The sequence below is a fragment of the Escherichia sp. E4930 genome (assembly GCF_005845405.1).
GTDB lineage: Bacteria > Pseudomonadota > Gammaproteobacteria > Enterobacterales > Enterobacteriaceae > Escherichia.
This window is the reverse complement of sequence record NZ_VCDZ01000014.1, coordinates 1-57,671: the sequence shown is the minus strand read 5'-3', so window position 1 is coordinate 57,671 and position 57,671 is coordinate 1. Positions and strand designations below refer to the sequence as shown.

The following is a 57,671-nucleotide window of genomic DNA, read 5'->3' as shown; positions in this document are numbered from 1 at the left end:
CGAGAATTTGTCTGCCGGCCAGGCGATATTTTGCTATTCCCGCCGGGAGAAATTCATCACTATGGTCGTCATCCGGAGGCCCGCGAATGGTATCACCAGTGGGTTTACTTTCGCCCCCGCGCTTACTGGCACGAATGGCTTAACTGGCCGTCGATATTTGCCAATACCGGTTTCTTTCGCCCGAACGAAGCGCATCAGCCGCATTTCAGCGATTTGTTCGGGCAAATTATCAATGCTGGACAAGGGGAAGGGCGCTATTCGGAGTTGCTGGCGATAAATCTTCTTGAGCAATTGTTACTGCGGCGCATGGAAGTCATTAATGAGTCGCTACATCCGCCAATGGATAATCGGGTACGCGAGGCTTGTCAGTACATCAGCGATCACCTGGCGGACAGCAATTTTGATATCGCCAGTGTCGCACAGCATGTTTGCCTGTCTCCGTCGCGTCTGTCGCATCTGTTCCGCCAGCAATTAGGGATTAGTGTCTTAAGCTGGCGCGAGGATCAACGCATCAGTCAGGCGAAGCTGCTATTGAGCACGACTCGTATGCCTATCGCCACCGTCGGACGCAATGTTGGCTTTGACGATCAGCTCTATTTCTCGCGGGTATTTAAAAAATGTACAGGCGCCAGCCCGAGCGAGTTCCGTGCCGGTTGTGAAGAAAAAGTGAATGATGTAGCTCTCAGGTTGTCATAATTGGTAACGAATCAGACGATTGACGGCTTGACGGAGTAGCATTGGGTTTGCAGAATCCCTGCTTCGTCCATTTGACAGGCACATTATGCAAGCATTGCTGGAACACTTTATTACCCAATCCACTGTGTATTCATTGATGGCGGTGGTGTTGGTGGCCTTTCTGGAGTCACTGGCGCTGGTCGGTTTGATTCTGCCCGGTACGGTGCTGATGGCGGGGCTGGGGGCGCTGATAGGTAGCGGCGAGTTAAGTTTCTGGCACGCCTGGCTGGCGGGGATTGTTGGCTGCCTGATGGGCGACTGGATCTCCTTCTGGCTGGGCTGGCGGTTTAAAAAGCCGTTGCATCGCTGGTCATTTCTGAAGAAAAACAAAGCACTACTTGATAAAACTGAACATGCGCTGCATCAACACAGCATGTTTACCATTCTGGTCGGGCGCTTTATCGGGCCGACGCGCCCGCTAGTGCCAATGGTGGCGGGGATGCTGGATCTGCCGGTGGCAAAATTTATCACGCCAAATATTATCGGCTGCCTGCTGTGGCCGCCATTTTACTTCCTGCCGGGGATTCTGGCAGGCGCGGCGATCGATATTCCTGCCGGAATGCAGAGTGGCGAGTTTAAATGGTTGCTGCTGGCGACGGCGGTGTTTTTGTGGGTTGGCGGTTGGTTGTGCTGGCGATTATGGCGCAGCGGCAAGGTAACCGATCGTTTAAGTCATTATTTGTCGCGTGGTCATTTGCTGTGGCTGGCACCGTTGATTTCTGCCATTGGCGTGGTGGCGCTGGTGGTGTTAATTCGCCATCCGTTGATGCCGATGTATATCGATATATTGCGTAAAGTGGTTGGGGTTTAGGGCATAGTCTTGTGCGGGGCGACTGATGCGGACAAAACGCACCCGTAGGTCGGATAAGGCGTTCACGCCGCATCCGACAGTGCATACTAACCCGTAATCCCCAATAGTGCCGAAGCACTCGCCTTACCGCTCAACAATTCATCGGTCTTACCCTGCCAGGCGATACGCCCGTCGGCGACCACCACCGAGCGCGTGGCGATCCGCGCCGCATCTTCCACACTGTGCGACACCATCAATAACGTCATTTTTTGCTGCTGGCAGCTCGTACTCACCAGCGTCAGCATCTCCTGGCGTAGCGCCGGGTCGAGCGCGGAGAACGGCTCATCGAGCAATAAAATCGGTTGTTCGCGCACCAGGCAACGCGCTAATGCCACACGCTGTCGCTGACCGCCAGAAAGCTCGCCCGGTAACCGCGCCATTAAATTATCAATCCCCATCTGACGGGCGATAGCGTGCATTTTCTCCTGCTGTACCGCGTTCAGCTTCAGTCCTGGATTAAGCCCCAGCCCGATGTTCTGCGCGACCGTCAGGTGACTGAATAGGTTGTTTTCCTGAAACAGCATCGACACCGGACGGCGTGACGGCGGCGTTGTGGTGTGATCAACGCCATCGATAGTCAGCGAACCGCTGGCAGGCGTCAGAAAACCGGCGATCAAATTCAGCAGGGTACTTTTACCCGCGCCGCTTGGCCCGAGGATCGCCACCTGCTCGCCGCGTTCCACCGTTAAGCTAAAACGCATCGGCAAATGGTGGTAAAGCCAGGTGATATCAGTCAGTTTTAACATTTCGCCCCGGTAGTTTTTCAATCACGGTAAACAGCAGAAAACAGAGCAGCAGCAGAATTAACGCGGTGACCGCGCCGTCCTGGCTGCGATAAGAGCCAATTTGCTGGTAGAGATAAAACGGCAGGGTACGGAAATCATCGTTACCGAACAACGCCACCACGCCAAAATCACCAATCGACAACACGCAGGCAAAGGCCAGCGCCTGCGCCAGCGGACGTTTCAGAGCGCGCAGCTCCACCACTTTTAAGCGCGACCAGCCTTCAATACCCAGCGACTGACACAACATGCTGTAACGCGTGGTGATATCGCGCATTGGGTTTTCCAGCACCTTCAGCGCGTAAGGGATCGCCATTAACGCATTGGTGAAAATCACAATGCCGTCAGCAGATTGCGGCAGGCCGATAGTGTTGTTGAGCAGTAAAAAGAAGCCGGTAGCCAGCACAATCCCCGGCATGGCGAGGATCAACATGCCGCTCATCTCTAGCGCCTGACCCGCCAGCATTTTTTGTCGCGCCCGCAGTTCGCGACTGCTCCATAGCAGCATCATGGTCAGCACTACGCACAATACGCCTGCCGCCAGTGCAATACGCAACGAGGTCCACAGAGCCTGCCACAGCACCGGTTGTGCCAGCACTTCCGGCAACTGGCGATTTACCCCATCGACAATCACCGCCAGTAACGGTGGTAGCAACAGCAGCAGCGCCAGCACAATTAACACCGTGTCGCAAATGCGGCTATGCAGACGATCGTCCGGGTCGCGCCAACCTTGCAGCAGCGTGGTGCCAGGTGCAATGGCCTTACTCAATCGCTGACTCAGCAGCACCAGACCGAGACAGCACACCATCTGGATCAGCGCCAGCATCGCCGCGCGGGCAGGATCGTAGTCGTAACTCAGCGCCTGATAAATAGCCAGCTCGACAGTCGTCGCTTGCGGACCGCCGCCCAGCGATAGCACGGTGGCGAAGCTGGCGAAACAGAGCATAAAGATAAGCGCAGCAACCGGCGGGATTTGACGCCGTAACCACGGCCATTCGACGAAGCGGAAAAAATACCAGCCGCGCATCCCAAGCTGGGCGGCAAGCTGACGTTGTTCCCCGGGAATGTTTTCCAGTGCCTGGAGTAATAAGCGGCTCGCCATCGGCAGATTAAAAAATACATGCGCCAGCAAAATGCCTTGCAGGCCGTAGGGCGAAAACGTCCACTCCAGACCAAGCGATTGCCAGAGCGATGCCAGCCAGCCCTGGCGACCATAGACGCTAAGAATGCCAAAAACGGCAACCAGCACCGGGAGGATCAAGGTCATTGCGCACAGACGCAACAGCGCCAACCGCCCGGGAAAGCGCCTGCGATAAAGCGCGCGGGCAAGGAATATTGCGGGTATGACAGAGAGCAGCGCCGAGAGAAACGCCTGCCAGAAGGAGAAGCGCACCACATGCCACAGGTAGCTGTCCTGCCAGATTGCCGCCCAGTCACCCTGCGGCGCGTTCCACCACAGGGCGAGAAACGCCGCCAGTGCAACCGCCACCACAAGCGTAGCGGCGCTTACACCTGGAATTAACCAGCCGGGAATTAACGGCTGACGGCGCGTTGCCATTCGCTAATCCATGCCTGACGTTGTGCCGCCACTTCGGCTGGCGTGAACTCCAGCGTGGTTGCTGGTTTGGTCAATTGTTCAAACCCGGCAGGCAGCGTGACATTTGCCACCGGATACATCCAGTTGCCGGTTGGGATCGCATTCTGGAAAGCCGGAGAAACCATAAACTGGAGGAATTTTTGCGCCAGCTCCGGCTGCTTGCTGGCAGCGGTGCGGGCGGCAACTTCCACTTGCAGATAGTGACCTTCGCTAAAGTTCGCAGCGGCGTAGTTATCTTTCTTCTCTTCGAGAATGTGATAAGCCGGAGAGGTGGTGTAACTCAGTACCAGATCGCTTTCGCCTTTTAAAAACAGGCCGTAGGCTTCACTCCAGCCTTTGGTGACTGTGACGGTTTTCTTCGCCAGTTTCTGCCAGGCCTGCGGGGCGTCATCGCCATAGACTTTTTGCATCCACAACAGCAGACCCAGCCCCGGCGTACTGGTGCGCGGATCCTGATAAATCACCCGCCAGTTTTGATCGCTCTCAACCAGCTCCTTCAGGCTTTGCGGCGGATTTTTCAGTTTGTTCTTGTCATAGACGAAGGCGAAGTAGCCGTAATCAAACGGTACGAAAGTGTCATTATTCCAGCCGCCGGGAACGTTTACTGCATCCGCTGCCACACCGCTTTTGGCAAACAGTCCGGTTTTACTGGCGGCGTCTAACAGGTTGTTATCCAGCCCCAGCACCACATCGGCTTTACTGTTTTTGCCTTCCATCCGCAGACGGTTGAGAAGTGAAACTCCATCTTCCAGCGCCACCAGTTTCAGTTCGCAATTACAGTCGGCTTCAAAGGCTTTTTTGACCACCGGACCAGGCCCCCAGTCGGCGGCGAAGGAATCGTAGGTATAAACAGTCAGAACGGGTTTAGCGAAAACAGGCGCTGTGCACAGCAACAGCAGGGGAAGACATTTTTTTAACACTTTGCACCTCAAAAAAGAGTGGCAAAGGACTTGAGAAGGAGCCTCAAATCCCTTCGCCGGCGTTATCCGGATCAGGTTCGACGGGTATTTTCTCAGCGCACGCGTCTGCGTGGCACCCCGTTGAGAACGGCGTTAGTGTAGTGATTTTGTTATCAACCAGCAATCATGGATCCGGCGGCGCAAACCACGCTGATTTAAAATCGAACCAGCCGAGGGTGTTCATACGCAGGCCGCGCATACTGCGTTGTCCCTGAATAATCAGCCAGTGGTGGATCAGCGGCACCATTGCTTTACTGGCAACCAGCTGTTGGCACCAGTTCGCCAGATTCATCTCGCCATTACGCCAGCGGGCGGCGTCGGCTTGCCAGTCGAGAGGAATACAGTGTTGTAGCAGCGGTACTTCGCACAAGTGCGCGAACAGCGAAAAATCCAGCGGCAGCGTAAAGTTGGCGCTGTTAAGCCAGATGTCGCTTTCGATCTCACCTTCGTGCCACTGATCGTAGCTGATCTCTTTGATTTCCAGCGTGACCTGGTGACTTGCCAGAATCTGCTGCATGATCCTGGCAATCACCCGATGTTCAATATGATCCTGATAAAAGGTCAGGGTGAGATGTTCCAGCCCGGCAGGTTTTTCGCAATGTGTTGGGCGGGCATGGTGCCAGCGGGGGAGCAACCCATAGGCCGGAAACCACAGTTGCTGGTACTGTTCCTCGGCGAAATAAACCAGATTGGTCGGCGAAAGTACATAGCTTATCCAGTCTCTGACTTGCTGATTCGCCCCGCGATGGGTGCGGCTGTCGAACAGTAGATAGTAGCAACCTTCTTCAAGGCGACTTTCAATCTCTTTTTCCTCGCCCTGCGGCCCTTTCAGCATCAGGCCTCCAGCGGGTTCATCGGCAATTTCCGGCAGAACCCAGACGTTAACTTCGTCGATTAATGCCCGATAACCGAAGAAGTCATCGAATGCCTGAATTTTCAGTTGATTGGTGGTGTTGCGGATCACCGCATACGGACCGGTGCCGATGGGATGGCTGGCAAAATTGCTGAGGGTTTCCCATTCACGCGGCAGGATCATCGCCGGAACTTGCGCCAGCAGTAACGGCAACCAGCGATCTGGCTGAGTGAGATGAATATCCAGCGTCCAGGGCGTCGGCGACACAATTTCAGCGATGTGGGAATAGAGCGGCAGCGTATTGATCCGCTTCAACGAGGCGATGACGTCGTCCATTTCCAGTTCACGACCATGATGAAAATGGACCCCGGGGCGCAAAAAGAAGCGCCAGTGGAGTGGGGAAATTTGCTGCCAGTGGTGGGCGATGTCCGCCTCCAGTTCCCCATTTTCCTCATTTATTCGGGTTAACGCACTGAAGATTTGCCGGGCGATATGGGTTTCGGAACGGCGTAATGCGCTGCCAGGCAGCAGATTGCGCAACGGGCGATAGTAGAGCACGCGCAGGATGTGCCGCCCCTGGCGGAAGCTGCGGCCCAGATGAGAAACCAGCATTTGCCGCACGGCAGTTTTATCACCGACTAACTGCACCAACTGGTCGATGCGATCCTGTTCCAGCAGGTCTTCCGCCCGCTGTTGCTGAAGCGCCAGTCCGGTGTAGAGGAATGTCAGACGCGAGCGTTTACCGCGCCCGACTTCCGCTTCCCACGTCAGCCAGCCGCGATCCTGCATGGTGTTGAGCAGGGTGCGCATATGACGACGGGAGCAGCTCAATAACTCCGCCAGTTCGTTGAGCGTCGTGTCCTGCGATTTACCCTCGCAGCATTGCCACAGGCGGATGAACTGTTGTTGCAGACGAGCAGATGGCATAAAAGGGGAACTCCTGCGCAAAAGTCAGCAATTTTATTTTCCCTATATTAAGTCAATAATTCCTAACGATGAAGCAAGGAGGTGCCCCATGCGTCAGTTTTATCAGCACTACTTTACCGCGATAGCGACGTTGTGCTGGCTGCGTTGGTTAAGCGTTCCACAGCGTTTAGCCATGCTTGAAGAACTGATGCAGTGGGAGGGGAGTGATTCTGAATACTGATTTGCGGACATCATGTGTGACTGAGTATTGGTGTTAATCGCCACGCCAGCAGTGAATACCTGCTGGCTTTTTTCTTTTTGGCGATTGAGTGCCGGACGGCGTACAAATTAACGCATAAACGCCGGTTGCTTCTCTTCATAAGTGGCAATAGCGTCGTCGTGCTGCAGGGTCAGACCGATGCTGTCCAGACCATTCATCATGCAGTGGCGGCGGAAGGCATCGATAGAAAAACGATACGTTTTATCACCCGCTTTCACCTCTTGCGCTTCCAGATCCACGGCGAAATGAATCCCTGGATTGGCTTGCACCAGTGCAAACAACTCATCCACTTCTGCATCGCTTAATTTCACCGGCAGCAGTTGGTTGTTAAAGCTGTTGCCATAGAAGATGTCAGCGAAACTCGGCGCAATCACCACTTTAAAACCGTAGTCGGTCAATGCCCACGGCGCGTGCTCACGGGAGGAACCGCAGCCGAAGTTTTCTCGTGCCAGCAAAATCGATGCGCCCTGATATTGCGGGAAGTTCAGCACGAAGTCCGGGTTTGGCTGTTGGCCTTTTTCATCCAGAAAACGCCAGTCGTTAAACAGATGCGCGCCAAAACCAGTACGCGTCACTTTCTGCAGAAACTGTTTCGGGATAATCGCATCGGTATCGACATTGGCGGCATCCAGCGGAACCACCAGGCCTGTATGTTTGATAAATTTCTCTGCCATGGTGTGCTCCTTATTTAATGTTGCGAATGTCGGCGAAATGTCCGGTCACAGCAGCGGCGGCAGCCATTGCCGGGCTGACCAGATGCGTGCGCCCGCCGCGCCCCTGGCGGCCTTCAAAGTTACGGTTGCTGGTGGAGGCGCAACGTTCGCCCGGATTCAGACGGTCGTTGTTCATCGCCAGACACATTGAGCAGCCAGGCAAACGCCATTCAAAACCGGCTTCAATAAAGATTTTGTCCAGACCTTCCGCTTCCGCCTGAGCTTTTACCGGGCCAGAGCCGGGAACCACCAGTGCCTGTACGCCTGGCGCGACTTTTCGCCCTTTGGCGATTTCCGCTGCCGCGCGTAAATCTTCAATGCGCGAGTTGGTGCAAGAACCGATAAACACTTTATCGATAGCGACTTCGGTCAATGGAATACCCGGTTTCAGCCCCATATAGGCCAGCGCTTTTTCTGCCGACGCGCGTTCAACAGGATCAGCAAACGAAGCCGGGTCGGGAATGTTGTCGTTCACGGAAATCACCTGGCCTGGATTGGTGCCCCAGGTGACCTGCGGGGCGATCTCTTCTGCTTGCAGAGTCACAACAGTATCGAAAGTTGCGCCTTCGTCGGTTTGCAGGGTTTTCCAGTAGGCGACGGCATCGTCAAAATCTTTGCCTTTCGGCGCATGCAGACGGCCTTTGACATAGTTAAAGGTGGTTTCGTCAGGTGCAACCAGACCGGCTTTCGCGCCCATTTCGATTGCCATATTGCACAGGGTCATACGACCTTCCATGCTTAAATCACGAATTGCTTCGCCGCAAAACTCCACCACATGCCCGGTGCCGCCAGCGCTGCCGGTTTTACCAATGATCGCCAGCACGATATCTTTCGCGGTAATGCCCGGTGCGGCTTTGCCCTGGACTTCAATTTTCATGGTCTTCGCACGACCCTGTTTCAGGGTTTGCGTTGCCAGTACGTGTTCAACTTCGGAAGTGCCGATACCAAAGGCCAGTGCGCCAAATGCGCCGTGGGTGGCGGTGTGCGAGTCGCCACAGACAATGGTCATCCCCGGCAAGGTGACGCCCTGTTCTGGCCCCATTACGTGGACGATCCCCTGATACGGGTGATTCAGGTCATACAGCTCGACGCCAAATTCTTTGCAGTTTTTGATCAGCTCCTGCATCTGGATCCGCGCCATTTCACCGCAGGCATTAATGTCTTTAGTCTGAGTTGAGACGTTGTGATCCATAGTGGCGAAGGTTTTCCCCGGCTGACGCACTGGGCGTCCGTGGGCGCGCAGGCCATCGAACGCCTGCGGTGAGGTCACTTCATGCACCAGGTGGCGGTCGATATATAACAGCGGGGTTTCGTTTTCGGCTTCGTACACTACGTGAGCGTCGAACAATTTTTCGTATAACGTCTTAGCCATGATTACACCCCTTCTGCCACATAGCGGGCAATGATATCGCCCATTTCATCGGTACTAACGGCGGCAGCGCCACGGGCTAAATCCCCGGTGCGAATGCCTTCTTCTAATGCGCGGTTAATCGCGCGTTCAATGGCGGAAGCCGCATCATCGGCATCCAGGCTGTAACGCAGCAGCAGCGCCAGCGACAGAATTTGCGCAATCGGGTTAGCGATGTTTTTGCCAGCGATATCTGGAGCCGAGCCGCCTGCCGGTTCATACAGACCAAAACCTTGCTCGTTCAGGCTGGCGGAAGGCAACATCCCCATCGAGCCAGTGATCATTGCGCACTCGTCAGACAGAATGTCGCCAAACAGGTTGGAGCACAGCAGAACGTCAAACTGTGATGGATCTTTAATCAGCTGCATGGTGGCGTTGTCGATGTACATATGCGCCAGTTCGACATCCGGATATTCAATGGCGATCTCATTAACGATTTCCCGCCATAAAATAGAGGATTGCAGCACGTTGGCTTTGTCGATTGAGGTGACTTTGCGACGACGCTTGCGGGCAGATTCAAACGCGATACGGGCGATGCGTTCGATCTCAAAACGGTGATACACCTCGGTATCAAACGCTTTTTCATATTGTCCGCTACCTTCGCGGCCTTTTGGCTGACCAAAATAGATGCCGCCGGTCAGTTCGCGCACGCACAGGATGTCGAAGCCGTTAGCGGCAATGTCAGCACGCAGTGGACAGAATGCTTCCAGCCCCTGATACAGTTTTGCCGGACGCAGATTGCTGAATAATTTGAAGTGCTTACGCAAAGGCAACAGCGCGCCGCGTTCTGGTTGCTGGTCTGGTGGTAAATGTTCCCACTTCGGGCCGCCTACCGAGCCAAACAGCACGGCATCGGCTTGCTCACAGCCTTCAACCGTTGCAGGTGGCAGCGGTTGCCCGTGGTTATCGATGGCTGCGCCGCCTACATCGTAATGGCTGGTGGTGATGCGCATTGCAAAGCGGTTGCGCACGGCATCCAGCACTTTCAGCGCCTGGGTCATCACTTCCGGCCCGATCCCATCTCCGGGCAAAACGGCAATATGGTAATTCTTCGACATCACACGGTTTCCTTGTTGTTTTCGTTGTGTTGAGCTTTGCGTTGCAACTCTTTTTCGACTTCTGCGGCGCGCCAGATATTGTTCAGTACGTGCACCATGGCTTTGGCGGAGGACTCGACAATATCGGTGGCCAGGCCGACGCCGTGGAAGCGGCGACCGTTGTAGTTGGCGACGATATCCACCTGACCCAGCGCATCTTTACCGTGACCTTTGGCGGTCAGGCTGTATTTCACCAGTTCGACGTTATAGTCAGTGATACGGTTAATGGCCTGATAGACGGCATCGACCGGACCGTTACCGTTGGCGGCTTCCGCTTTGACTTCTTCGCCGCAGGCCAGTTTGACGGCGGCAGTGGCAATATCGTTAGAACCAGACTGCACGCTGAAGTAATCCAGACGGAAATGCTCTGGCTCTTCTTGCTGTTTACCGATAAAGGCCAGCGCCTCCAGATCGTAATCAAACACCTGACCTTTTTTGTCCGCCAGCTTCAGGAATGCGTCGTACAAATTGTCTAAATTATATTCACTTTCTTTATATCCCATCTCATCCATGCGGTGTTTCACTGCCGCACGGCCTGAACGAGAGGTCAGATTCAGCTGGATTTGATTCAGACCAATAGATTCTGGTGTCATGATTTCGTAGTTTTCGCGGTTTTTCAGCACGCCATCCTGGTGGATACCGGAGGAGTGTGCGAACGCGCCGCTGCCAACAATGGCTTTGTTTGCCGGGATCGGCATATTACAAATCTGGCTAACTAACTGGCTGGTGCGCCATATCTCCTGGTGATTAATGGCGGTGTGGACGTTGAGGATATCCTTACGAACTTTGATCGCCATGATCACTTCTTCCAGCGAACAGTTTCCGGCGCGTTCGCCGATCCCGTTCATTGCGCCTTCTACCTGCCGCGCTCCGGCATGTACCGCCGCCAGTGAGTTACCGACTGCCAGGCCTAAATCGTCGTGGGTGTGTACGGAAATAATGGCTTTGTCGATGTTAGGCACGCGTTCATACAGGCCGCTGATGATTCCGGCGAACTCAAACGGCATGGTGTAGCCCACGGTGTCCGGAATGTTGATGGTGGTGGCACCGGCGTTAATCGCCGCTTCGACCACTCGCGCCAGATCGGCAATCGGGGTACGTCCGGCATCTTCGCAAGAAAATTCAACATCATCGGTATAATTACGGGCGCGTTTCACCATATAGATAGCGCGTTCGATCACTTCATCCAGCGTGCTGCGCAGCTTGGTGGCGATGTGCATTGGGGAGGTAGCAATAAAGGTATGAATACGGAAGGCTTCGGCGACTTTCAGAGATTCAGCCGCCACATCGATATCTTTTTCCACGCAGCGGGCTAACGCACATACGCGGCTATTTTTGACCTGGCGGGCGATGGTTTGCACCGATTCAAAATCGCCCGGCGAAGAGACGGGAAAACCAACTTCCATTACGTCAACACCCATACGCTCAAGGGCCAGCGCAATTTGCAGTTTTTCTTTCGCACTCAGACTTGCCTGTAACGCCTGTTCACCGTCGCGTAATGTGGTATCGAAAATAATAACTTGCTGGCTCATGGTTTGGGTCCTTGTCTCTTTTAGAGCGCCTCGCTTCGGGCATAAAAAAACCCGCGCAATGGCGCGGGTTGTTTTTGACTGCGTGCTGGCTTAATGCTGGATGCCGCTCACTCGTCTACCGCGCAAAGAAGATGCGTTTAGTAGTAGTAGACCGATAAAGCGAACGATGTGAGTCATTAAATCAGCTCCAGATGAATGCGATATGCTTTTAGAGTTACTGGATACAAAAACGGATGTCAACCCTGTAGTAAGAAAAGCGGCTTTTCAGCGGTAATTTTGCATGTATCAAATTAGCTAATTGTGCTGTGTATACATAAACCAACAATATTAATTTCTGTCAGCCAGATCACACTTTTCATTAATTGACATACTTCAGCATAATTTATTGCATTTAATCAATAAGTGATATACGTATAGATAGTATCAATTACCTAACCCATCCTGATGATTTTTCTGTAATTATTTATTCGATGAATGTTTAATTATTGATGAGGCTTATATTATTGATAAGTTAATAAGGAAGATATGGGTGATTAATATATAAATTTTTAATTAAAGTGGCGATTTTATACATATCACGGATGATTGAGCATTCATGGTGATTATGATTATATTGTTTGTGTGACAAAAACATTATAGATAATCATGCTGTGGTGGGAGACTCTCTGCGCGGCGGTGGGTTTTGTTTTAAACAGAACTCTTATCTTTATGTTTTCCTAATTTTACTCATTTTCCTTTTTCTTATTTTATATGTATGGTAAATCATATTTTTCAGGATTATTTTTTTTCTGCATTCCGGTAAGGAAAAGGGAGTTAAGTGTGACAGTGGAGTTAAGTATGCCAGAGGTAAAAACAGATCATCCAGAACCAGCAGATTTTAGTAAGCCACAGCTGCGCATGGTCGATCTAAACTTATTAACTGTTTTCGATGCCGTGATGCAGGAGCAGAATATTACTCGTGCCGCTCATGTTCTGGGAATGTCGCAACCTGCGGTCAGTAACGCTGTTGCACGCCTGAAAGTGATGTTTAATGACGAGTTGTTTGTTCGTTATGGTCGTGGTATCCAGCCGACTGCCCGCGCATTTCAGCTTTTTGGCTCTGTGCGCCAGGCGCTGCAATTAGTGCAAAACGAATTACCAGGTTCAGGTTTTGAGCCAGCCAGTAGCGAGCGGGTATTCCATCTCTGTGTTTGCAGCCCGTTAGACAGCATTCTGACCTCGCAGATTTATAATCACATTGAGCAGATTGCGCCAAATATACATGTTATGTTCAAGTCTTCATTAAATCAGAACACTGAACATCAGTTGCGCTATCAGGAAACGGAGTTCGTTATAAGTTATGAAGATTTCCACCGCCCTGAATTTACCAGTGTGCCGTTATTTAAAGATGAAATGGTGTTGGTAGCCAGTAAGAACCATCCGCATATTAAAGGTCCATTACTGAAACATGATGTTTATAACGAACAACATGCGGCGGTTTCGCTCGATCGTTTCGCCTCATTTAGTCAACCGTGGTACGACACAGTAGATAAGCAAGCCAGTATTGCTTATCAGGGCATGGCAATGATGAGCGTCCTTAGCGTGGTGTCGCAAACTCACCTGGTCGCTATTGCGCCTCGTTGGCTGGCTGAAGAGTTCGCCGAATCTTTAGAATTACAGATATTGCCGCTGCCATTAAAACAAAATAGCAGAACCTGTTATCTCTCCTGGCATGAAGCTGCCGGGCGCGATAAAGGCCATCAGTGGATGGAAGAGCAATTAATTTCTATATGTAAACGCTAAACAAAAGCAGAATAAATCAGGCATTCCTTTCTGGTTTATTCTGCTTTTTTTATTAAATGCAGAATTTTATTCTAAATGCATGTGCGCCAGATTTCATGAATAATTAAAAAAATAGAGAAATTGCTGTAAGTAGTCGAATCTAGCCAATTTATTATCAATTTACGCCTTCATTCTGGAGTATTTTATCGTTTCTTTTCTCCTTTCCTCCTGTTTATTCTTATTTCTTCACGTTTGTGACTCTGTCTGCCAATTGCTTAAGCAAGATCGGACGGTTAATGTGTTTTACACATTTTTTCCGCCAAACAGTGAGGCAGGCCATGGAGATGTTGTCTGGAGCCGAGATGGTCGTCCGATCGCTTATCGATCAGGGTGTTAAACAAGTATTCGGTTATCCCGGAGGCGCGGTCCTTGATATTTACGATGCATTGCATACCGTGGGGGGTATCGATCACGTATTAGTTCGTCATGAGCAAGCGGCTGTGCATATGGCCGATGGCCTGGCACGTGCAACCGGGGAAGTGGGGGTCGTGCTGGTGACGTCGGGTCCTGGGGCGACTAACGCGATTACTGGTATCGCCACTGCTTATATGGACTCCATTCCCTTGGTTGTCCTTTCTGGTCAGGTAGCGACCTCGCTGATAGGCTACGATGCCTTTCAGGAGTGCGACATGGTGGGAATTTCCCGCCCGGTGGTCAAACACAGTTTCCTGGTTAAGCAAACGGAAGACATTCCTCAGGTGCTGAAAAAGGCATTCTGGCTGGCGGCAAGTGGTCGTCCTGGGCCAGTGGTGGTTGATTTACCGAAAGATATTCTTAATCCGGCGAACAAATTACCCTACGTTTGGCCGGAGTCGGTCAGTATGCGCTCTTATAACCCGACAACGCTGGGTCATAAGGGGCAGATTAAACGCGCATTGCAGACACTGGCGGCAGCGAAAAAACCGGTAGTTTACGTTGGCGGCGGCGCCGTGACTGCGAGTTGCCATCAACAACTCAAACAGATTATTGAGCAGCTTAATCTTCCCGTCGTCTCTTCATTAATGGGGCTGGGGGCGTTTCCGGCAACGCATCGTCAGGCGCTGGGGATGTTGGGAATGCACGGCACCTACGAAGCCAATATGACCATGCATAATGCCGATGTTATTTTTGCGGTTGGCGTGCGCTTTGACGATCGCACTACTAACAATCTGGCCAAGTACTGCCCGAATGCAACGGTTTTACATATTGATATCGATCCTACGTCGATCTCAAAAACCGTTACCGCCGACATTCCGATCGTTGGTGACGCGCGGTTGGTGCTGGATCAAATGCTGGAGTTGCTGGTACAAGAAACGGCTCACCAACCGTTGGATGAAATTCGTGACTGGTGGCAACAGATTGAACAGTGGCGCGCTCGCCAGTGCCTTAAATACGACACTCAGAGCGAAAAGATTAAACCGCAAGCGGTGATCGAGACACTCTGGCGACTGACGAAAGGCGATGCATATGTCACGTCCGACGTCGGGCAGCACCAGATGTTCGCCGCGCTTTATTATCCTTTCGACAAACCGCGCCGCTGGATCAATTCCGGTGGCCTCGGCACTATGGGTTTTGGTTTGCCTGCGGCGCTGGGTGTCAAAATGGCATTGCCAGAAGAAACCGTGGTCTGTGTCACTGGCGACGGCAGCATTCAGATGAACATTCAGGAACTGTCTACCGCTTTGCAATATGAACTGCCGGTGCTGGTGGTGAATCTCAATAACCGCTATCTGGGGATGGTGAAGCAGTGGCAGGACATGATCTATTCCGGCCGCCATTCACAATCTTATATGCAGTCGCTACCGGATTTCGTTCGTCTGGCGGAAGCCTATGGCCATGTTGGGATCCAGATCTCTCATCCGCAAGAGCTGGAAAACAAACTTAGCGAGGCACTGGAACAGGTCCGCAATAATCGCCTGGTGTTTGTTGATGTCACTGTTGATGGCAGCGAGCACGTCTACCCGATGCAGATTCGTGGCGGCGGAATGGATGAAATGTGGTTAAGCAAAACGGAGAGAACCTGATTATGCGCCGGATATTATCCGTATTACTCGAAAATGAATCAGGCGCGTTATCCCGCGTGATCGGCCTCTTTTCCCAACGGGGCTATAACATTGAAAGCCTGACCGTTGCGCCAACCGACGATCCGACATTATCGCGTATGACTATCCAGACCGTGGGCGATGAAAAAGTGTTGGAGCAGATTGAAAAGCAATTACATAAGCTGGTCGATGTGCTGCGTGTTAGCGAACTGGGGCAGGGGGCGCATGTTGAGCGGGAAATCATGCTGGTGAAAATTCAGGCCAGTGGCTACGGACGTGACGAAGTGAAGCGCAATACGGAAATATTCCGTGGGCAAATCATTGATGTCACGCCATCGCTTTATACCGTTCAATTGGCGGGAACCAGCGATAAGCTTGATGCATTTTTAGCATCGATTCGCGATGTGGCGAAAATTGTGGAGGTCGCTCGTTCCGGTGTAGTAGGACTTTCGCGCGGCGATAAAATAATGCGTTGAGAATGATCTCAATGCGCAATTTACAGCCCAACATGTCACGTTGGGCTTTTTTTGCGAATTCAGTGGGAACCTGGAATAAAAGCAGTTGCCGCAGTTAATTTTCTGCGCTTAGATGTTAATGAATTTAACCCATGCCAGTACAATGGGTATGGTTTTTACATTTTACTCAAGGGGCAATTGTGAAACTGGATGAAATCGCTCGGCTGGCGGGAGTGTCGCGGACCACTGCAAGCTATGTTATTAACGGCAAAGCGAAGCAATACCGTGTGAGCGACAAAACCGTTGAAAAAGTCATGGCAGTGGTGCGTGAGCACAATTACCACCCAAATGCCGTGGCTGCTGGGCTTCGTGCTGGACGCACACGTTCGATTGGTCTTGTGATCCCCGATCTGGAGAACACAAGTTACACCCGTATCGCTAATTATCTTGAACGTCAGGCGCGGCAACGGGGTTATCAACTGCTGATTGCCTGCTCAGAAGATCAGCCAGACAACGAAATGCGCTGTATTGAGCATCTTTTGCAGCGTCAGGTCGATGCCATCATTGTTTCGACGTCGCTGCCGCCGGAGCATCCTTTTTATCAACGCTGGGCTAACGACCCGTTCCCGATTGTCGCGCTGGATCGCGCCCTCGATCGTGAACACTTCACCAGCGTGGTTGGTGCCGACCAGGATGATGCAGAAATGCTGGCCGAAGAGTTACGTAAGTTTCCTGCTGAGACGGTGCTTTATCTTGGCGCGTTGCCGGAGCTTTCTGTCAGCTTCCTGCGCGAGCAGGGTTTCCGTACCGCCTGGAAAGATGATCCACGCGAAGTGCATTTCCTTTATGCCAACAGTTATGAGCGAGAAACCGCTGCCCAGTTGTTCGAAAAATGGCTGGAAACGCATCCGATGCCGCAGGCGCTGTTCACCACCTCATTTGCGTTGTTGCAAGGCGTTATGGATGTCACGCTGCGCCGCGATGGCAAACTGCCTTCTGATTTGGCGATTGCGACCTTTGGTGACAACGAATTGCTCGACTTCTTACAGTGTCCGGTATTGGCGGTAGCCCAGCGTCATCGCGACGTTGCGGAACGCGTACTGGAGATTGTGCTCGCCAGTCTGGACGAGCCGCGCAAACCAAAACCAGGCTTAACACGCATTAAACGTAATCTTTATCGTCGTGGTGTACTAAGCCGTAGATAAACATTACGGAAAGATGCGCCAGTGGATTTTACCTCTGGCGCATTGAGTACGTAATTGGACATCGATATCCATAATGTAAATAAGACTATTCTGGACAATTATCCATAAGCCCTCCTGAATATCCTGCCAATTAACTCCATTCGCTGCGCTGAATGATAATTAACTCGTAACGGTAGATTGCAATTGCATTATTTTGTTACAAGCAAATCGGCAATTGCCGATTAAACAAACACTTTTCTAAACTTTTGTCCAAAGTCGCTGGCATCAGGCATGGCGCACGTGCAACAGGGACTGTTATCCGGGGGAGATATGTCCTAAAATGCCGCTCGCGTCGCAAACTGACACTTTATATTTCCATTAAGGAAAATCGAGTCGTTTTTAAAACGGTAATGATGAATGGGATTTTTTCTTACAACTATTCATGACGTTAATTTGCTTCGTTTGTTGTGCGATTTTTAAACAATGCAGATATTAGCCGTAAACATTGGGTTTTTTGCTTCGGTAAGGAATGTTCCTGGCTTGACAAGCTTTTCCTCCGCTCCGTAAACTCCTTTTAGTGGGAATTTGTGGGATAAAGTGGTAATCGGGGGGAGACTGGCATGTTCCGGGGAGCAACGTTAGTCAATCTCGACAGTAAAGGGCGCTTATCGGTGCCTACCCGTTATCGGGAAGAACTGCTCGGGAGCGCTGCCGGTCAAATGGTGTGTACCATTGACATTCATCACCCGTGCCTGCTGCTTTACCCCCTTCCTGAATGGGAAATTATCGAGCACAAATTATCGCGTCTTTCGAGCATGAACCCTGTTGAACGTCGTGTTCAACGCCTTCTGTTAGGGCATGCCAGTGAGTGTCAGCTGGATAGCGCAGGTCGATTATTAATCGCGCCTGTGTTGCGGCAGCATGCCGGGCTGACGAAAGAAGTGATGTTGGTCGGGCAGTTCAATAAGTTCGAACTGTGGGATGAAACGACCTGGCATCAACAGGTCAGGGAAGATATCGACGCTGAACAGTCTGTTACCGAAAACTTGTCGGAGCGACTGCAGGACTTGTCTCTATAAAATGATGGAAAACTATAAACATACCACGGTACTGCTGGACGAAGCCGTAAATGGCCTCAATATCCGTCCTGACGGTATCTACATTGATGGAACTTTTGGTCGCGGTGGTCACTCACGTCTGATTCTTTCGCAACTTGGCGAAACGGGACGCTTGTTGGCAATCGATCGCGACCCGCAGGCTATTGCCGTCGCGAAGACTATTGATGATCCGCGCTTCTCCATCATTCATGGACCTTTCTCTGCGCTGGGCGAATATGTCGCCGAGCGCGATCTTATCGGCAAGATCGACGGCATTCTGCTCGATCTTGGCGTCTCTTCACCGCAACTCGATGATGCTGAACGCGGTTTTTCCTTTATGCGCGATGGCCCGTTGGACATGCGTATGGACCCGACGCGCGGTCAGTCTGCCGCCGAATGGCTACAAACCGCAGAAGAATCCGATATTGCCTGGGTATTAAAAACCTATGGCGAAGAGCGTTTTGCTAAACGTATTGCACGCGCCATTGTCGAGCGTAACCGCGAACAGCCGATGACCCGCACTAAAGAACTGGCAGAAGTCGTTGCTGCCGCAACGCCGGTGAAAGACAAATTCAAACATCCCGCGACCCGTACCTTCCAGGCGGTGCGCATTTGGGTGAACAGTGAACTGGAGGAGATAGAGCAGGCGCTAAAAAGCTCGCTTAACGTGCTGGCCCCAGGCGGGCGGCTTTCGATCATCAGTTTTCATTCGCTGGAAGATCGTATTGTGAAACGCTTTATGCGTGAAAACAGTCGCGGTCCACAAGTTCCGGCAGGGTTACCGATGACTGAAGAGCAGCTCAAAAAACTGGGTGGCCGTCAGTTGCGAGCACTAGGTAAGTTGATGCCGGGCGAAGAAGAGGTGGCAGAGAACCCTCGTGCCCGTAGTTCAGTTCTGCGTATTGCAGAGAGGACGAACGCATGATCAGCAGAGTGACAGAAGCCCTCAGCAAAGTTAAAGGATCGATGGGAAGCCACGAGCGCCATGCCTTGCCTGGCGTTATCGGTGACGATCTTTTGCGGTTTGGGAAGCTGCCGCTCTGCCTGTTCATTTGCATTATTTTGACGGCGGTGACTGTGGTGACCACGGCGCACCATACCCGTTTGCTCACCGCTCAGCGCGAACAACTGGTGCTGGAGCGAGACGCTTTAGACATTGAATGGCGCAACCTCATTCTTGAAGAGAATGCGCTCGGCGACCATAGCCGGGTGGAACGGATCGCCACGGAGAAGCTGCAAATGCAGCATGTTGATCCATCACAAGAAAATATCGTAGTGCAAAAATAAGGATAAACGCGACGCATGAAAGCAGCGGCGAAAACGCAGAAACCAAAACGTCAGGAAGAACATGCCAACTTTATCAGTTGGCGTTTTGCGTTGTTATGCGGCTGTATTTTATTGGCACTGGCTTTCCTGCTGGGGCGCGTTGCCTGGTTGCAGGTAATCTCCCCGGATATGCTGGTGAAAGAGGGCGACATGCGCTCTCTTCGCGTTCAGCAAGTCTCCACCTCCCGCGGCATGATTACCGACCGTTCTGGTCGCCCGTTAGCAGTAAGTGTGCCAGTAAAAGCGATCTGGGCCGACCCGAAAGAAGTGCATGAAGCCGGTGGCATCAGCGTCGGCGACCGTTGGAAGGCGCTGGCTAACGCGCTCAATATTCCGCTGGATCAACTTTCCGCCCGCATTAATGCCAACCCGAAAGGGCGCTTTATCTATCTGGCGCGTCAGGTTAACCCTGACATGGCTGAATACATCAAAAAACTGAAGCTGCCGGGGATTCATCTGCGCGAAGAATCTCGCCGTTACTACCCGTCTGGCGAAGTGACCGCTCACCTCATTGGCTTTACCAACGTCGATAGCCAGGGGATTGAGGGTGTCGAGAAAAGTTTTGATAAATGGCTTACCGGGCAACCGGGCGAACGTATTGTGCGTAAAGACCGCTATGGCCGTGTAATCGAAGATATTTCTTCTACCGACAGCCAGGCGGCGCACAACCTGGCGTTGAGTATTGATGAACGCTTGCAGGCGCTGGTTTATCGCGAACTGAACAACGCCGTGGCCTTTAACAAGGCTGAATCCGGCAGCGCCGTGCTGGTGGATGTCAACACCGGCGAAGTGCTGGCGATGGCCAACAGCCCGTCTTACAACCCCAACAATCTGAGTGGCACGCCAAAAGAGGCGATGCGTAACCGTACCATTACCGACGTGTTTGAACCGGGCTCTACTGTCAAACCGATGGTGGTGATGACCGCGTTGCAACGTGGTGTGGTGCGGGAAAACTCGGTGCTTAATACCGTTCCTTATCGAATTAACGGCCACGAAATTAAAGACGTGGCGCGCTATAGCGAATTAACCTGACCGGGGTATTACAGAAGTCGAGTAACGTCGGTGTTTCCAAGCTGGCGTTAGCGATGCCGTCCTCAGCGTTAGTAGATACTTACTCTCGTTTTGGGTTGGGAAAAGCGACCAATTTGGGGTTGGTCGGAGAACGCAGTGGCTTATATCCTCAAAAACAACGGTGGTCTGACATAGAGAGGGCCACCTTCTCTTTCGGCTACGGGCTAATGGTAACACCGTTACAGTTAGCGCGAGTCTACGCAACCATCGGCAGCTATGGCATCTATCGCCCGCTGTCGATTACCAAGGTTGACCCCCCGGTTCCTGGTGAACGTGTCTTCCCGGAATCCATTGTCCGCACTGTGGTGCATATGATGGAAAGCGTGGCACTACCGGGCGGCGGTGGCGTGAAGGCGGCGATTAAAGGCTATCGTATCGCAATTAAAACCGGTACCGCGAAAAAGGTCGGGCCGGATGGTCGCTACATCAATAAATATATTGCTTATACCGCAGGCGTTGCGCCTGCGAGTCAGCCGCGCTTCGCGCTGGTTGTTGTTATCAACGATCCGCAGGCGGGTAAATACTACGGCGGCGCCGTTTCCGCGCCGGTCTTTGGTGCCATCATGGGCGGCGTATTGCGCACCATGAACATCGAACCGGATGCGCTGACAACGGGTGATAAAAACGAATTTGTGATTAATCAAGGCGAGGGGACAGGTGGCAGATCGTAATTTGCGCGACCTTCTTGCTCCGTGGGTGCCAAACGCACCTTCGCGAGCACTGCGAGAGATGACACTCGACAGCCGTGTGGCTGCGTCGGGCGATCTTTTTGTAGCTGTAGTAGGTCATCAGGCGGACGGGCGTCGATATATCCCGCAGGCGATAGCGCAAGGTGTGGCTGCCATTATTGCAGAGGCGAAAGATGAGGCGACCGATGGTGAAATCCGTGAAATGCACGGCGTACCGGTCATCTATCTCAGCCAGCTCAATGAGCGTTTATCAGCGCTGGCGGGCCGCTTTTACCATGAACCCTCTGACAATTTACGTCTCGTGGGCGTAACGGGTACCAACGGCAAAACCACCACGACCCAGCTTCTGGCGCAGTGGAGTCAGTTGCTTGGTGAAACCAGCGCGGTGATGGGTACCGTAGGTAACGGCCTGCTGGGTAAAGTTATTCCGACGGAAAACACGACCGGTTCGGCAGTCGACGTTCAGCATGAGCTGGCGGGGCTGGTGGAGCAGGGCGCGACTTTTTGCGCAATGGAAGTTTCCTCCCATGGGCTGGTACAACACCGTGTGGCAGCATTGAAATTCGCGGCGTCGGTCTTTACCAACTTAAGCCGCGATCACCTTGATTATCACGGTGATATGGAACATTACGAAGCCGCAAAATGGCTGCTTTATTCTGAACATCATTGCGGTCAGGCGATAGTCAACGCCGATGACGAAGTAGGCCGTCGCTGGCTGGCAAAACTGCCGGATGCAGTTGCGGTGTCGATGGAAGACCATATCAATCTGAACTGTCATGGCCGCTGGTTGAAAGCGACCAACGTGAACTATCACGACAGCGGCGCAACCATTCGCTTTAGTTCAAGCTGGGGCGATGGGGAAATTGAAAGTCATCTGATGGGCGCTTTTAACGTCAGCAACCTGCTGCTCGCGCTGGCGACGCTGCTGGCACTGGGGTATCCGCTGGCTGACCTGCTGAAAACCGCCGCGCGTCTGCAACCGGTTTGTGGACGTATGGAAGTGTTTACTGCACCGGGCAAACCGACGGTGGTTGTGGATTACGCTCACACCCCGGATGCACTGGAAAAAGCCTTGCAGGCTGCACGTCTTCACTGTGCAGGCAAGCTGTGGTGCGTCTTCGGCTGTGGCGGCGATCGTGATAAAGGCAAGCGTCCACTGATGGGGGCGATTGCTGAAGAGTTTGCTGACGTGGCGGTAGTAACTGACGATAACCCGCGTACCGAAGAACCGCGCGCCATCATCAACGATATTCTGGCGGGAATGTTAGATGCCGGACATGCCAAAGTGATGGAAGGCCGCGCCGAAGCGGTGACTTGCGCCGTTATGCAGGCTAAAGAGAACGATGTGGTGCTGGTCGCGGGCAAAGGCCATGAAGATTACCAGATTGTTGGCAATCAGCGCCTGGACTACTCCGATCGCGTCACGGTAGCGCGTCTGCTGGGGGTGATCGCATGATTAGCGTAACCCTTAGCCAACTTACCGATATTCTCAACGGTGAACTAAAAGGGGCAGATATCACCCTTGATGCTGTAACCACTGACACGCGAAAACTGACGCCGGGCTGCCTGTTTGTTGCCCTGAAAGGCGAACGTTTCGATGCCCACGATTTTGCCGACCAGGCGAAAGCTGGCGGCGCGGGCGCACTACTGGTCAGCCGTCCACTGGATATCGACCTGCCGCAGTTAATCGTTAAAGACACGCGTCTGGCATTCGGTGAACTGGCTGCATGGGTACGCCAGCAAGTTCCGGCGCGCGTGGTTGCTCTGACCGGTTCCTCCGGTAAAACCTCCGTTAAAGAGATGACGGCGGCGATTTTAAGCCAGTGCGGCAATACGCTTTATACCGCGGGCAATCTCAACAACGACATCGGCGTGCCAATGACGCTGCTGCGCTTAACGCCGGAATACGATTACGCGGTAATTGAGCTTGGCGCGAACCATCAGGGCGAAATTGCCTGGACCGTTAGCCTGACTCGCCCAGAAGCGGCGCTGGTCAACAACCTGGCGGCGGCGCATCTGGAAGGTTTCGGTTCTTTGGCTGGCGTGGCAAAAGCGAAAGGCGAAATCTTTACCGGCCTGCCGGAAAACGGTATCGCCATTATGAATGCCGACAACAACGACTGGCTGAACTGGCAGAGCGTAATTGGCTCACGCAAAGTGTGGCGTTTCTCACCCAATGCCGCCAACAGCGATTTCACCGCCACCAATATCCATGTGACTTCGCACGGTACGGAATTTACGCTACAAACCCCAACGGGTAGCGTCGATGTTCTGCTACCGCTACCGGGGCGTCACAATATTGCGAATGCGCTGGCAGCCGCCGCGCTCTCCATGTCCGTGGGCGCAACGCTTGATGCTATCAAAGCGGGGCTGGCAAATCTGAAAGCCGTTCCCGGGCGTCTGTTCCCCATTCAACTGGCGGAAAACCAGTTGCTGCTTGACGACTCCTACAACGCCAATGTCGGTTCAATGACCGCAGCAGTCCAGGTTCTGGCTGAAATGCCTGGCTACCGCGTGCTGGTGGTGGGCGATATGGCGGAACTGGGCGCTGAAAGCGAAGCCTGCCATGTACAGGTGGGCGAAGCGGCGAAGGCGGCTGGTATTGACCGCGTGTTAAGCGTGGGTAAACAAAGCCATGCTATCAGCACCGCCAGCGGCGTTGGCGAACATTTTGCTGATAAATCCGCGTTAATTGCGCGTCTTAAATCACTGATTGCAGAGCAACAGGTGATTACGATTTTAGTTAAGGGTTCACGTAGTGCCGCCATGGAAGAGGTGGTACGCGCTTTACAGGAGAATGGGACATGCTAGTTTGGCTGGCCGAACATTTGGTCAAATATTATTCCGGCTTTAACGTCTTTTCCTATCTGACGTTTCGCGCCATCGTCAGCCTGCTGACCGCGCTGTTCATCTCATTGTGGATGGGCCCGCGTATGATTGCCCATTTGCAAAAACTCTCCTTTGGTCAGGTCGTTCGTAACGATGGCCCGGAATCGCACTTTAGTAAGCGCGGTACGCCGACCATGGGCGGGATAATGATCCTGACGGCGATTGTGATCTCCGTACTGCTGTGGGCTTACCCCTCCAACCCGTACGTCTGGTGCGTACTTGTGGTGCTGGTGGGTTACGGCATCATTGGTTTTGTCGACGACTATCGCAAAGTGGTGCGTAAAGATACCAAGGGCCTGATTGCGCGCTGGAAGTATTTCTGGATGTCGGTGATCGCGCTGGGCGTCGCCTTTGCGCTGTATCTTGCCGGGAAAGACACGCCAGCAACGCAGCTGGTGGTGCCGTTCTTTAAAGATGTGATGCCGCAGCTGGGGCTGTTCTACATCCTGCTGGCTTACTTCGTCATTGTGGGGACCGGTAACGCGGTAAACCTGACCGATGGCCTCGACGGGCTGGCGATTATGCCGACCGTATTTGTCGCCGGTGGTTTTGCGCTGGTGGCGTGGGCAACCGGCAACATGAACTTTGCCAGCTACTTGCATATACCGTATCTGCGGCATGCTGGGGAACTGGTTATTGTCTGCACCGCGATAGTCGGGGCTGGGCTGGGCTTTTTGTGGTTTAACACCTATCCGGCGCAGGTCTTTATGGGCGATGTCGGTTCTCTGGCATTAGGCGGCGCGCTGGGCATTATCGCTGTGCTGCTGCGTCAGGAATTCCTGCTGGTGATTATGGGCGGTGTGTTTGTGGTTGAAACCCTGTCGGTTATTTTGCAGGTCGGTTCCTTTAAACTGCGCGGGCAACGTATTTTCCGCATGGCGCCGATTCATCACCACTATGAACTGAAAGGTTGGCCGGAACCGCGCGTCATTGTGCGCTTCTGGATTATTTCGCTGATGCTGGTCCTGATTGGTCTGGCAACGCTGAAGGTACGTTAATCATGGCTGATTACCAGGGTAAAAATGTCGTTATTATCGGCCTGGGCCTCACCGGGCTTTCCTGCGTGGACTTTTTCCTTGCTCGGGGCGTGACGCCGCGCGTTATGGATACACGTATGACACCGCCTGGCCTGGATAAATTACCCGAAGCGGTGGAACGTCACACTGGCGGTCTTAATGACGAGTGGCTGATGGCAGCCGATCTGATCGTCGCCAGCCCCGGTATTGCGCTGGCGCATCCATCTTTAAGCGCCGCTGCCGATGCCGGAATTGAAATTGTTGGCGATATCGAACTGTTCTGCCGCGAAGCGCAGGCACCGATTGTGGCGATCACCGGTTCTAACGGCAAAAGCACTGTCACCACTTTAGTGGGCGAAATGGCGAAAGCAGCAGGTGTTAACGTCGGCGTGGGTGGCAACATTGGCCTGCCTGCGTTGATGTTGCTGGATGCCGAGTGCGAACTGTACGTGCTGGAACTGTCGAGCTTCCAGCTGGAAACCACCTCCAGCTTACAGGCGGTGGCGGCGACCATTCTGAACGTGACTGAAGATCATATGGATCGCTATCCGTTTGGATTGCAGCAATATCGTGCGGCAAAACTGCGCATTTACGAAAATGCGAAAGTTTGTGTCGTCAATGCCGATGATGCCTTAACGATGCCGATTCGCGGTGCGGATGAACGTTGCGTCAGCTTTGGCGTCAACATGGGTGACTACCACCTGAATCATCAGCAGGGCGAAACCTGGCTGCGGGTGAAAGGCGAGAAAGTGTTGAACGTGAAAGAGATGAAACTTTCCGGGCAACATAACTATACCAATGCGCTGGCAGCGCTGGCGCTGGCTGATGCCGCAGGGTTACCGCGCGCCAGCAGCCTGAAAGCGTTAACCACGTTCACTGGTCTGCCGCATCGTTTTGAAGTGGTGCTGGAGCATAACGGCGTACGCTGGATTAACGATTCGAAAGCCACCAACGTCGGGAGTACAGAGGCGGCGCTGAACGGCTTGCAGGTAGACGGTACGCTGCATTTATTGCTGGGCGGTGATGGCAAATCGGCGGATTTCAGTCCACTGGCGCGCTATCTGAATGGCGACAACGTGCGTTTGTACTGTTTTGGTCGTGATGGCGCCCAGTTAGCGGCACTGCGCCCGGAAGTGGCAGAGCAAACCGAAACCATGGAGCAGGCGATGCTCTTGCTGGCGCCACGTGTGCAGCCAGGGGATATGGTGCTGTTGTCACCAGCCTGTGCCAGCCTCGATCAGTTCAAGAACTTTGAACAACGGGGCAATGAGTTCGCCCGTCTGGCGAAGGAGTTAGGTTGATGCGTTTATCTCTCCCTCGCCTGAAAATGCCGCGCCTGCCAGGACTCAGTATCCTGGTCTGGATCTCCACGGCGCTTAAAGGCTGGGTGATGGGCTCGCGGGAAAAAGATACCGACAGCCTGATCATGTACGATCGCACCTTGCTTTGGCTGACCTTCGGCCTCGCGGCGATCGGCTTTATCATGGTGACTTCGGCGTCAATGCCCATTGGGCAGCGCTTAACCAACGATCCGTTTTTCTTCGCGAAGCGTGATGGCGTCTATCTGATCCTGGCATTCATTCTGGCGATCATTACGCTGCGTCTGCCGATGGAGTTCTGGCAACGTTACAGCGCCACGATGCTGCTTGGATCAATCATCCTGCTGATGATCGTGCTGGTGGTAGGTAGCTCAGTTAAAGGGGCATCACGTTGGATCGATCTCGGCCTGCTGCGTATTCAGCCTGCGGAGTTGACCAAGCTGTCGCTGTTTTGTTACATCGCCAACTATCTGGTGCGCAAAGGCGACGAAGTACGCAACAACCTGCGCGGCTTCCTGAAACCGATGGGCGTAATTCTGGTGCTGGCAGTGTTACTGCTGGCACAGCCAGACCTTGGTACAGTAGTCGTACTGTTCGTCACCACACTGGCGATGTTGTTCCTGGCGGGGGCTAAATTGTGGCAGTTCATTGCCATTATCGGCATGGGGATTTCAGCAGTTGTGTTGCTGATCCTCGCCGAACCGTACCGTATCCGCCGTGTTACTGCGTTCTGGAACCCGTGGGAAGATCCCTTCGGTAGCGGCTATCAGTTAACGCAATCCCTGATGGCGTTTGGTCGTGGCGAACTGTGGGGGCAAGGTTTAGGCAATTCGGTACAAAAACTGGAGTATCTGCCAGAAGCGCACACTGACTTCATTTTCGCCATTATCGGCGAAGAATTGGGTTATGTCGGTGTGGTGCTAGCACTTTTAATGGTATTCTTCGTCGCTTTTCGTGCGATGTCGATTGGCCGTAAAGCGTTAGAAATTGACCACCGTTTTTCCGGTTTTCTCGCCTGTTCAATAGGTATCTGGTTTAGCTTCCAGGCGCTGGTTAACGTAGGCGCGGCAGCGGGGATGTTGCCAACTAAAGGTCTGACATTACCGCTGATCAGTTACGGTGGTTCGAGCTTACTGATTATGTCGACAGCCATCATGATGCTGTTACGTATTGATTATGAAACACGTCTGGAGAAAGCGCAGGCGTTTGTACGAGGTTCTCGATGAGTGGTAAAGGGAAGCGATTAATGGTGATGGCAGGCGGTACTGGCGGGCATGTGTTCCCGGGACTGGCTGTTGCGCACCATTTAATGGCCCAGGGGTGGCAAGTTCGCTGGCTGGGTACTGCCGATCGTATGGAAGCGGACTTAGTGCCGAAGCACGGTATCGAGATCGACTTTATTCGCATTTCTGGTCTGCGCGGCAAGGGTATTAAAGCGTTGCTCGCGGCTCCGCTGCGGATCTTTAACGCCTGGCGTCAGGCGCGGGCGATTATGAAAGCTTACAAGCCCAATGTGGTTCTCGGTATGGGCGGCTATGTTTCCGGGCCTGGTGGTCTGGCAGCATGGTCGTTAGGCATTCCGGTCGTACTTCACGAACAAAACGGCATTGCTGGCTTGACCAATAAATGGCTGGCAAAAATTGCTACCAAAGTGATGCAGGCGTTTCCGGGGGCTTTCCCTGATGCCGAAGTTGTTGGTAACCCGGTGCGTACTGATGTGCTGGCACTGCCGTTGCCACAGCAGCGTATGGCTGGCCGTGAAGGTCCGGTTCGCGTTCTGGTTGTGGGTGGTTCCCAGGGGGCGCGCATTCTTAACCAGACAATGCCGCAGGTTGCAGCAAAGCTGGGTGATTCAGTCACTATCTGGCATCAGAGCGGCAAAGGTTCGCAACAAACCGTTGAACAGGCTTATGCCGAAGCGGGGCAACCGCAGCATAAAGTGACGGAATTTATTGATGATATGGCGGCGGCCTATGCGTGGGCGGATGTCGTCGTTTGCCGCTCTGGCGCGTTGACGGTGAGTGAAATCGCTGCGGCAGGGCTACCGGCGTTGTTTGTGCCGTTTCAACATAAAGACCGCCAACAGTACTGGAATGCGCTGCCGCTGGAAAAAGCGGGCGCAGCCAAAATTATCGAGCAGCCGCAGCTTACTGTGGATGCCGTCGCCAACACCCTGGCCGGGTGGTCGCGAGAAACCTTATTAACCATGGCAGAACGCGCCCGAGCTGCATCCATTCCGGATGCCACCGAGCGAGTGGCAAATGAAGTGAGTCGGGCTGCCCGGGCGTAATCGTAGCGATGCCTTTTGCATCGTATGAATTTGAGAAGTTAATGGCGTAAAGAATGAATACACAACAATTGGCAAAACTGCGTTACATCGTGCCTGAAATGCGTCGCGTTCGGCACATACACTTTGTCGGCATCGGTGGTGCCGGTATGGGCGGTATTGCCGAAGTTCTGGCCAATGAAGGGTATCAGATCAGTGGTTCCGATTTAGCGCCAAACCCAGTCACGCAACAGTTAACGAATCTGGGAGCGACGATTTACTTCAACCATCGCCCGGAAAACGTGCGTGATGCCAGTGTGGTCGTCGTTTCCAGCGCGATTTCCGCCGATAACCCGGAAATTGTTGCTGCCCACGAGGCTCGTATTCCGGTTATTCGTCGTGCTGAAATGCTGGCTGAATTAATGCGTTTTCGTCATGGCATCGCCATTGCCGGGACGCATGGCAAAACCACAACCACCGCGATGGTTTCCAGCATCTACGCAGAAGCGGGCCTCGACCCGACCTTCGTGAACGGTGGGCTGGTAAAAGCGGCGGGTGTTCATGCACGTTTAGGGCACGGTCGTTACCTGATTGCTGAAGCGGATGAAAGCGATGCGTCGTTCCTGCATCTGCAACCGATGGTAGCGATTGTCACTAATATCGAAGCCGACCATATGGATACCTACCAGGGCGACTTTGAGAATTTAAAACAGACCTTTATTAATTTTCTGCACAACTTGCCGTTTTACGGTCGTGCGGTGATGTGTGTTGACGATCCGGTAATTCGCGAATTGTTACCGCGTGTAGGCCGTCAAACCACCACTTATGGCTTCAGCGAAGATGCTGACGTGCGTGTGGAAGATTATCAGCAGATTGGCCCGCAGGGACACTTTACGCTGCTGCGTCAGGACAAAGAGCCAATGCGCGTTACACTGAATGCGCCAGGTCGTCACAATGCCCTGAATGCTGCCGCTGCCGTTGCGGTCGCCACGGAAGAGGGGATTGAAGACGAGGCTATTTTGCGTGCGCTGGAGAGTTTCCAGGGGACCGGACGTCGCTTTGATTTCCTTGGTGAATTTCCATTGGAACCCGTGAATGGTAAAAGCGGTACGGCAATGCTGGTTGATGACTATGGTCACCACCCGACCGAAGTGGACGCGACTATTAAAGCGGCGCGTGCAGGTTGGTCGGATAAAAACCTGGTGATGCTGTTTCAGCCGCACCGTTTCACCCGTACGCGCGACCTGTATGATGATTTTGCCAATGTGCTGACGCAGGTGGATACCCTGCTGATGCTGGAAGTGTATCCGGCAGGCGAAGCACCTATTCCGGGAGCGGACAGTCGTTCGTTGTGTCGTACAATCCGTGGCCGTGGGAAAATTGATCCGATTCTGGTGCCGGACCCGGCGCAGGTGGCCGAGATGTTAGCACCAGTATTAACTGGTAACGACCTGATCCTCGTTCAGGGGGCAGGAAATATCGGAAAAATTGCCCGATCTTTAGCTGAAATCAAACTGAAGCCGCAAACTACGGAGGAAGAGCAACATGACTGATAAAATCGCGGTCCTGTTGGGCGGGACCTCCGCAGAGCGGGAAGTTTCTCTGAATTCTGGAGCGGCAGTGTTAGCTGGGCTGCGTGAAGGCGGTATTGACGCGTATCCTGTCGACCCGAAAGAAATCGACGTAACGCAACTGAAGTCGATGGGCTTTCAGAAAGTGTTTATCGCTCTGCACGGTCGCGGTGGTGAAGATGGCACGCTGCAGGGTATGCTCGAGCTGATGGGCTTGCCTTATACCGGCAGTGGAGTGATGGCATCTGCGCTTTCAATGGATAAACTACGCAGCAAACTGCTTTGGCAGGGCGCTGGTTTACCGGTAGCGCCGTGGGTAGCATTAACCCGCGCAGAGTTTGAAAAAGGCATTAGTGATAAGCAGTTAGCAGAAATTTCTGCCTTAGGTTTGCCGCTTATCGTCAAGCCGAGCCGCGAAGGTTCCAGTGTGGGAATGTCAAAAGTAGTAGCAGAAAATGCTCTGCAAGATGCATTAAGATTGGCATTTCAGCACGATGAAGAAGTATTGATTGAAAAATGGCTAAGTGGGCCGGAGTTCACGGTTGCGATACTCGGTGAAGAAATTTTACCGTCAATACGTATTCAACCCGCTGGAACCTTCTATGATTATGAGGCGAAGTATCTCTCTGATGAGACACAGTATTTCTGCCCGGCAGGTTTAGAAGTGGCTCAAGAGGCAAATTTGCAGGCATTAGTGCTGAAAGCATGGACGACTTTAGGATGCAAAGGATGGGGGCGTATAGACGTCATGCTGGACAGTGATGGACAGTTTTATCTGCTGGAAGCTAATACCTCACCGGGTATGACCAGTCACAGTCTGGTGCCAATGGCGGCACGTCAGGCGGGTATGAGCTTCTCGCAGTTGGTAGTACGAATTCTGGAACTGGCGGACTAATATGTCGCAGGCTGCTCTGAACACGCGAAACAGTGAAGAAGAGATTTCTTCTCACCGCAATAATGGAACGCGTCTGGCGGGGATCCTTTTCCTGCTGACCGTTTTAACGACAGTGTTGGTGAGCGGCTGGGTCGTGTTGGGCTGGATGGAAGATGCGCAACGCCTGCCGCTCTCAAAGCTGGTGTTGACCGGTGAACGCCATTACACGCGTAATGACGATATCCGGCAGTCGATCCTGGCATTGGGTGAGCCAGGTACCTTTATGACCCAGGATGTAAACATCATCCAGACGCAAATTGAACAACGCCTGCCGTGGATTAAGCAGGTGAGCGTCAGAAAGCAGTGGCCTGATGAATTGAAGATTCATCTGGTTGAATATGTGCCGATTGCGCGTTGGAATGATCAGCATATGGTTGACGCTGAAGGAAACACCTTCAGCGTTCCGCCAGATCGCACCAGCAAGCAGGTGCTCCCAATGTTGTATGGTCCGGAAGGCAGCGCAAATGAAGTGTTGCAGGGCTATCGCGAAATGGGGCAGATGCTGGCAAAGGACAGATTTACTCTGAAGGAAGCGGCGATGACCGCGCGGCGTTCCTGGCAGTTGACGCTGAATAACGATATTAAGCTCAATCTTGGCCGGGGCGATACGATGAAACGTTTGGCTCGCTTTGTAGAACTTTATCCGGTTTTACAGCAGCAGGCGCAAACCGATGGCAAACGGATTAGCTACGTTGATTTGCGTTATGACTCTGGTGCGGCAGTCGGCTGGGCGCCCTTGCCACCAGAGGAATCTACTCAGCAACAAAATCAGGCACAGGCAGAACAACAATGATCAAGGCGACGGACAGAAAACTGGTAGTAGGACTGGAGATTGGTACCGCGAAGGTTGCCGCTTTAGTAGGGGAAGTTCTGCCCGACGGTATGGTCAATATCATTGGTGTGGGCAGCTGCCCGTCACGTGGTATGGATAAAGGCGGGGTGAACGACCTCGAATCCGTGGTCAAGTGCGTACAGCGCGCCATTGACCAGGCAGAATTGATGGCAGATTGTCAGATCTCTTCGGTATATCTGGCGCTTTCTGGTAAGCACATCAGCTGCCAGAATGAAATTGGTATGGTGCCTATTTCTGAAGAAGAAGTGACACAAGAAGATGTAGAAAATGTCGTCCATACCGCGAAATCGGTGCGCGTGCGTGATGAACATCGTGTGCTGCATGTGATCCCGCAAGAGTATGCGATTGACTATCAGGAAGGGATCAAAAATCCGGTAGGACTTTCTGGCGTGCGTATGCAGGCAAAAGTGCACCTGATCACATGTCACAACGATATGGCAAAAAACATTGTGAAAGCCGTTGAACGTTGTGGCCTGAAAGTTGACCAACTGATATTTGCCGGACTGGCATCAAGTTATTCGGTATTGACGGAAGACGAACGAGAACTGGGCGTCTGCGTCGTCGATATCGGTGGTGGTACAATGGATATCGCCGTTTATACTGGCGGGGCATTGCGTCACACCAAGGTAATTCCTTATGCTGGCAATGTCGTGACCAGTGATATCGCTTATGCCTTTGGCACACCGCCAAGCGACGCCGAAGCGATTAAAGTTCGTCATGGCTGCGCGCTGGGTTCCATCGTCGGTAAAGACGAGAGCGTGGAAGTGCCGAGTGTAGGTGGTCGTCCGCCGCGTAGTCTGCAACGTCAGACGCTGGCGGAGGTGATTGAGCCGCGCTATACCGAGCTGCTCAACCTGGTCAACGAAGAGATATTGCAGCTGCAGGAAAAGCTTCGCCAACAAGGCGTAAAGCATCACCTGGCTGCGGGCATTGTATTAACCGGTGGCGCGGCGCAGATCGAAGGTCTTGCTGCCTGCGCTCAACGCGTGTTTCATACGCAGGTGCGTATCGGCGCGCCGCTGAATATCACCGGTTTAACGGATTACGCTCAGGAGCCGTATTATTCAACGGCAGTGGGATTGCTTCATTACGGGAAAGAGTCACATCTTAACGGTGAAGCGGAAGTTGAAAAACGTGTTACAGCATCTGTTGGCTCGTGGATCAAGCGACTCAATAGTTGGCTGCGAAAAGAATTTTAATTTTTATGAGGCCGGCGGTGATTACGGCCTCAGGCGACAGGCACATATCGGAGAGAAACTATGTTTGAACCAATGGAACTTACCAACGACGCGGTGATTAAAGTCATCGGCGTCGGCGGCGGCGGCGGTAATGCTGTTGAACACATGGTGCGTGAGCGCATTGAAGGTGTTGAATTTTTCGCGGTAAATACCGATGCACAGGCGCTGCGTAAAACAGCGGTTGGGCAGACGATTCAGATCGGTAGTGGTATCACCAAAGGACTGGGAGCTGGCGCTAATCCAGAAGTTGGCCGTAATGCGGCTGATGAGGATCGTGATGCACTGCGTGCGGCGCTGGAAGGTGCAGACATGGTCTTTATTGCAGCGGGCATGGGCGGTGGTACCGGTACAGGTGCAGCGCCGGTTGTTGCTGAAGTGGCTAAAGATTTAGGTATTCTGACCGTTGCTGTCGTGACCAAGCCTTTCAACTTTGAAGGCAAGAAGCGTATGGCATTTGCGGAGCAGGGGATCACTGAATTATCCAAACATGTGGACTCACTGATCACAATCCCGAACGACAAACTGCTGAAAGTTCTGGGCCGCGGTATCTCCCTGCTGGACGCGTTTGGCGCAGCTAACGATGTGCTGAAAGGCGCGGTTCAGGGTATCGCCGAACTGATTACTCGTCCGGGTCTGATGAACGTGGACTTTGCAGACGTACGTACCGTGATGTCTGAAATGGGCTACGCAATGATGGGTTCTGGCGTGGCGAGCGGTGAAGACCGTGCGGAAGAAGCGGCCGAAATGGCAATTTCTTCTCCGCTGCTGGAAGATATCGACCTGTCTGGCGCGCGCGGCGTGCTGGTTAACATCACTGCGGGCTTCGACCTGCGTCTGGATGAGTTCGAAACCGTAGGTAACACTATCCGTGCATTTGCTTCGGACAACGCGACCGTGGTTATCGGTACTTCTCTTGACCCGGATATGAACGATGAACTGCGTGTAACCGTGGTTGCTACCGGTATCGGTATGGACAAACGTCCTGAAATCACCCTCGTGACCAATAAGCAAGTTCAACAGCCAGTGATGGACCGCTACCAGCAGCATGGTATGGCGCCGCTGACGCAAGAGCAGAAGCCCGTGGCCAAAGTGGTGAACGACAATACGCCACAAACCGTGAAAGAGCCGGATTATCTGGATATCCCGGCATTCCTGCGTAAGCAAGCTGACTAAGAATTAGCTGGAATTTGGGTTGCGAGGCTCTTTGTGCTAAACTGGCCTGCCGAATGTATAGTACACTTCGGTTGGATAGATAATTTGGCGAGATAATACGATGATCAAACAAAGGACACTTAAACGTATCGTTCAGGCGACGGGTGTCGGTTTACATACCGGCAAGAAAGTCACCCTGACCTTACGCCCTGCGCCGGCCAACACCGGGGTCATCTATCGTCGCACCGACTTGAATCCACCGGTAGATTTCCCGGCCGATGCCAAATCTGTGCGTGATACCATGCTCTGTACGTGTCTGGTCAACGAGCATGATGTACGGATTTCAACTGTTGAGCACCTGAACGCAGCGCTCGCGGGCTTAGGCATCGATAACATTGTTATCGAAGTTAACGCGCCGGAAATCCCAATCATGGACGGCAGTGCCGCTCCGTTTGTTTACCTGCTGCTTGATGCTGGTATCGACGAGCTGAACTGCGCCAAGAAATTTGTTCGCATCAAAGAGACTGTTCGCGTCGAAGATGGCGATAAGTGGGCTGAATTTAAGCCGTACAATGGTTTTTCGCTGGACTTCACCATCGATTTCAACCATCCGGCAATCGATTCCAGCAATCAACGCTATGCGATGAACTTCTCTGCTGATGCGTTTATGCGCCAGATCAGCCGTGCGCGTACGTTTGGTTTCATGCGTGATATCGAATATCTGCAGTCCCGTGGCCTGTGCCTGGGCGGCAGCTTCGATTGTGCCATCGTTGTTGACGATTATCGCGTACTGAACGAAGACGGCCTGCGTTTTGAAGACGAGTTTGTGCGTCACAAAATGCTCGACGCGATCGGTGATTTGTTCATGTGTGGTCACAACATTATCGGCGCATTTACCGCTTATAAATCCGGTCATGCACTGAATAACAAACTGTTGCAGGCTGTCCTGGCAAAACAGGAAGCCTGGGAATATGTGACCTTCCAGGACGACGCAGAACTGCCGTTGGCCTTCAAAGCGCCTTCAGCCGTACTGGCATAACGACATCTATACTGTCGTATAAAATTCGACTGGCAAATCTGGCACTCTCTCCGGCCAGGTGACCCAGTCGTTTTTTTTTGAGTTTTTACAGCGTCGTAAGAAATCGGTGCGAACGCTGTTTTCTTAAGCACTTTTACGTGTTACTTATCTTGAATACTGCTGTGGACTTCTGGCTTTAATGATAAGATTTGTGCGCTAAAAACGTTGAATACGATCGGGATGGCAATAACGTGAGTGGAATACTGACGCGCTGGCGACAGTTAGGTAGACGCTACTTCTGGCCGCATCTCTTATTAGGGATGGTCGCGGCGAGTTTAGGTTTGCCTGCGCTCAGCAACGCCGCCGAGCCAAACGCGCCCGCAAAAGCGACAACGCGCAATCACGAGCCTTCAGCCAAAGTTAACTTTAGTCAGTTGGCCTTGCTGGAAGCAAACACGCGCCGCCCAAACTCGAACTATTCCGTTGATTACTGGCATCAACATGCTATTCGCACGGTAATACGCCATCTCTCCTTTGCAATGGCGCCGCAAACGCTGCCCGTTGCCGAGGAATCTTTACCGCTTCAGGCGCAACATCTTGCTTTACTGGATACGCTCAGCGCGCTGCTGACCCAGGAAGGCACGCGGTCTGAAAATGGTTATCGCATTGATTATGCGCATTTTACCCCTCAAGCAAACTTCAGCACGCCCGTCTGGATAAGCCAGGCGCAGGGCATCCGTGCTGGCCCTCAACGCCTCAGCTAACAACGAAAAACCTTTACTTCATTTTATTTACTCCGCAATGCGGGGTGTTTGAGATTTTATTATGCTAATCAAATTATTAACTAAAGTTTTCGGTAGTCGTAACGATCGTACCCTGCGCCGGATGCGCAAAGTCGTCAACATTATCAATGCCATGGAACCGGAGATTGAAAAACTCTCCGACGAAGAACTGAAAGGAAAAACGGCAGAGTTCCGCGCGCGTCTGGAAAAAGGCGAAGTGCTGGAAAACTTGATTCCGGAAGCCTTCGCTGTCGTGCGTGAAGCCAGTAAGCGTGTTTTTGGCATGCGCCACTTCGACGTACAGCTGCTCGGCGGTATGGTTCTTAATGAACGTTGCATCGCGGAAATGCGTACAGGTGAAGGTAAAACCCTGACCGCAACGCTGCCTGCTTACCTGAACGCATTAACCGGTAAAGGTGTGCACGTTGTTACCGTCAACGATTATCTGGCGCAACGTGACGCCGAAAACAACCGTCCGCTGTTTGAATTCCTCGGCTTGACCGTCGGCATCAACCTGCCGGGCATGCCAGCACCGGCAAAGCGTGAAGCTTACGCGGCTGACATTACTTACGGTACTAACAACGAATACGGCTTTGACTACCTGCGCGACAACATGGCGTTCAGCCCTGAAGAACGTGTACAGCGTAAACTGCACTATGCGCTGGTGGACGAAGTGGACTCCATCCTGATCGATGAAGCGCGTACACCGCTGATCATTTCCGGCCCGGCGGAAGACAGTTCGGAAATGTATAAGCGCGTAAACAAAATCATTCCGTACCTGATCCGTCAGGAAAAAGAAGACTCCGAAACCTTCCAGGGTGAAGGCCACTTCTCGGTGGATGAAAAATCTCGCCAGGTGAACCTGACCGAACGTGGTCTGGTGCTTATTGAAGAGCTGCTGGTGAAAGAAGGCATTATGGATGAAGGTGAGTCGCTGTACTCTCCGGCCAATATTATGCTGATGCACCACGTAACGGCGGCGCTGCGTGCTCACGCGCTGTTTACTCGCGATGTCGATTACATCGTTAAAGATGGTGAAGTTATCATCGTTGACGAACATACCGGTCGTACCATGCAGGGCCGTCGCTGGTCTGATGGCCTGCACCAGGCTGTGGAAGCGAAAGAAGGTGTACAGATCCAGAACGAAAACCAGACACTGGCTTCGATCACCTTCCAGAACTACTTCCGTCTGTATGAAAAACTGGCGGGGATGACCGGTACGGCTGATACCGAAGCCTTCGAATTCAGTTCCATCTACAAGCTGGATACTGTAGTCGTTCCGACCAACCGCCCGATGATTCGTAAAGATCTGCCGGATCTGGTCTACATGACCGAAGCGGAAAAAATTCAGGCGATCATTGAAGATATCAAAGAACGTACTGCGAAAGGCCAGCCAGTGCTGGTGGGTACTATTTCAATCGAGAAATCGGAACTGGTATCAAACGAGCTGACCAAAGCCGGTATCAAACATAACGTTCTGAACGCTAAATTCCACGCCAACGAAGCGGCAATCGTTGCTCAGGCGGGCTATCCGGCTGCAGTGACCATCGCGACCAACATGGCGGGTCGTGGTACTGACATCGTGCTTGGTGGTAGCTGGCAGGCAGAAGTTGCCGCGCTGGAAAACCCGACCGCAGAGCAAATTGAAAAAATTAAAGCCGACTGGCAGGTGCGTCACGACGCGGTACTGGAAGCAGGTGGCCTGCATATCATCGGCACTGAGCGTCACGAATCTCGTCGTATCGATAACCAGCTGCGTGGCCGTTCTGGTCGTCAGGGTGATGCCGGTTCTTCCCGTTTCTACCTGTCGATGGAAGATGCGCTGATGCGTATTTTTGCCTCTGACCGCGTATCAGGCATGATGCGTAAACTGGGTATGAAACCCGGCGAAGCCATTGAGCATCCGTGGGTAACTAAAGCAATTGCCAATGCTCAGCGTAAAGTTGAAAGCCGTAACTTCGACATTCGTAAACAGCTGCTGGAATACGATGACGTAGCTAACGATCAGCGTCGTGCCATTTACTCCCAGCGTAACGAACTGCTGGATGTCAGCGATGTGAGCGAAACCATCAACAGCATTCGTGAAGATGTGTTCAAAGCAACCATCGATGCCTACATTCCACCACAGTCACTGGAAGAAATGTGGGACATTCCAGGTTTGCAAGAACGTCTGAAAAACGACTTCGACCTTGATTTGCCGATTGCCGAGTGGCTGGACAAAGAGCCAGAATTGCATGAAGAGACGCTGCGTGAGCGTATTCTGGAGCAGTCCATCGAAGTGTATCACCGTAAAGAAGAAGTGGTTGGCGCTGAGATGATGCGTCACTTCGAGAAAGGGGTGATGCTGCAAACGCTGGACTCCCTGTGGAAAGAGCACCTGGCGGCGATGGACTATCTGCGTCAGGGTATCCACCTGCGTGGCTATGCACAGAAAGATCCGAAGCAGGAATACAAACGTGAATCGTTCTCCATGTTTGCGGCGATGCTGGAATCGTTGAAATATGAAGTCATCAGCACGTTAAGCAAAGTACAAGTACGCATGCCGGAAGAAGTTGAAGAACTGGAGCAGCAGCGTCGTATGGAAGCTGAGCGTTTAGCGCAAATGCAGCAGCTTAGCCATCAGGATGACGACTCTGCAGCTGCGGCTGCGCTGGCAGCGCAAACCGGCGATCGTAAAGTTGGACGTAACGATCCTTGCCCATGCGGTTCTGGTAAAAAATACAAGCAGTGCCATGGTCGCCTGCAATAAAAGCTAAGTGTTGAAATAAAAGGCGCAGGATTCTGCGCCTTTTTTATAGGCTTAAGACAATGAAAAAACTGCAAATCGCGGTAGGTATTATTCGCAACGAAAACAACGAAATCTTTATAACCCGTCGCGCCGCAGATGCGCACATGGCAAATAAGCTGGAGTTTCCGGGCGGTAAAATAGAAACGGGAGAAACGGCAGAACAAGCGATGGTACGGGAGCTTCAGGAAGAAGTCGGGGTTACCCCGCAATGTTTTTCGCTGTTTGAAAAGCTGGAATATCAGTTCTCTGACAGGCATATCACACTGTGGTTCTGGTTGGTCGAAAGCTGGGAAGGGGAACCGTGGGGGAAAGAGGGACAGCCCGGTGAGTGGATGGCGCTGGCCAGCCTCAATGCAGAAGATTTTCCGCCAGCCAATGAACCGGTAATTGCGAAGCTTAAGTGTCTGGAGGTCGGATAAGGCGTTTATGCCGCATCCGACATTTGCACAAGATGCCTGATGCGACGCTGGCGCGTCTTATCAGGCCTACGTGCGGCATCAGACAAATGTCACGGCTTTGGCTCTTCGCTCCAGTCATCGCTCTCAGAAAGATCGCCACTGCTGGGGATTCGTTTTTCTTCCGCAGCCCATTCTCCGAGGTCGATCAACTGGCAGCGTTTGGAACAAAATGGCCGAAATGGGCTGACTTCACCCCACACCACCGTTTTCCCGCAGGTGGGGCAATTCACCGTAATAGTTTCTGACATTTTTACTCCTTAGCAACAAGCCAATTCGAAATCCAGACGTTCCGGTACTTGTCCATTTTCACTGTCCAGCGGCATAAAGCGAATGGCAAAACGGCTCTTATGACCGGATATTTGCGGATAAAGCTGTGAATCGAGTGCCAGATTCAGGCGTAACAAATCGGCGTCTTCGCCGTTATCCTGATAAAAACCGTTCAGACTGGTCAGTTTGCGGAACGGTGCCGACTGACGAATCAAATCCAACACCATTGTAAGTGCCTGTGTCAGCGGGCTCAGGCTGGCAATCCAGGTTTCTACCTGACTGTCGCGCTGCGACTGGGGTAAATGCAACCAGATATGCAACGTAGGTAAATCAAAGCTGCAACAACCACCGGGAATACTCAGGCGCTGGCGCACCAGGGCAATCATCCTGTCTTCACGCAGAAATTGCCCGATACGCGGCGCGGAAATCAGTACGCTACCTGCGGCCTTCAACTGCTGAATTAATGCTTCAATACGGGTCTGGTCCACGCCAGGCACACCAATCCAGGTCTGGAGTTTACGCTGTTGACGTTCCAGCTCTTTCAGTAGTTCGGTACGAACTTCTCCACGCTCGAACACATCCAGCAATTCACTAACATTACGGAAGAAATGCAGAGCACCAGCGTAGTCAGCAATAGGCAAATTTACGGTGAGTTGTTGAATTAAAAACTCAATGCGCAGCCATGTACGCATTTTTTCATTTAGTGGATGTTCAAAAAGGACCTGGGTCTGCATTAAGTTTTTTCCTGTGAGACAAACTGCGACGCGAGCTGCAAATAGTGTGCGTGCAGGCGGGCAACATCTGATGCAATAGCATCCGGTGTGCCGTTATTATCAATGACGTCATCTGCCACCGCAAGACGGGCTTCGCGCGTAGCCTGGGCAGCAAGAATTTGTTCGACATGCTCGCGAGTAACATCATCGCGCTGCATGGTGCGCTTAAGCTGCGTTTCTGGGCTGACATCCACCACCAGCACTCGATTCGCTTTTTTATACAGTGAGTTTTCTACCAGCAATGGCACAACCCATAACACATAAGGTGAAGTTGCTTGCTGGATCTGGCGTTGCGTCTCCTGCTGAATCAGAGGATGCAGCAGGGCATTAAGCCAGTTTTTCTCTTCCGGATAGGCAAAGATCCGCTCGCGCAAGGCGCGACGTTGCAATGTTCCATCAGCAGCAATCATATCCGCGCCAAAGTGTTCAGCAATGGCACGCAGTGCAGGTGTACCCGGTTCAACCACCTGACGCGCAATAATATCGGCATCAATGACATTAATTCCGAGGTCAGCAAATGCATTTGCAACGGTACTCTTGCCACTGCCAATGCCGCCTGTTAAGGCAACTGTATACCTCATAATCTATATTCCTGGGAATTCATCATGATTATCAAAATGTTAATAAAGAGCGCGCGAAAGCGAAATTGATGAAACGTTCGCCCACTATTTACCAGGTAAATTTATGGGATTGTAGCGTAAAAAAAGACAATTTCGCAGTCTTGCGCCATATCGATTAGTGCGTATGATAGCGTCACTGGAGTTGCGCTCTTACCCTTATAGCCATTAACCCCAGGAATCTGCACATGCGTATCGAAGAAGATCTGAAGTTAGGTTTTAAAGACGTCCTCATCCGCCCTAAACGCTCTACTCTTAAAAGCCGTTCCGATGTTGAACTGGAACGTCAATTCACCTTCAAACATTCAGGTCAAAGCTGGTCCGGCGTGCCGATTATCGCCGCAAATATGGACACCGTAGGCACTTTTAGTATGGCTACGGCACTGGCTTCTTTCGATATTTTGACCGCTGTACATAAACATTACTCTGTTGAAGAGTGGCAAGCGTTTATCAACAATTCTTCTGCTGATGTGCTGAAACATGTGATGGTTTCTACCGGCACGTCGGATGCCGATTTCGAAAAAACTAAACAAATTCTCGACCTGAACCCGGCATTAAACTTCGTTTGTATTGATGTTGCGAATGGATATTCTGAGCACTTCGTGCAGTTTGTTGCGAAGGCGCGTGAAGCGTGGCCGACCAAAACTATTTGTGCAGGCAATGTGGTAACTGGCGAAATGTGTGAGGAGCTTATCCTCTCCGGTGCCGATATCGTTAAAGTTGGCATTGGTCCTGGCTCTGTTTGTACAACTCGCGTGAAAACGGGCGTCGGTTATCCGCAGCTTTCTGCGGTGATCGAATGCGCCGATGCCGCGCACGGTCTGGGCGGGATGATCGTCAGCGATGGCGGCTGTACCACACCGGGCGATGTGGCTAAAGCTTTTGGTGGCGGTGCCGATTTCGTAATGCTTGGCGGAATGCTGGCGGGTCACGAAGAGAGCGGCGGCCGTATTGTTGAAGAGAACGGCGAGAAATTTATGCTGTTCTACGGTATGAGCTCCGAGTCTGCGATGAAACGTCACGTTGGCGGCGTTGCGGAATATCGCGCTGCAGAAGGTAAAACCGTTAAGCTTCCTCTGCGCGGTCCGGTTGAAAATACCGCGCGTGATATTTTAGGCGGTCTGCGTTCAGCCTGCACTTACGTTGGGGCTTCACGCCTGAAAGAGCTGACCAAACGCACCACGTTTATCCGCGTACTGGAACAAGAAAACCGCATCTTCAATAATCTGTAATCTCCCAATGCTGGCGTGGAGCAACACGCCAGCATTATCCCACCCCACTCATCGCATCGCCCAGATGGAAAATTGGCAGATACATTGCCACCACCAACGTACCGATAATTCCTCCAGTAATGACCAGCAACGCCGGTTCCAGTAAGGCGGCAAGGTTATCTGCCAGCGCCAGCGTGTTATCCCGATGATGATGGGCAAGATTCTCCAGCATGATATCCAGCGACCCGGATGTCTCTCCTGTCCTCACTAACTGCAAACAGAGCGGGCTAAACTCCCCGGCATTTTTTAGCGCCAGCCAGATGGGATGACCATTACTGATATCATGCTGAATTTGTGTCAGAAGTTGCGCCCAGTACGGGCAGCGCATCGTCTCCCTGACGCTCTCCACTCCCTGCAAAAAAGTAATCCCTGCACTTTGTGTCAGCGCCAGAATCGTAAAGATCTGCGTGAGTTTTTGTCCCCGCATCAGGGCTCCCATTATCGGGATGCGTAATAACCATTTCTGCCGCGCAATAAGCCAGGTAGGGCGACGCATCAGCAGTTTGTTGGCTATCGCCAGCAGAAAGCCGAGCACTATCAGCAGCCAGCCCCATTTGCCACTAAAGTCTGCCAGCGTCATGATCCCCTGCGTTAGCGCCGGTAGTGGGGTGTTGAAGGTCTTATAGATAGCGGCAAACTCCGGCAGAACAAAATGCAGCATTGCCACAACCACCATGATTGCCATCGCTAAAATGATGATGGGATAACGCAACGCTGATTTCACTTTGTCGGCCAACTGGCGCTGGGCTTTTTGCTGACGCGCCAGTTCAAAGCAGCATTCATCCAGCTTACCGGTCACTTCCCCCGTGCGGATCATCGACTGGTAAAGCGGCGGAAAAACCTCTGACCAGGGCGATAAGGCACTAGAAAAGGCCACGCCCTGTTCGAGATCGTGCGCCAGCGATTGCAACAATGCCTGCCATTGCTTACTTGGATGCTGTTCCGCCAGCAGTGCCAGCCCTTCAGAAAGCGTTAACCCGGCTTTGAGTAACGTCGCCAATTGATGAATGACTTCCGCGCTTTTATCTCCTCGCCAATGCGCAGAATTGATGGCGATTCGCTTCAGGCTTAGTGGGGTAACCCTTTGCTGCTGTAGAGCCAAAAGTAGCAAAGCACGGCTCTCTGACCATTGCATCCCATCTTGCGCATTGCCGTCGCCGGTTATGCCATGCCATCGCCAGAGTTGCTTATTCGCCATGTGGCATCCCCAGCACGCGGATTAACTCTTCAAAGGTGGTTAAGCCTTGTTCCACGGCCAGGCAGCCGTTTTCAAAAAGTGTGCGCATACCTGTCCGCCTGGCGTGCGTTTCCAGCGATTCAACTTCAGTATTAGAGGAAATAAGCTGGCGTATGGCTGGTGTAATGGGCAGGACTTCAAACAAGGCGGTACGACCATAAAAACCGTGGTAGCAATGTTCACAACCCGGTGCCTGCCAGCGGGACAGCGGAGATGACCATACATTGTCCGGAAGGCGGATCGGTTCCTCTTGCCGCTGGCGGCAATGCGGACAAAGTTTACGTACCAGGCGCTGGGCTATTACCAGAGTGAGGGCCGACGAGAGCATCCAGCGAGCAACGCCCATTTGCTGTAAACGCACCAGCGTTTCGCAGGTGGAGTTGGTGTGTAGCGTGGACAATACCAGATGACCCGTTTGCGCGGCTTTAATGGCAATTTCTGCCGTTTCGCCATCGCGGATCTCTCCGATCATGATGACGTCAGGATCCTGGCGCAATAACGCACGCAAAACGCCCTGAAAGGTGAGTCCGGCACGCGGATGGATTTGTGTCTGGTTTAGCCCAGCGATGGGGATCTCAACCGGATCTTCCACGCTGCAAATATTAATATCGGCGGTATTCAGCGTTTGCAGTGCGCTATACAGCGTGACTGTTTTGCCGCTGCCGGTAGGGCCAGTTACCAGCACCAGTCCTTGTGGTTGCTGCAAGGCGTGGGTAAAGTCCGTCAGTTGTGATGGTTGCATTCCCAGCGTGTTGACATCCAGCGCCTGGTCCACCTGCTGTAACAACCGTAATACCACCTTTTCACCGCCGCGACATGGCAAGGTAGCAATACGAAATGAGACGGCGTTCCCTGCCAGTTCGACAGCGAATTGCCCGTCCTGCGGCAGGCGATGTTCCGCAATATCCAGGCTTCCCAGCACTTTTAACCTGGCGGTTAAAGCGACTCCGGCATCCAGTGAAACATCAGGTAAAGGATGCAGAACGCCGTCGATACGCAAGCGGATGTGATAGCTATTGTCCGCTGGTTCGATATGAATATCTGATGCGCGTTGTTCCAGTGCAGATTGCAACGTATGAGCCAGCAATTCTGCTTTAGGCTGATGTTTCTCCTGAACGGCGACGGGCAATGTCTGTTGTTTGCGACTGGCGTGACCTTCCATCTGTTGGCGCGTCCAGCAGGTGATCTCAATACGTTTGGTGGTAGCGAAATGCAATGCGTCCAGCAACTCATGTGAGGGGGCATCGACCACCGCAACATGAACCACTTCTTCGCTGGCATCCAGTAAGACCCCCTGGTAACGCAAACACAGGGCGGTGAGCTGTGAAATATTCATCGCCGCTCCTTAGTTGGCGTCATCAAAGCGGAAGACATCTTCGCAGGCTTGCTGCAATGCGCTGTCACTTTGAATATTGCAGTTGCGCGTCCAGCCGGTGACACCGTTAGCGTTATCCCAACCGGGTGTCATAACGATGCTTAGCCCATTGAGACTCTCTTGCCCGGTCAGCGACACCACGCCCTTTGCCACACTCATGGCTGAAACATAGCGGGTGGTGGTAGGCGAGGGGATGCCATTGCTGCCGCCGTCGCAAGTGTCCAGTCCGCCATGTTCCAGCGCGCACAATTCTACGGCGGTACGGTAAGGCACAAAGGTTTGTAGCATGTCGGTAAGTGCGGCTTTGCGCAGGTAGTTTTGATAAGCGGGAATACCAATGGCGCTTAAAATGGCAATGATGCCAATAACCACCATCAGTTCGATAAGTGTAAAACCGCGTTGCTTGTCCATCTGTTTCGCTCCTTGATTTGGTTGGCGCTACTTTGGCAAACGCCATCAGCACAGGCGAGGGGCAAAAAACGAAACGGGAAGGCGGCTTCAGAGGTTTTTTATTACGTTGCAGCAAAAGACAGAAAATTTGCGAGGCGTTACGAAGAAAGGAGGGAAGGGAAGAATATCCGCCCGCGATGGAGCGGATAAATCTGTCAGCAATTAGCGAAAACGCATTGAGAGATCGAGCGCCTGTACGTGTTTAGTTAGCGCACCGACGGAGATAAAGTCCACGCCCGTTTCAGCAAACTCGCGCAGCGTTTTGTCGGTGACGTTGCCAGACACTTCCAGTAGCGCCTTGCCGTTGGTGCGTTTAACGGCTTTGCGCATCTGTTCTGTGTCGAAGTTATCCAGCATGATGATATCGGCACCTGCTTTCAGTGCTTCATCAAGTTCTTCCAGATTCTCGACTTCAACTTCTACTGGCGCATCCGGGTGCAGCCAGGATGCTTTTTCGACCGCCTGGCGCACTGAGCCGGAGGCAATAATATGGTTTTCTTTGATCAGGAAGGCGTCAGAAAGCCCCAGACGATGGTTAGCCCCGCCGCCGCAAAGTACCGCGTATTTCAGGGCAGAACGCAGGCCGGGTAAGGTTTTTCGCGTATCCAGCAACTGCGTATCGGTGCCTTCCAGCAACTCAACATAGTGGCGAACCTTACTGGCTACGCCAGAAAGAGTTTGTACAAAATTAAGCGCAGTACGTTCGCCGGTTAACAGCACGCGAGATGGGCCTTCGAGTTCGAAAAGGAGTTGATTGGCGTTAATGACATCACCGTCATCCACATGCCAGGTAATGGTGACATCGTCGCCTGCCAGTTGAATAAACACTTCTTCAACCCAGCGTTTACCACAAAATACGCCCTCTTCGCGGGTGATCACCGTGGCATGAGAGCGTGAATTTTCCGGTAAAAGTTTTGCCGTAATGTCGTTGTTGGCATCGACTGTTCCGCCTAAATCTTCTCGCAGCGCCTGGGCCACCGCGCCGGGGATATCGAGATTAATGCGTTCCAGCAGCTCGTCACGTCGGGTGTCAGGGTTATAGCGGCGAGGCGGCATGTTAAAACTCCAGATAGCTAACGAATCATAAGGTAGAAACATGCTACTCTGAACCGGGTATTAGCACCACATATAAGGAGATCCTGCATGTTGTTAGAACAGGGGTGGCTGGTCGGCGCGCGCCGCGTTCCCTCACCACATTACGATTGTCGCCCGGATGACGAAACTCCCACCTTGCTGGTGGTGCACAATATTAGCCTGCCGCCAGGCGAGTTTGGCGGTCCGTGGATTGATGCATTATTCACCGGAACTATTGATCCGCAGGCACATCCCTTCTTTGCAGAGATTGCCCATTTGCGCGTCTCCGCTCACTGTTTGATTCGTCGTGATGGTGAAATTGTCCAGTATGTTCCTTTCGATAAACGCGCCTGGCATGCGGGTGTTTCCATGTATCAGGGGCGCGAACGCTGTAATGATTTCTCCATTGGGATTGAGCTGGAAGGCACTGATACGCTGGCGTATACCGATGCGCAGTATCAGCAATTGGCGGCGGTCACGCGGGCATTGATTCATCGCTATCCAGCCATTGCCAGTAATATGACGGGACATTGTGATATTGCGCCGGAGCGTAAAACCGATCCCGGCCCTGCCTTTGATTGGGCACGGTTTCGCGCCCTGGTCAGCAAGGAGACAACATGACGCTGTTTACAACCTTACTGGTGTTAATTTTCGAGCGCCTGTTTAAGTTGGGCGAGCACTGGCAGCTTGATCACCGCCTCGAGGCGTTTTTCCGTCGGGTGAAACATTTCTCGCTGGGGCGCACATTAGGAATGACCATTATCGCGATGGGAGCGACCTTTTTACTGTTGCGCGCGTTGCATGGGCTATTGTTCAACGTCCCGACGCTGGTGGTGTGGCTGTTGATTGGTTTGTTGTGTATTGGCGCAGGAAAAGTTCGTCTCCATTATCATGCTTATCTGACCGCAGCTTCTCGTAACGACAGCCATGCCCGTTCCACGATGGCTGGCGAGTTAACCATGATTCATGGCGTCCCCGCAGGCTGCGATGAGCGTGAGTTTTTGCGTGAACTGCAAAATGCCCTGCTGTGGATTAACTTTCGTTTTTACCTTGCGCCACTGTTCTGGCTAATTGTAGGCGGTATCTGGGGACCCGTTACCCTGATGGGCTATGCATTCTTGCGTGCATGGCAATACTGGCTGGCGCGCTACCAGACGCCGCATCATCGTTTACAGTCGGGGGTTGATGCCGTGCTTCATGTACTGGATTGGGTGCCAGTTCGCCTTGCGGGCGTAGTTTATGCCTTGATTGGTCACGGTGAGAAAGCGTTACCAGCCTGGTTTGCTTCACTGACCGATTTCCATACATCGCAATACCAGGTGTTAACGCGTCTGGCACAGTTCTCACTGGCGCGTGAACCGCATGTCGATAAGGTTGAGACACCGAAAGCAGCGGTTTCAATGGCGAAGAAAACCTCGTTCGTGGTTGTGGTGGTGATTGCGCTACTGACGATTTACGGGACATTGGTGTAAATATTGCTGCCCTCACCCAGAACGGGTGAGGGCGTAGAGAGATTAATGTGCTTTTACGGCTTTTGCGGTTTTCTCTTTGAACAGATAACCGATACCTAACACAACCAGCCATACCGGGATCAGGTAAACCGAAATCGCCATCCCCGGCGTCATCAGCATTATCACCAGTACCGCCGCCATAAACAGCAGGCAGATCCAGTTACCCAGCGGATAGAGCAGGGCAGGGAAACGAGTTGCCACACCTTGTTCTTGCTTAGCGCGACGGAACTTCATATGTGCCAGGCTAATCATCGCCCAGTTAATAACCAGTGCAGAAACCACCAGCGCCATTAACAGTCCGAAAGCGGACTCTGGGGCAAGGTAGTTAATCAGTACGCACAATGCCGTAACCAGCGCAGATACCAGAATGGTATTTACTGGTACGCCGCGTTTATCGACGGAAGCGAGCATTTTCGGTGCGTTACCCTGTTGTGCCAGACCGAACAGCATACGGCTGTTGCAATATACGCAGCTGTTGTACACGGAGAGCGCAGCCGTCAGTACCACGATGTTCAGCGCATTTGCCACAAAGGTATCGCCTAACTCGTGGAAGATCAGCACAAACGGGCTGGTGTCAGCGGTAACGCGTGTCCACGGCATCAGTGAGAGCAGAACGGCTAACGAACCAATGTAGAAAATCAGGATGCGGTAGATAACCTGATTAGTTGCTTTCGGGATGCTTTGCTCCGGGTTATCAGCTTCTGCAGCGGTGATCCCCACCAGTTCCAGACCACCGAACGAGAACATGATAATCGCCATCATCATCACCAGCCCGGTGAAGCCGTGCGGCAGGAAGCCACCCTGATCCCACAGGTTACTAACACTTGCCTGCGGGCCACCGTTGCCGCTGAACAGCAGCCAGCCGCCGAAGATGATCATCGCTACCACCGCGATAACTTTGATAATGGCAAACCAGAACTCCATCTCACCAAACACTTTAACGTTAGTCAGGTTGATGGCGTTAATCACCACAAAGAATACGGCGGCAGAAGCCCAGGTGGGGATTTCCGGATACCAGAACTGAATGTATTTGCCGACAGCCGTAAGTTCTGCCATGGCAACTAAAACGTACAGTACCCAATAGTTCCAGCCAGAAGCGAATCCGGCAAAGCTGCCCCAGTATTTATAAGCAAAGTGGCTAAAGGAGCCAGCGACAGGTTCTTCGACCACCATTTCACCCAGCTGACGCATGATCAGAAAGGCGATAAAACCAGCAATGGCATAACCCAGGATAATCCCTGGCCCTGCGGACTGAATTACGGAGGCGCTACCCAGGAATAGCCCTGTCCCTATCGCGCCACCCAGCGCGATAAGCTGAATATGGCGGTTTTTAAGGCCGCGCTTTAGCTGCTCGCCGTGCTGTTGACCTTCCATCATGAAACCTCGTGCGGTGATTGTTTTTTTGATCTACGCAATGATGCGTGTGTAAGTTTGCAATTCCGTTTGTTGTATTAATTTGTTTACATCAAAGACGTTTGAATTGTTACAAAAAGACTTCCGTCAGATCAAGAATAATGGTATGCGGCGGCGAATGCACCCGCTTTATGCATGGTTGAAGATGAGTTGCTTAAAAAGGAATCGTTTGTAAAGATCAGCCTCAAATCCACTCAATATATAAAATGAATATAAATTCATTATTTTTGAATTAAAAACCGATAAATTGGTAAGTGAATCGGTTCAACTCGGATTTTTATAGTTTAATAATCGTTAAAAAATCCCTTTCTTACGTAAAGTCTACATTTGTGCATAGTTACAACTTTGAAACGTTATATATGTCAAGTTGTTAAAATGTGCACAGTTTCATGATTTCAATCAAAACCTGTATGGACATAAGGTGAATACTTTGTTACTTTAGCGTCACAGACATGAAATTGGTAAGACCAATTGACTTCGGCAAGTGGCTTAAGACAGGAACTCATGGCCTACAGCAAAATCCGCCAACCAAAACTCTCCGATGTGATTGAGCAGCAACTGGAGTTTTTGATCCTCGAAGGCACTCTCCGCCCGGGCGAAAAACTCCCACCGGAACGCGAACTGGCAAAACAGTTCGATGTATCCCGTCCCTCATTGCGTGAGGCGATTCAACGTCTCGAAGCGAAGGGCTTGTTGCTTCGTCGCCAGGGTGGCGGCACGTTTGTTCAGAGCAGCCTCTGGCAAAGCTTCAGCGATCCGCTGGTGGAGCTGCTCTCCGACCATCCTGAATCACAGTATGACTTGCTCGAAACACGACACGCCCTGGAAGGTATCGCCGCTTATTACGCCGCGCTGCGTAGTACCGATGAAGACAAGGAACGCATCCGTGAACTCCACCACGCCATAGAACTGGCGCAGCAGTCTGGCGATCTGGACGCGGAATCAAACGCCGTACTCCAGTATCAGATTGCCGTCACCGAAGCGGCCCACAATGTGGTTTTGCTTCATCTGCTAAGGTGTATGGAGCCGATGTTGGCCCAGAATGTCCGTCAGAACTTCGAATTGCTCTATTCGCGTCGCGAGATGCTGCCGCTGGTGAGTAGTCACCGCACCCGCATATTCGAAGCGATTATGGCCGGTAAGCCGGAAGAAGCGCGCGAAGCATCGCATCGTCATCTGGCCTTTATCGAAGAAATTTTGCTCGACAGAAGCCGTGAAGAGAGTCGCCGTGAGCGTTCTCTGCGCCGTCTGGAGCAACGAAAGAATTAGTGATTTTTCTGGTAAAAATTATCCAGAAGATGTTGTAAATCAAGCGCATATAAAAGCGCGGCAACTAAACGTAGAACCTGTCTTATTGAGCTTTCCGGCGAGAGTTCAATGGGACAGGTTCCAGAAAACTCAACGTTATTAGATAGATAAGGAATAACCCATGTCAGAACGTTTCCCAAATGACGTGGATCCGATCGAAACTCGCGACTGGCTCCAGGCGATCGAATCGGTCATCCGTGAAGAAGGTGTTGAGCGTGCTCAGTATCTGATCGACCAACTGCTTGCTGAAGCCCGCAAAGGCGGTGTCAACGTAGCCGCAGGCACCGGTATCAGCAACTACATCAACACCATCCCCGTTGAAGAACAACCGGAGTATCCGGGTAATCTGGAACTGGAACGCCGTATTCGTTCAGCTATCCGCTGGAACGCCATCATGACGGTTCTGCGTGCGTCGAAAAAAGACCTCGAACTGGGCGGCCACATGGCGTCCTTCCAGTCTTCCGCAACCATTTATGATGTGTGCTTTAACCACTTCTTCCGTGCACGTAACGAGCAGGATGGCGGCGACCTGGTTTACTTCCAGGGCCACATCTCCCCGGGCGTGTACGCACGTGCTTTCCTGGAAGGTCGTCTGACTCAGGAGCAGCTGGATAACTTCCGTCAGGAAGTTCACGGCAATGGCCTCTCTTCCTATCCGCACCCGAAACTGATGCCGGAATTCTGGCAGTTCCCGACCGTATCTATGGGTCTGGGTCCGATTGGTGCTATTTACCAGGCTAAATTCCTGAAATATCTGGAACACCGTGGCCTGAAAGATACCTCTAAACAAACCGTTTACGCGTTCCTCGGCGACGGTGAAATGGACGAACCGGAATCCAAAGGTGCGATCACCATCGCTACCCGTGAAAAACTGGATAACCTGGTCTTCGTTATCAACTGTAACCTGCAGCGTCTTGACGGCCCGGTCACCGGTAACGGCAAGATCATCAACGAACTGGAAGGTATCTTCGAAGGTGCTGGCTGGAACGTGATCAAAGTGATGTGGGGTAGCCGTTGGGATGAACTGCTGCGTAAAGATACCAGCGGTAAACTGATCCAGCTGATGAACGAAACCGTTGACGGCGACTACCAGACCTTCAAATCGAAAGATGGTGCGTACGTTCGTGAACACTTCTTCGGTAAATATCCTGAAACCGCAGCACTGGTTGCAGACTGGACTGACGAGCAGATCTGGGCACTGAACCGTGGTGGTCACGATCCGAAGAAAATCTACGCTGCATTCAAGAAAGCGCAGGAAACCAAAGGCAAAGCGACAGTAATCCTTGCTCATACCATTAAAGGTTACGGCATGGGCGACGCGGCTGAAGGTAAAAACATCGCGCACCAGGTTAAGAAAATGAATATGGACGGCGTGCGTCACATCCGCGACCGTTTCAATGTGCCGGTGTCTGATGCAGATATCGAAAAACTGCCGTACATCACCTTCCCGGAAGGTTCTGAAGAGCATACCTATCTGCACGCTCAGCGTCAGAAACTGCACGGTTATCTGCCAAGCCGCCAGCCGAACTTCACCGAGAAGCTTGAGCTGCCGAGCCTGCAAGACTTCGGCGCGCTGCTGGAAGAGCAGAGCAAAGAGATCTCCACCACAATCGCTTTCGTTCGTGCCCTGAACGTAATGCTGAAGAACAAGTCGATCAAAGATCGTCTGGTACCGATCATCGCCGACGAAGCGCGTACTTTCGGTATGGAAGGTCTGTTCCGTCAGATTGGTATTTACAGCCCGAACGGTCAGCAGTACACCCCGCAGGACCGCGAGCAGGTTGCTTACTATAAAGAAGACGAGAAAGGTCAGATTCTGCAGGAAGGGATCAACGAGCTGGGCGCAGGTTGTTCCTGGCTGGCAGCGGCGACCTCTTACAGCACCAACAATCTGCCGATGATTCCGTTCTACATCTATTACTCGATGTTCGGCTTCCAGCGTATCGGCGATCTGTGCTGGGCGGCTGGCGACCAGCAAGCGCGTGGCTTCCTGATCGGCGGTACTTCCGGTCGTACCACCCTGAACGGCGAAGGTCTGCAGCACGAAGATGGTCACAGCCACATTCAGTCGCTGACTATCCCGAACTGTATCTCTTACGACCCGGCTTACGCTTACGAAGTTGCTGTCATCATGCATGACGGTCTGGAGCGTATGTACGGTGAAAAACAAGAGAACGTTTACTACTACATCACCACGCTGAACGAAAACTACCACATGCCGGCAATGCCGGAAGGCGCTGAGGAAGGTATCCGTAAAGGTATCTACAAACTCGAAACCATTGAAGGCAGCAAAGGTAAAGTTCAGCTGCTGGGCTCCGGTTCTATCCTGCGTCACGTCCGTGAAGCGGCAGAGATCCTGGCGAAAGATTACGGCGTAGGTTCTGACGTTTATAGCGTGACCTCCTTCACCGAACTGGCGCGTGATGGTCAGGATTGTGAACGCTGGAACATGCTGCACCCGCTGGAAACTCCGCGCGTTCCGTACATCGCACAGGTGATGAACGACGCTCCGGCAGTGGCATCTACCGACTATATGAAACTGTTCGCTGAGCAGGTCCGTACTTACGTACCGGCTGACGACTACCGCGTACTGGGTACTGATGGCTTCGGTCGTTCCGACAGCCGTGAGAACCTGCGTCACCACTTCGAAGTTGATGCTTCCTACGTGGTTGTAGCGGCGCTGGGCGAACTGGCTAAACGTGGCGAAATCGATAAGAAAGTGGTTGCTGACGCAATCGCCAAATTCAACATCGATGCAGATAAAGTTAACCCGCGTCTGGCGTAAGAGGTAAAAGAATAATGGCTATCGAAATCAAAGTACCGGACATCGGGGCTGATGAAGTTGAAATCACCGAGATCCTGGTCAAAGTGGGCGACAAAGTTGAAGCCGAACAGTCGCTGATCACCGTAGAAGGCGACAAAGCCTCTATGGAAGTTCCGTCTCCGCAGGCGGGTATCGTTAAAGAGATCAAAGTCTCTGTTGGCGATAAAACCCAGACCGGCGCACTGATTATGATTTTCGATTCCGCCGACGGTGCAGCAGACGCTGCACCTGCTCAGGCAGAAGAGAAGAAAGAAGCAGCTCCGGCAGCAGCACCCGCGGCTGCAGCGGCAAAAGACGTTAACGTTCCGGATATCGGCAGCGACGAAGTTGAAGTGACCGAAATCCTGGTGAAAGTGGGCGATAAAGTTGAAGCTGAACAGTCGCTGATCACCGTAGAAGGCGACAAGGCTTCTATGGAAGTTCCTGCTCCGTTTGCTGGCACCGTGAAAGAGATCAAAGTGAACGTGGGTGACAAAGTGTCTACCGGCTCGCTGATTATGGTCTTCGAAGTCGCGGGTGAAGCAGGCGCGGCAGCTCCGGCAGCTAAACAGGAAGCGGCTCCGGCAGCGGCCCCTGCACCAGCGGCTGGCGTGAAAGAAGTTAACGTTCCGGATATCGGCGGTGACGAAGTTGAAGTGACTGAAGTGATGGTGAAAGTGGGCGACAAAGTTGCCGCTGAACAGTCACTGATCACCGTAGAAGGTGACAAAGCTTCTATGGAAGTTCCGGCTCCGTTTGCAGGCGTCGTGAAGGAACTGAAAGTCAACGTTGGCGATAAAGTGAAAACTGGCTCGCTGATTATGATCTTCGAAGTTGAAGGCGCAGCGCCTGCGGCAGCTCCTGCGAAACAGGAAGCGGCAGCCCCGGCTCCGGCAGCAAAAGCTGAAGCCCCGGCAGCAGCTCCGGCTGCGAAAGCGGAAGGCAAATCTGAATTTGCTGAAAACGACGCTTACGTTCACGCGACTCCGCTGATCCGCCGTCTGGCACGCGAGTTTGGCGTTAACCTGGCGAAAGTGAAGGGCACTGGCCGTAAAGGTCGTATCCTGCGCGAAGACGTTCAGGCTTACGTGAAAGAAGCTATCAAACGTGCAGAAGCGGCTCCGGCGGCGACTGGCGGCGGTATCCCGGGCATGCTGCCGTGGCCTAAAGTGGACTTCAGCAAGTTTGGTGAAATCGAAGAAGTGGAACTGGGCCGCATCCAGAAAATCTCTGGTGCGAACCTGAGCCGTAACTGGGTGATGATCCCGCATGTTACTCACTTCGACAAAACCGATATCACCGAGCTGGAAGCGTTCCGTAAACAGCAGAACGAAGAAGCAGCGAAACGTAAGCTGGATGTGAAGATCACCCCAGTTGTCTTCATCATGAAAGCCGTTGCTGCAGCGCTTGAGCAGATGCCTCGCTTCAACAGTTCGCTGTCGGAAGACGGTCAGCGTCTGACCCTGAAGAAATACATCAACATCGGTGTGGCGGTGGATACCCCGAACGGTCTGGTTGTTCCGGTATTCAAAGACGTCAACAAGAAAGGCATCATCGAGCTGTCTCGCGAGCTGATGACTATTTCTAAGAAAGCGCGTGACGGTAAGCTGACTGCGGGCGAAATGCAGGGCGGTTGCTTCACCATCTCCAGCATCGGCGGCCTGGGTACTACCCACTTCGCGCCGATTGTGAACGCGCCGGAAGTGGCTATCCTCGGTGTTTCCAAGTCCGCGATGGAGCCGGTGTGGAATGGTAAAGAGTTCGTGCCGCGTCTGATGCTGCCGATTTCTCTTTCCTTCGACCACCGTGTGATCGACGGTGCTGATGGTGCCCGTTTCATTACCATCATTAACAACACGCTGTCTGATATTCGCCGTCTGGTGATGTAAAAAAAAGAGCCGGCCCAACGGCCGGCTTTTTTCTGGTAATCTCATGAATGTATTGAGATTATTAGCGAATAGACAAATCGGTTGCCGTTTGTTGTTTAAAAATTGTTAACAATTTTGTAAAATACCGACGGATAGAACGACCCGGTGGATAATGGGCGTCATAAAAAAAACGTCAGACCCGCCGGAGATAAATATATAGAGGTCATGATGAGTACTGAAATCAAAACTCAGGTCGTGGTACTTGGGGCAGGCCCCGCAGGTTACTCCGCTGCCTTCCGTTGCGCTGATTTAGGTCTGGAAACCGTAATCGTAGAACGTTACAACACCCTTGGCGGTGTTTGCCTGAACGTCGGCTGTATCCCTTCTAAAGCACTGCTGCACGTAGCAAAAGTCATCGAAGAAGCCAAAGCGCTGGCTGAACACGGTATCGTCTTCGGCGAACCGAAAACCGATATCGACAAGATTCGTACCTGGAAAGAGAAAGTGATCAATCAGCTGACCGGTGGTCTGGCTGGTATGGCGAAAGGCCGCAAAGTCAAAGTGGTCAACGGTCTGGGTAAATTCACCGGGGCGAACACCCTGGAAGTTGAAGGTGAGAACGGTAAAACCGTGATCAACTTCGACAACGCGATCATTGCAGCGGGTTCTCGCCCGATTCAACTGCCGTTTATTCCGCATGAAGATCCGCGTATCTGGGACTCCACTGACGCGCTGGAACTGAAAGAAGTACCAGAACGCCTGCTGGTAATGGGTGGCGGTATCATCGGTCTGGAAATGGGTACCGTTTACCACGCGCTGGGTTCACAGATTGACGTGGTTGAAATGTTCGACCAGGTTATCCCGGCAGCTGACAAAGACATCGTTAAAGTCTTTACCAAGCGTATCAGCAAGAAATTCAACCTGATGCTGGAAACCAAAGTTACCGCCGTTGAAGCGAAAGAAGACGGTATTTATGTGACGATGGAAGGCAAAAAAGCACCCGCTGAACCGCAGCGTTACGACGCCGTGCTGGTAGCGATTGGTCGTGTGCCGAACGGTAAAAACCTCGACGCAGGTAAAGCTGGCGTGGAAGTTGACGACCGTGGTTTCATCCGCGTTGACAAACAGCTGCGCACTAACGTGCCGCACATCTTTGCTATCGGCGATATCGTCGGTCAGCCGATGCTGGCACACAAAGGTGTTCACGAAGGTCACGTTGCCGCTGAAGTTATCGCAGGTCAAAAACACTACTTCGATCCGAAAGTTATCCCGTCCATCGCCTATACCGAACCAGAAGTTGCATGGGTAGGTCTGACTGAGAAAGAAGCGAAAGAGAAAGGCATCAGCTACGAAACCGCCACCTTCCCGTGGGCTGCTTCTGGTCGTGCTATCGCTTCCGACTGTGCAGACGGTATGACCAAGCTGATTTTCGACAAAGAATCTCACCGTGTGATCGGTGGTGCGATTGTCGGTACCAACGGCGGCGAGCTGCTGGGCGAAATCGGTCTGGCAATCGAAATGGGTTGTGACGCTGAAGATATCGCGCTGACCATCCACGCGCACCCGACTCTGCACGAGTCTGTGGGCCTGGCAGCAGAAGTGTTCGAAGGTAGTATTACCGACCTGCCGAACCCGAAAGCGAAGAAGAAGTAATTTCGTTTGCCGGAACATCCGGCAATTAAAAAAGCGGCTAACCACGCCGCTTTTTTTATGCCTGCAATTTACCTTTCCAGTCTCCTTGCTCCACGCTCAGACAACCGTTCGCGTACCGCTGACCGTTGCTCATTATTCAATCGGGCAGTATGGTTATTGTCGTTCAGACGTTGCGGGCGGCTCTCCTGAATTTTCTCCCGCGCAACCTGACGCTGCTCAGGCGAGGCAGACTGGATACGCTGACGTGCTGCATCTCTTTGCTGTTGATTCTGCGGGCTAGTCTGCATTTTCTCGCGGGCCGCCTGGCGCTGCTCAGGTGAGGCAGACTGAACACGCTCACGCGCTGCCTCTCTTCGCTGCTGGTTCTGTGGGTTAGTCTGCATTTTCTCGC

The 57,671-nt window shown here is 52.5% G+C and carries 50 protein-coding genes, 2 pseudogenes and 1 riboswitch (1 of these 53 running past the window's edge); of the genes and pseudogenes, 34 read left to right on the top strand and 18 right to left on the bottom strand.

Going from position 1 to position 57,671, the window contains the following annotated elements:
- Both araC and FFT88_RS15835 read left to right on the top strand, forming a co-directional pair.
- Positions 1 to 696, top strand: the 3' portion of a protein-coding gene (araC, locus tag FFT88_RS15840; protein ID WP_130217548.1) for an arabinose operon transcriptional regulator AraC. It extends 183 nt beyond the left edge of the window; the window shows 696 of its 879 coding nt (coding positions 184–879); its start codon lies beyond the left edge, outside the window; it ends in the stop codon at positions 694 to 696.
- Between the two features lie 85 nt (positions 697 to 781).
- Positions 782 to 1,546, top strand: coding sequence for a DedA family protein (locus tag FFT88_RS15835; protein WP_135404074.1), 765 nt, complete (start codon positions 782 to 784; stop codon positions 1,544 to 1,546).
- Positions 1,547 to 1,632: 86 nt separating this feature from the next.
- On the opposite strand, the gene thiQ is transcribed toward FFT88_RS15835, so the two are convergent.
- From thiQ to sgrR, 4 genes are all read right to left on the bottom strand, one after another.
- Complete coding sequence (thiQ, locus tag FFT88_RS15830; protein ID WP_130217440.1) at positions 1,633 to 2,331, bottom strand: thiamine ABC transporter ATP-binding protein ThiQ; 699 nt, start codon at positions 2,329 to 2,331, stop codon at positions 1,633 to 1,635.
- The gene (gene thiP / locus FFT88_RS15825; protein WP_135404075.1) at positions 2,315 to 3,925 is read right to left on the bottom strand and encodes a thiamine/thiamine pyrophosphate ABC transporter permease ThiP; all 1,611 of its coding nucleotides are present in this window, start codon (positions 3,923 to 3,925) and stop codon (positions 2,315 to 2,317) included. Before thiP ends, thiQ begins: the two co-directional genes overlap by 17 nt.
- A complete protein-coding gene (gene thiB, locus FFT88_RS15820; protein ID WP_001469031.1) occupies positions 3,901 to 4,884 on the bottom strand; it encodes a thiamine ABC transporter substrate binding subunit in 984 nt (327 codons plus the stop codon). The genes thiP and thiB overlap by 25 nt, the downstream gene beginning before the upstream one ends.
- 30 nt (positions 4,885 to 4,914) lie before the next feature.
- A riboswitch (TPP riboswitch) is annotated at positions 4,915 to 5,014 on the bottom strand.
- 33 nt (positions 5,015 to 5,047) lie between these two features.
- Positions 5,048 to 6,703, bottom strand: a complete 1,656-nt coding sequence (gene sgrR, locus FFT88_RS15815; RefSeq protein WP_135404076.1) for a DNA-binding transcriptional regulator SgrR — start codon at positions 6,701 to 6,703, stop codon at positions 5,048 to 5,050.
- An 88-nt stretch (positions 6,704 to 6,791) separates the two neighbouring features.
- On the opposite strand from sgrR, the gene sgrT reads away from it, so the two are divergent.
- Positions 6,792 to 6,923, top strand: a complete 132-nt coding sequence (gene sgrT, locus FFT88_RS15810) for a glucose uptake inhibitor SgrT (protein WP_130257853.1) — start codon at positions 6,792 to 6,794, stop codon at positions 6,921 to 6,923.
- A gap of 107 nt (positions 6,924 to 7,030) precedes the next feature.
- Here sgrT and leuD read toward each other — a convergent pair whose 3' ends face one another.
- From leuD to leuL, 5 genes are all read right to left on the bottom strand, one after another.
- Complete coding sequence (leuD, locus tag FFT88_RS15805) at positions 7,031 to 7,636, bottom strand: 3-isopropylmalate dehydratase small subunit (protein ID WP_130221637.1); 606 nt, start codon at positions 7,634 to 7,636, stop codon at positions 7,031 to 7,033.
- Positions 7,637 to 7,646: 10 nt separating this feature from the next.
- The gene (gene leuC, locus FFT88_RS15800; RefSeq protein ID WP_001140645.1) at positions 7,647 to 9,047 is read right to left on the bottom strand and encodes a 3-isopropylmalate dehydratase large subunit; all 1,401 of its coding nucleotides are present in this window, start codon (positions 9,045 to 9,047) and stop codon (positions 7,647 to 7,649) included.
- A gap of 2 nt (positions 9,048 to 9,049) precedes the next feature.
- The gene (gene leuB, locus FFT88_RS15795; RefSeq protein WP_000042367.1) at positions 9,050 to 10,141 is read right to left on the bottom strand and encodes a 3-isopropylmalate dehydrogenase; all 1,092 of its coding nucleotides are present in this window, start codon (positions 10,139 to 10,141) and stop codon (positions 9,050 to 9,052) included.
- Entirely contained in the window at positions 10,141 to 11,712 is a 1,572-nt protein-coding gene (leuA, locus tag FFT88_RS15790) for a 2-isopropylmalate synthase (protein WP_000082807.1), read from the bottom strand. The genes leuB and leuA overlap by 1 nt, the downstream gene beginning before the upstream one ends.
- A gap of 90 nt (positions 11,713 to 11,802) precedes the next feature.
- A complete protein-coding gene (leuL, locus tag FFT88_RS15785; protein WP_001300467.1) occupies positions 11,803 to 11,889 on the bottom strand; it encodes a leu operon leader peptide in 87 nt (28 codons plus the stop codon).
- A gap of 660 nt (positions 11,890 to 12,549) precedes the next feature.
- Here leuL and leuO point away from each other — a divergent pair.
- The 24 genes and pseudogenes from leuO (at position 12,550) to mutT (ending at position 39,621) form a co-directional block, all read left to right on the top strand.
- Positions 12,550 to 13,494 carry a transcriptional regulator LeuO gene (gene leuO / locus FFT88_RS15780; RefSeq protein WP_130221635.1) on the top strand — a complete coding sequence of 315 codons (945 nt, stop codon included), beginning with the start codon at positions 12,550 to 12,552 and terminating at the stop codon, positions 13,492 to 13,494.
- 317 nt (positions 13,495 to 13,811) lie between these two features.
- Entirely contained in the window at positions 13,812 to 15,536 is a 1,725-nt protein-coding gene (gene ilvI, locus FFT88_RS15775; RefSeq protein WP_135385056.1) for an acetolactate synthase 3 large subunit, read from the top strand.
- A gap of 2 nt (positions 15,537 to 15,538) precedes the next feature.
- Complete coding sequence (gene ilvN / locus FFT88_RS15770) at positions 15,539 to 16,030, top strand: acetolactate synthase small subunit (RefSeq protein WP_001252744.1); 492 nt, start codon at positions 15,539 to 15,541, stop codon at positions 16,028 to 16,030.
- A gap of 11 nt (positions 16,031 to 16,041) precedes the next feature.
- On the top strand, positions 16,042 to 16,128 hold the full coding sequence (locus FFT88_RS15765) for a hypothetical protein (protein WP_032160836.1): 87 nt from the start codon (positions 16,042 to 16,044) through the stop codon (positions 16,126 to 16,128).
- Positions 16,129 to 16,209: 81 nt separating this feature from the next.
- Positions 16,210 to 17,214 (top strand): catabolite repressor/activator, encoded by a 1,005-nt coding sequence (gene cra, locus FFT88_RS15760; RefSeq protein ID WP_064525210.1) that lies wholly within the window; start codon positions 16,210 to 16,212, stop codon positions 17,212 to 17,214.
- Positions 17,215 to 17,813: 599 nt separating this feature from the next.
- Positions 17,814 to 18,272 (top strand): division/cell wall cluster transcriptional repressor MraZ, encoded by a 459-nt coding sequence (gene mraZ, locus FFT88_RS15755; protein WP_064525207.1) that lies wholly within the window; start codon positions 17,814 to 17,816, stop codon positions 18,270 to 18,272.
- Position 18,273: 1 nt separating this feature from the next.
- Positions 18,274 to 19,215, top strand: a complete 942-nt coding sequence (gene rsmH / locus FFT88_RS15750; protein ID WP_064525204.1) for a 16S rRNA (cytosine(1402)-N(4))-methyltransferase RsmH — start codon at positions 18,274 to 18,276, stop codon at positions 19,213 to 19,215.
- Positions 19,212 to 19,577: a cell division protein FtsL gene (ftsL, locus tag FFT88_RS15745; protein WP_000625658.1), complete on the top strand. Its 366-nt coding sequence runs from the start codon at positions 19,212 to 19,214 to the stop codon at positions 19,575 to 19,577. Before rsmH ends, ftsL begins: the two co-directional genes overlap by 4 nt.
- A 15-nt stretch (positions 19,578 to 19,592) precedes the next feature.
- Positions 19,593 to 21,358: pseudogene (gene ftsI, locus FFT88_RS15740) on the top strand (peptidoglycan glycosyltransferase FtsI).
- The gene (gene murE / locus FFT88_RS15735; RefSeq protein ID WP_135404077.1) at positions 21,345 to 22,832 is read left to right on the top strand and encodes a UDP-N-acetylmuramoyl-L-alanyl-D-glutamate--2,6-diaminopimelate ligase; all 1,488 of its coding nucleotides are present in this window, start codon (positions 21,345 to 21,347) and stop codon (positions 22,830 to 22,832) included. The pseudogene ftsI and the gene murE overlap by 14 nt, the downstream one beginning before the upstream one ends.
- Positions 22,829 to 24,187, top strand: a complete 1,359-nt coding sequence (murF, locus tag FFT88_RS15730; RefSeq protein ID WP_130221633.1) for a UDP-N-acetylmuramoyl-tripeptide--D-alanyl-D-alanine ligase — start codon at positions 22,829 to 22,831, stop codon at positions 24,185 to 24,187. The genes murE and murF overlap by 4 nt, the downstream gene beginning before the upstream one ends.
- Entirely contained in the window at positions 24,181 to 25,263 is a 1,083-nt protein-coding gene (gene mraY, locus FFT88_RS15725) for a phospho-N-acetylmuramoyl-pentapeptide-transferase (protein ID WP_000964122.1), read from the top strand. Before murF ends, mraY begins: the two co-directional genes overlap by 7 nt.
- Before the next feature lie 2 nt (positions 25,264 to 25,265).
- On the top strand, positions 25,266 to 26,582 hold the full coding sequence (gene murD, locus FFT88_RS15720; RefSeq protein WP_130221632.1) for a UDP-N-acetylmuramoyl-L-alanine--D-glutamate ligase: 1,317 nt from the start codon (positions 25,266 to 25,268) through the stop codon (positions 26,580 to 26,582).
- Positions 26,582 to 27,826, top strand: coding sequence for a cell division protein FtsW (ftsW, locus tag FFT88_RS15715; RefSeq protein ID WP_089667471.1), 1,245 nt, complete (start codon positions 26,582 to 26,584; stop codon positions 27,824 to 27,826). Before murD ends, ftsW begins: the two co-directional genes overlap by 1 nt.
- Positions 27,823 to 28,890, top strand: coding sequence for an undecaprenyldiphospho-muramoylpentapeptide beta-N-acetylglucosaminyltransferase (gene murG / locus FFT88_RS15710; RefSeq protein ID WP_135404078.1), 1,068 nt, complete (start codon positions 27,823 to 27,825; stop codon positions 28,888 to 28,890). Before ftsW ends, murG begins: the two co-directional genes overlap by 4 nt.
- Before the next feature lie 53 nt (positions 28,891 to 28,943).
- Complete coding sequence (murC, locus tag FFT88_RS15705; protein ID WP_135404079.1) at positions 28,944 to 30,419, top strand: UDP-N-acetylmuramate--L-alanine ligase; 1,476 nt, start codon at positions 28,944 to 28,946, stop codon at positions 30,417 to 30,419.
- The gene (gene ddlB, locus FFT88_RS15700) at positions 30,412 to 31,332 is read left to right on the top strand and encodes a D-alanine--D-alanine ligase (protein WP_130204924.1); all 921 of its coding nucleotides are present in this window, start codon (positions 30,412 to 30,414) and stop codon (positions 31,330 to 31,332) included. Before murC ends, ddlB begins: the two co-directional genes overlap by 8 nt.
- A 1-nt stretch (position 31,333) precedes the next feature.
- Positions 31,334 to 32,164 carry a cell division protein FtsQ gene (ftsQ, locus tag FFT88_RS15695; RefSeq protein WP_000075731.1) on the top strand — a complete coding sequence of 277 codons (831 nt, stop codon included), beginning with the start codon at positions 31,334 to 31,336 and terminating at the stop codon, positions 32,162 to 32,164.
- Positions 32,161 to 33,423: a cell division protein FtsA gene (gene ftsA, locus FFT88_RS15690; protein WP_000588474.1), complete on the top strand. Its 1,263-nt coding sequence runs from the start codon at positions 32,161 to 32,163 to the stop codon at positions 33,421 to 33,423. The genes ftsQ and ftsA overlap by 4 nt, the downstream gene beginning before the upstream one ends.
- 60 nt (positions 33,424 to 33,483) lie before the next feature.
- Positions 33,484 to 34,635 carry a cell division protein FtsZ gene (gene ftsZ, locus FFT88_RS15685; RefSeq protein ID WP_064525175.1) on the top strand — a complete coding sequence of 384 codons (1,152 nt, stop codon included), beginning with the start codon at positions 33,484 to 33,486 and terminating at the stop codon, positions 34,633 to 34,635.
- Positions 34,636 to 34,735: 100 nt separating this feature from the next.
- Complete coding sequence (lpxC, locus tag FFT88_RS15680) at positions 34,736 to 35,653, top strand: UDP-3-O-acyl-N-acetylglucosamine deacetylase (protein WP_000595482.1); 918 nt, start codon at positions 34,736 to 34,738, stop codon at positions 35,651 to 35,653.
- 230 nt (positions 35,654 to 35,883) lie between these two features.
- Positions 35,884 to 36,396 (top strand): secA translation cis-regulator SecM, encoded by a 513-nt coding sequence (gene secM / locus FFT88_RS15675; RefSeq protein WP_130204926.1) that lies wholly within the window; start codon positions 35,884 to 35,886, stop codon positions 36,394 to 36,396.
- Between the two features lie 61 nt (positions 36,397 to 36,457).
- Positions 36,458 to 39,163 carry a preprotein translocase subunit SecA gene (gene secA, locus FFT88_RS15670; protein WP_130204928.1) on the top strand — a complete coding sequence of 902 codons (2,706 nt, stop codon included), beginning with the start codon at positions 36,458 to 36,460 and terminating at the stop codon, positions 39,161 to 39,163.
- 59 nt (positions 39,164 to 39,222) lie between these two features.
- On the top strand, positions 39,223 to 39,621 hold the full coding sequence (gene mutT, locus FFT88_RS15665) for an 8-oxo-dGTP diphosphatase MutT (RefSeq protein WP_135404080.1): 399 nt from the start codon (positions 39,223 to 39,225) through the stop codon (positions 39,619 to 39,621).
- 89 nt (positions 39,622 to 39,710) lie between these two features.
- Here mutT and yacG read toward each other — a convergent pair whose 3' ends face one another.
- Genes yacG through coaE form a run of 3 tightly spaced genes read right to left on the bottom strand, consistent with a single transcriptional unit; the run spans position 39,711 to position 41,281 of the window.
- Positions 39,711 to 39,908, bottom strand: a complete 198-nt coding sequence (gene yacG, locus FFT88_RS15660) for a DNA gyrase inhibitor YacG (RefSeq protein WP_130257847.1) — start codon at positions 39,906 to 39,908, stop codon at positions 39,711 to 39,713.
- Positions 39,909 to 39,917: 9 nt separating this feature from the next.
- Entirely contained in the window at positions 39,918 to 40,661 is a 744-nt protein-coding gene (zapD, locus tag FFT88_RS15655; protein WP_130217398.1) for a cell division protein ZapD, read from the bottom strand.
- A complete protein-coding gene (coaE, locus tag FFT88_RS15650; protein ID WP_130221628.1) occupies positions 40,661 to 41,281 on the bottom strand; it encodes a dephospho-CoA kinase in 621 nt (206 codons plus the stop codon). The genes zapD and coaE overlap by 1 nt, the downstream gene beginning before the upstream one ends.
- A 224-nt stretch (positions 41,282 to 41,505) precedes the next feature.
- Between coaE and guaC the strand changes: the two genes are divergently transcribed.
- On the top strand, positions 41,506 to 42,549 hold the full coding sequence (gene guaC / locus FFT88_RS15645) for a GMP reductase (RefSeq protein ID WP_130204936.1): 1,044 nt from the start codon (positions 41,506 to 41,508) through the stop codon (positions 42,547 to 42,549).
- 34 nt (positions 42,550 to 42,583) lie between these two features.
- Here the strand turns inward: guaC and hofC are convergent, their stop codons facing one another.
- From hofC to nadC, 4 genes are all read right to left on the bottom strand, one after another.
- Positions 42,584 to 43,786, bottom strand: coding sequence for a protein transport protein HofC (hofC, locus tag FFT88_RS15640; RefSeq protein WP_135404081.1), 1,203 nt, complete (start codon positions 43,784 to 43,786; stop codon positions 42,584 to 42,586).
- The gene (gene gspE, locus FFT88_RS15635) at positions 43,776 to 45,161 is read right to left on the bottom strand and encodes a type II secretion system protein GspE (RefSeq protein WP_135404082.1); all 1,386 of its coding nucleotides are present in this window, start codon (positions 45,159 to 45,161) and stop codon (positions 43,776 to 43,778) included. Before gspE ends, hofC begins: the two co-directional genes overlap by 11 nt.
- 9 nt (positions 45,162 to 45,170) lie before the next feature.
- Complete coding sequence (gene ppdD / locus FFT88_RS15630) at positions 45,171 to 45,611, bottom strand: prepilin peptidase-dependent pilin (RefSeq protein WP_130204940.1); 441 nt, start codon at positions 45,609 to 45,611, stop codon at positions 45,171 to 45,173.
- 201 nt (positions 45,612 to 45,812) lie between these two features.
- Positions 45,813 to 46,706: a carboxylating nicotinate-nucleotide diphosphorylase gene (gene nadC / locus FFT88_RS15625; protein WP_130204942.1), complete on the bottom strand. Its 894-nt coding sequence runs from the start codon at positions 46,704 to 46,706 to the stop codon at positions 45,813 to 45,815.
- 87 nt (positions 46,707 to 46,793) lie between these two features.
- Between nadC and ampD the strand changes: the two genes are divergently transcribed.
- On the top strand, positions 46,794 to 47,345 hold the full coding sequence (gene ampD / locus FFT88_RS15620) for a 1,6-anhydro-N-acetylmuramyl-L-alanine amidase AmpD (protein WP_130221625.1): 552 nt from the start codon (positions 46,794 to 46,796) through the stop codon (positions 47,343 to 47,345).
- Positions 47,342 to 48,196: a beta-lactamase regulator AmpE gene (ampE, locus tag FFT88_RS15615; RefSeq protein WP_130217388.1), complete on the top strand. Its 855-nt coding sequence runs from the start codon at positions 47,342 to 47,344 to the stop codon at positions 48,194 to 48,196. Before ampD ends, ampE begins: the two co-directional genes overlap by 4 nt.
- Before the next feature lie 42 nt (positions 48,197 to 48,238).
- Here the strand turns inward: ampE and aroP are convergent, their stop codons facing one another.
- On the bottom strand, positions 48,239 to 49,612 hold the full coding sequence (gene aroP / locus FFT88_RS15610; RefSeq protein WP_165383443.1) for an aromatic amino acid transporter AroP: 1,374 nt from the start codon (positions 49,610 to 49,612) through the stop codon (positions 48,239 to 48,241).
- A gap of 540 nt (positions 49,613 to 50,152) precedes the next feature.
- Here aroP and pdhR point away from each other — a divergent pair.
- The 4 genes from pdhR (at position 50,153) to lpdA (ending at position 57,280) form a co-directional block, all read left to right on the top strand.
- Positions 50,153 to 50,917 (top strand): pyruvate dehydrogenase complex transcriptional repressor PdhR, encoded by a 765-nt coding sequence (pdhR, locus tag FFT88_RS15605; protein ID WP_000331776.1) that lies wholly within the window; start codon positions 50,153 to 50,155, stop codon positions 50,915 to 50,917.
- 160 nt (positions 50,918 to 51,077) lie between these two features.
- Positions 51,078 to 53,741: a pyruvate dehydrogenase (acetyl-transferring), homodimeric type gene (aceE, locus tag FFT88_RS15600; RefSeq protein WP_000003820.1), complete on the top strand. Its 2,664-nt coding sequence runs from the start codon at positions 51,078 to 51,080 to the stop codon at positions 53,739 to 53,741.
- Between the two features lie 14 nt (positions 53,742 to 53,755).
- Entirely contained in the window at positions 53,756 to 55,648 is a 1,893-nt protein-coding gene (gene aceF, locus FFT88_RS15595) for a pyruvate dehydrogenase complex dihydrolipoyllysine-residue acetyltransferase (protein ID WP_000963518.1), read from the top strand.
- A gap of 207 nt (positions 55,649 to 55,855) precedes the next feature.
- On the top strand, positions 55,856 to 57,280 hold the full coding sequence (lpdA, locus tag FFT88_RS15590) for a dihydrolipoyl dehydrogenase (RefSeq protein ID WP_130205068.1): 1,425 nt from the start codon (positions 55,856 to 55,858) through the stop codon (positions 57,278 to 57,280).
- Between the two features lie 68 nt (positions 57,281 to 57,348).
- On the opposite strand, the pseudogene FFT88_RS15585 reads toward lpdA, so the two are convergent.
- A pseudogene (locus tag FFT88_RS15585) lies at positions 57,349 to 57,671 on the bottom strand (DUF3300 domain-containing protein); the annotation flags it as partial.

Excerpts from the sequence above, each read along its gene's own strand:
- aroP (WP_165383443.1), bottom strand. The coding sequence starts at position 49,612 with ATGATGGAAGGTCAACAGCACGGCGAGCAGCTAAAGCGCGGCCTTAAA.
- leuC (WP_001140645.1), bottom strand. The coding sequence starts at position 9,047 with ATGGCTAAGACGTTATACGAAAAATTGTTCGACGCTCACGTAGTGTAC.
- zapD (WP_130217398.1), bottom strand. The coding sequence starts at position 40,661 with ATGCAGACCCAGGTCCTTTTTGAACATCCACTAAATGAAAAAATGCGT.
- guaC (WP_130204936.1), top strand. The coding sequence starts at position 41,506 with ATGCGTATCGAAGAAGATCTGAAGTTAGGTTTTAAAGACGTCCTCATC.
- nadC (WP_130204942.1), bottom strand. The coding sequence starts at position 46,706 with ATGCCGCCTCGCCGCTATAACCCTGACACCCGACGTGACGAGCTGCTG.
- aceE (WP_000003820.1), top strand. The coding sequence starts at position 51,078 with ATGTCAGAACGTTTCCCAAATGACGTGGATCCGATCGAAACTCGCGAC.
- murD (WP_130221632.1), top strand. The coding sequence starts at position 25,266 with ATGGCTGATTACCAGGGTAAAAATGTCGTTATTATCGGCCTGGGCCTC.
- mutT (WP_135404080.1), top strand. The coding sequence starts at position 39,223 with ATGAAAAAACTGCAAATCGCGGTAGGTATTATTCGCAACGAAAACAAC.
- aceF (WP_000963518.1), top strand. The coding sequence starts at position 53,756 with ATGGCTATCGAAATCAAAGTACCGGACATCGGGGCTGATGAAGTTGAA.
- gspE (WP_135404082.1), bottom strand. The coding sequence starts at position 45,161 with ATGAATATTTCACAGCTCACCGCCCTGTGTTTGCGTTACCAGGGGGTC.
- ampD (WP_130221625.1), top strand. The coding sequence starts at position 46,794 with ATGTTGTTAGAACAGGGGTGGCTGGTCGGCGCGCGCCGCGTTCCCTCA.
- coaE (WP_130221628.1), bottom strand. The coding sequence starts at position 41,281 with ATGAGGTATACAGTTGCCTTAACAGGCGGCATTGGCAGTGGCAAGAGT.
- ftsW (WP_089667471.1), top strand. The coding sequence starts at position 26,582 with ATGCGTTTATCTCTCCCTCGCCTGAAAATGCCGCGCCTGCCAGGACTC.
- ilvN (WP_001252744.1), top strand. The coding sequence starts at position 15,539 with ATGCGCCGGATATTATCCGTATTACTCGAAAATGAATCAGGCGCGTTA.
- FFT88_RS15835 (WP_135404074.1), top strand. The coding sequence starts at position 782 with ATGCAAGCATTGCTGGAACACTTTATTACCCAATCCACTGTGTATTCA.
- leuA (WP_000082807.1), bottom strand. The coding sequence starts at position 11,712 with ATGAGCCAGCAAGTTATTATTTTCGATACCACATTACGCGACGGTGAA.
- murF (WP_130221633.1), top strand. The coding sequence starts at position 22,829 with ATGATTAGCGTAACCCTTAGCCAACTTACCGATATTCTCAACGGTGAA.
- pdhR (WP_000331776.1), top strand. The coding sequence starts at position 50,153 with ATGGCCTACAGCAAAATCCGCCAACCAAAACTCTCCGATGTGATTGAG.
- ftsL (WP_000625658.1), top strand. The coding sequence starts at position 19,212 with ATGATCAGCAGAGTGACAGAAGCCCTCAGCAAAGTTAAAGGATCGATG.
- hofC (WP_135404081.1), bottom strand. The coding sequence starts at position 43,786 with ATGGCGAATAAGCAACTCTGGCGATGGCATGGCATAACCGGCGACGGC.
- secA (WP_130204928.1), top strand. The coding sequence starts at position 36,458 with ATGCTAATCAAATTATTAACTAAAGTTTTCGGTAGTCGTAACGATCGT.
- ampE (WP_130217388.1), top strand. The coding sequence starts at position 47,342 with ATGACGCTGTTTACAACCTTACTGGTGTTAATTTTCGAGCGCCTGTTT.
- ilvI (WP_135385056.1), top strand. The coding sequence starts at position 13,812 with ATGGAGATGTTGTCTGGAGCCGAGATGGTCGTCCGATCGCTTATCGAT.
- ftsA (WP_000588474.1), top strand. The coding sequence starts at position 32,161 with ATGATCAAGGCGACGGACAGAAAACTGGTAGTAGGACTGGAGATTGGT.
- mraZ (WP_064525207.1), top strand. The coding sequence starts at position 17,814 with ATGTTCCGGGGAGCAACGTTAGTCAATCTCGACAGTAAAGGGCGCTTA.
- leuL (WP_001300467.1), bottom strand. The coding sequence starts at position 11,889 with ATGACTCACATCGTTCGCTTTATCGGTCTACTACTACTAAACGCATCT.
- sgrR (WP_135404076.1), bottom strand. The coding sequence starts at position 6,703 with ATGCCATCTGCTCGTCTGCAACAACAGTTCATCCGCCTGTGGCAATGC.
- ppdD (WP_130204940.1), bottom strand. The coding sequence starts at position 45,611 with ATGGACAAGCAACGCGGTTTTACACTTATCGAACTGATGGTGGTTATT.
- FFT88_RS15765 (WP_032160836.1), top strand. The coding sequence starts at position 16,042 with ATGCGCAATTTACAGCCCAACATGTCACGTTGGGCTTTTTTTGCGAAT.
- yacG (WP_130257847.1), bottom strand. The coding sequence starts at position 39,908 with ATGTCAGAAACTATTACGGTGAATTGCCCCACCTGCGGGAAAACGGTG.
- ftsZ (WP_064525175.1), top strand. The coding sequence starts at position 33,484 with ATGTTTGAACCAATGGAACTTACCAACGACGCGGTGATTAAAGTCATC.
- leuB (WP_000042367.1), bottom strand. The coding sequence starts at position 10,141 with ATGTCGAAGAATTACCATATTGCCGTTTTGCCCGGAGATGGGATCGGG.
- sgrT (WP_130257853.1), top strand. The coding sequence starts at position 6,792 with ATGCGTCAGTTTTATCAGCACTACTTTACCGCGATAGCGACGTTGTGC.
- ddlB (WP_130204924.1), top strand. The coding sequence starts at position 30,412 with ATGACTGATAAAATCGCGGTCCTGTTGGGCGGGACCTCCGCAGAGCGG.
- leuO (WP_130221635.1), top strand. The coding sequence starts at position 12,550 with ATGCCAGAGGTAAAAACAGATCATCCAGAACCAGCAGATTTTAGTAAG.
- leuD (WP_130221637.1), bottom strand. The coding sequence starts at position 7,636 with ATGGCAGAGAAATTTATCAAACATACAGGCCTGGTGGTTCCGCTGGAT.
- mraY (WP_000964122.1), top strand. The coding sequence starts at position 24,181 with ATGCTAGTTTGGCTGGCCGAACATTTGGTCAAATATTATTCCGGCTTT.
- lpdA (WP_130205068.1), top strand. The coding sequence starts at position 55,856 with ATGAGTACTGAAATCAAAACTCAGGTCGTGGTACTTGGGGCAGGCCCC.
- murG (WP_135404078.1), top strand. The coding sequence starts at position 27,823 with ATGAGTGGTAAAGGGAAGCGATTAATGGTGATGGCAGGCGGTACTGGC.
- thiP (WP_135404075.1), bottom strand. The coding sequence starts at position 3,925 with ATGGCAACGCGCCGTCAGCCGTTAATTCCCGGCTGGTTAATTCCAGGT.
- ftsQ (WP_000075731.1), top strand. The coding sequence starts at position 31,334 with ATGTCGCAGGCTGCTCTGAACACGCGAAACAGTGAAGAAGAGATTTCT.
- rsmH (WP_064525204.1), top strand. The coding sequence starts at position 18,274 with ATGATGGAAAACTATAAACATACCACGGTACTGCTGGACGAAGCCGTA.
- thiQ (WP_130217440.1), bottom strand. The coding sequence starts at position 2,331 with ATGTTAAAACTGACTGATATCACCTGGCTTTACCACCATTTGCCGATG.
- murC (WP_135404079.1), top strand. The coding sequence starts at position 28,944 with ATGAATACACAACAATTGGCAAAACTGCGTTACATCGTGCCTGAAATG.
- lpxC (WP_000595482.1), top strand. The coding sequence starts at position 34,736 with ATGATCAAACAAAGGACACTTAAACGTATCGTTCAGGCGACGGGTGTC.